This is a genomic window from Propionispira arboris, assembly GCF_900109225.1.
GTDB lineage: Bacteria > Bacillota > Negativicutes > Selenomonadales > Selenomonadaceae > Propionispira > Propionispira arboris.
The window spans coordinates 1-57671 of record NZ_FNZK01000025.1 but is presented as its reverse complement, the minus strand read 5'-3'; the positions used below and the strand labels follow the sequence as shown (position 1 = coordinate 57671).

The window sequence follows — 57671 nt, the reverse complement described above, 5'->3', positions numbered from 1 at the left end:
ACTATTTATTAAACCTGTAGTAAGAGAAAAAAATCACGTATAAATCAGGTAAATAAAGAGTTATTTCTATTATGACATGGTCTGTTTTTTTGATAAAATATTAAAATTTTCTCTTTATTTATATAAATAATTCAATATAGCAATAAATATCAGTATGAATAAGTATTCTTATTGTTGTATAAAAATACATAATGAAAAAGTTATAAATAATGAAGTAAAGCTGAATATTCAGCTTTTTTTATGAAATGAGAGCAATAAAAGTTATTTTTTTTTGTCTGTTCATACATTTTTTATGAACTATCCATTTGAAGCTGGTTATGCTATAACGAATTTGAGAACATTGCACTTTATAAAAAGGGCGAAAGATGCTGATTTTTCAGGTGTTTTTCCAGATTAAAAAGCATGGAACATTTTGTACGAAATTTTAATATACAAAGTTACATTAAAATGATATAATATAGGTGTCACCACACATGAAATGTAAATGGATCTCACACAATAGTGATGGGGGGATATTTATTATGGCAATAAGAAGCGTTGCAATGGACCGTAGGGATAGCGCAAACTATCGGAATCTTTTAAAACGAGGAGGATTCATTTCGGCAAGCTACTTATCAATAAGTGGTTTTGACGCCGGTAGGCTTAAAAAACTTGCTCAACAAGGAAAACTTGATGCAATTCGTTGTGCTATTGGTAAATCCGTTAGATGGTATTATTGTGAGAAACAGGCTGAAATGGCTCATTTACGTGGTGAAGTTTAGTTTACAGATAAAAATAAAATTTAAATTTAGAACATATAGAATCGATGTAAATCGATTCTCTTTTTTTGAAAAAATTTTTTAACGATATAGAACGTATTAAAGAAATTACAGCCTGTCAGTCTGTCCTAAAGGGGATAGGGCATCGCTTGCTTCCTCCGTAATTACCCTATACCCCATTCCTGATGATTGCCATATAAGAATATTTAATGCAACTTATATATATGTTATAATAAGAGAGATATATATAATAGTTAGAAAATTTGTTCCAGGGGTTGGATGTTTCTATGAAAGGACCCATTTTTATGTTCTTTGTGATTTTATTTCTCGTGTTAGTTGGTGTAGCAGCACTTTCTATTATTTTAATGAGACAGTTGTTTCCCCTATATAAGAAACCGCAAATTATGCGTGTATTTTATGTGCTGACTAGTGTGTCTGTTTTTGCCTTGTTTTTTGGTAGAGGCTGGCTTGACCAATTGCCGTTTGCTGGTGATTTGATGCTTTTAATCGTCATCTGGTTTGTTTCATTGACTTTTTTAATCGTGTTTACTCCAGCTGTTTTTGTTGTTAAAAAAGTTATAGAAAAAATAGGTTTGGATGATGGTGTACGAGATTTGTCCAGACGTCAATTTCTAAAAACAGCAGGTGTTGCAATGCCAATATTGGCAGTAACCTGCAGCTCGTATGGGACTTTTTATAGTAGTCGTACGATTGTGGATGTAAAACATGAAATTTTTTTAGCCGATTTGGATCAAACTTTTTCGGGATTTACGATTGCACAATTAAGTGATGTACATTTAGGTTGGTTCTTTTCTATTGATAAACTCAAACAGACCTTAGATCATATTGTTGCACAAAAGCCGGATGTTTTAGCTGTTACGGGAGATTTGTTTGATGATGTTGACACGATTGTTTTAGCAGCACAAACTTTAGAGTTGTATGTGGAGCAGTTTCCGCAAGGTATTTATTTTATTTGGGGCAATCATGAATATATGAGGGGAATTTCAAAAATAAAGGCAGCTCTAGCAAATACGCGCGTTAAAGTTCTTCGCAATGAAAATGATCTACTGCTTAAAGCTGCAAGTCCGCTCTATTTTATTGGTGTTGATTATCCTATGGAACGCGATACGGCTAAGCAAGCGGCTGAGTGTCAGGGGATGATGGAAACCGCTTTAAAAGGGGTACCAGCGAGATCAACAAAAATTTTACTCAGTCATCATTCGGTTTTGATTGATAATGCATTTGATAATAAAATTGATTTGACGATGACAGGTCACACCCATGGCGGACAGATTGTCGTGTTAGGAATGCCAATTTTTCAAGGCTTTAAGTATATGCGTGGCATGTATAAAAAAGGAACTTTGTATGGCTATGTGAATTCAGGTGCGGGAAGTTGGTTTCCGTTTCGATTTGGCTGCCCACCAGAAATTACTTTTTTTACATTAAAGAAAGAAGTATAATATAGAAATTGTTATCTGGATCATATGAAAAATTCTAGATAGCAAGCTAATAAACAGAGCGGTATTTAATTTTCTATGTATTTACTGGACTTTTGTTCCTAATAAAATCAGACGAAGGCCAAGTGCAAAAAGAGCGCATGATAACAAAACCAAAATAATTTTCGGCTTGGTTTTTTTTGAAATTTGCGCGCCAATTTGTGCGCCGATTATGGCACCGATGCCAATACTGATTGCTGGCATCCAGATGATATGCTGCAGTATAGCATGTGATATTACACCGCTAAAAGAAGATATGGCAAGGACAAAATGCGAGGTAGCTGTTGCGACATGGGTTGGAAAATGAAGCAGGTAGATCATTAGGGGAACATGAATTATACCGCCGCCTATACCAAAGATGCTGGATAGAAAACCAACGCCCATACTGCTAACCAGTCCGATCGTTTTATGATAGGTAAAGGTATGTGGATCAAAGTTGGGTTCTGTTCTTTTTTTGCGTGAAGAATTCCAATACATAATGCCAGACATTAATATAAGGAAAGAACCAAAAGATAAATTAAGTGTTTGCCCATTAAAAGAATCGGCAATGTAGGAGCCGAAAAAAGCTCCTGGTAAGGTTGCTAAGGCAAAGGGAATCGCGGCATTAAAAAAAACTCTTTTTTGTTTGATATAAGCCAGGGTGCCAGAGAAGGCATTTAAAAAAACAACAAAAAGTGAAGTGCCGACAATTTGTGGGGCTGAAGCAAATGTTGAAGGTGTCATAAACATGATGAAAATCGGCAATAGGATGAGGCCGCCCCCTATGCCAACCAGGGTACCGAAGATACCAACGCTAAGACCTAAAAGGCTTAGTAAAATGAATTCCATAAAAAAACCACCTTTGAAATTTAAATTGAAGGATACTTGTGTTTATTATAACGTAAACCTACGAAGAAAGAAAATCAAATAGGGCTATAGACAAGTGGTTTGCTGTTAATCCTGAGTACGGTAAATTTAATGGTGATGTAGTATACTATTTTAGGCTTTGTAAAATTCATGGAGGGCAGAAACAATGGAAACTGTATTACAGACAATGCATAAATGGGTACAAGAATATATTCGAACTTTTTATAGTGATGATATAGAGATTCAGCGAGCCATCGTTTTAAAGGAAGAACATACGCAGCAGGTTACTGTGCTAAGTCGCGAACTGGCTAAACATTTAAAGCTCAGTGTACATGATCAGATTTTGGCTGAAATGATTGGACTTTTTCACGATATTGGCAGATTTAAACAGTTTACGCTATATCGAACATTTAATGATGCTTTATCAGAAAATCATGCACTCTTGGGATTAAAGGTCATAGCTGAACTTGATTTTTTCCAAGAATTAAGTGAGGCAGACCTGTCAATTTTGCATTTTGCAATTGCCAACCATAATGCCAAATTAATCACAGCTACAGATAATAGCAGACAGCTTTTATTTGCAAAAATCATTCGTGATGCTGATAAACTTGATATTTACCGTGTGCTAGAGCCTTTTTTACAGCCCTCAGATGGAACTGGCTGCAATGAAATGTTTCTTCAATCTTTTATTCACGGGCGGCAGTGTGATTATGCACAAATTAAGACATATGATGATCGTAAATTAGTCAGGCTGATGTGGCTCTATAATATTTATTTTAGCTGGACCATGTTAAAAATTGTTGAACGAGGCTATGTTGATAAAATTATTGATTGTTTGCCAAAAACGCCGCTTATGGAGCAAGGCGTAAAAAATTTGAAGGCATATATCAAGGCGAAACTTAAAGAATAATGCATCGCAACAAGCAGATTTCCGATAAATAAAGGAAAAAAGAATCTGGAAAAGCAGGAAATTTGACCTAAAGACCGAATATACAAGCATTAGGTTAAATGGAATAACGTTTCAATTAAAGGAGTATATTTATGGCAGAAAATATGATAATTGCTTCAAATTTCATTCAAAATGCAATTGATGAAGATTTGAAAAATGGGAAATACAGTGAAGGCATTCATACGCGGTTTCCGCCAGAACCTAATGGGTATTTACATATTGGTCATGCAAAGTCAATTTGCTTGAACTTTGGTTTGGCGAAAAAAAATAATGGTATGTGTAATTTACGTTTTGATGATACAAATCCGACCAAAGAAGATGTCGAATATGTTGATTCAATTCAGGACGATGTTAAATGGCTCGGATTTACCTGGGATGATCGAATGTTTTATGCATCGAATTATTTTGACAAGCTTTTTGAATGTGCCATGGAACTTATAAAAGCCGGAAAAGCCTATGTTTGTGATTTAAATGCTGAGCAGATGCGCCAATATCGTGGTACGTTGACGGAACCGGGGCAAGACAGTCCTTATCGCAGCCGTAGCATTGAGGAAAATCTCGATTTATTTATGCGGATGCAAAAAGGTGAATTTGCCGATGGTGAAAGAGTTCTTCGGGCTAAAATAGATATGGCAGCACCTAACATTAATTTGCGGGATCCAATTCTGTATCGTATATCACATACAGCGCATCATCGGACAGGAACAACGTGGTGTATTTATCCGATGTATGATTTTGCTCATCCAATTTCAGATGCGGTTGAGGGAATTACACATTCGATTTGTACTTTGGAATTTGAAGATCACCGACCTCTGTATGACTGGCTCTTGGAATCACTCGGTTATGATGTCGCGAAACGACCGCGACAGATCGAATTTGCCCGCTTAAATATTACCGATACCGTAATGAGTAAACGAAAACTCAGACAATTGGTTGAAGGTGGGTATGTTACGGGCTGGGATGATCCTCGGATGCCAACGATTTCAGGTCTGCGAAGACGTGGTTATACACCAGAAGCAATTCGTGATTTTTGTGATCGAATTGGTGTGGCTAAGAGCAATAGTCTTGTCGATGTTGCTATGCTGGAACATTGTGTGCGTGAGGATCTTAATGAGCGTGCAGATCGTATTATGGCAGTTTTACAGCCGCTTAAAGTGGTCATCACCAATTATCCGGCTGATGAATGTGAATATATGATGGCTGAAAATCATCCACATAAAGGTGGACATCGTTTTGTTCCATTTACGCGGGAAATTTATATTGAACAGGAAGACTTTATGGAAGAAGCTCCTAAAAAATTTTTCCGCTTAAAACCAGGTGGAGAAGTTCGTTTGAAGCATGCTTTTATTATAAAATGTGAAGAAGTCATCAAAGATACGGCTGGACAGATCGTGGAACTTCATTGTACCTATGATGTGGACACGAAAAGCGGCAGTGCTAATAGTGGTCGTAAGGTTAAAGGAACATTACATTGGGTTTCAGCAAAATTTGCTGTGCCAGCAGAAGTTCACCTTTATGATTATTTGTTGAAAACAGAAGAAAATAGTGTAGAAAGTACGAATTTTATTGATGAATTAAACCCTAACTCTTTGGAAATTATAAATACTTGTATGATTGAACCGAGTGTTGCTTGGACTGCCCCAGGGACTCGCTATCAGTTTTTACGACAAGGATATTTTTGCGTAGATAAGGATTCAACAAAAGAACATTTAGTCTTTAATCGTATTGTTGGATTGCGTGATTCCTGGGCAAAAGCAAAGAAGGTGTAATTATGGTGAAAATACCAAAAGACTTAGGCGATAAGGACATGTTTAAGGGGTATGCGGAAAAAGAAACATTTGAAACGATGTTTCTATCAGGAGAAGAAGAACCACGGACTGTCATTAAAAACAAAATAAAAGAAGATTTAAATACAGCTTACCTGACAAAAGATTTACAGGAAAAAATCGGGAAACTTTTACTGGATTTAAAAATGGATCTTTATAAAGATGGTATTATAGATTATGAAATAAAAGTAAAAAAAATGGGTATGGATATTGTGCTTTCTGCTGCTGCAAATAAAAGCAAAGCGCGGACTTAATGGGGATGGCTGACTGTAGATCTTTTATAGTCAGCCATGATTTTTGCAAATACGAGACGGATTATACTTGTAAAAACCTATATTTTAGGAGGAAGTGACATCTTTGGGGAATAATGCATTATTGGCAGTGGCTGTTTTTATGGTTGCTTATGTGTTGATTGTATCTGAAAAAGTGCATCGCACGGTTGTTGGATTAGCTGGCGCAGTGATGATGATACTTCTGGGGGTTTTGAGTCAGGAAACAGCGATTCATCATATTGATTTCAATACCTTGGGGTTATTGATTGGCATGATGATTATTGTAAATATTACAAGTGAGACAGGTTTATTCAATTATTTAGCAATTTGGGCGGCTAAAAAAGTGAAGGCAGAACCAATTCAATTATTATTGGCATTGTCTACATTAACAGCAGTCTGCTCAGCACTTTTGGATAATGTAACAACTGTGCTTTTAACCGTACCTGTAACTTTTAGTATTACTTCGCAATTAAAAATATCGCCTCTGCCATTTTTAATTGCTCAGATTATGTCGGCAAATATTGGTGGCGCTGCGACTTTAATTGGTGATCCACCTAATATCATGATTGGGAGTGCTGTTAAAGAGCTTACTTTTATGGCATTTATTACAAATTTAACAGCGATCTGTGCCGTTGTCTTTCTCGTTACAATTGCCTTGCTTATTTTGTTTTATCGTAAAGAGTTACATACTACAGATGATTTAAAGGCAAAAGTTATGCGCCTGAATGAAAAAAGTCAAATTAGAAATTTTGTCTTGTTGAGAAAATGTCTGGGTGCTTTAGCAGTTACGATTTTATTATTTGTTTTACATAGTACACTGCATATTGAAACTGCAACTGCAGCTTTAACGGGGGCTTGTTTTTTAATGCTTCTTACGATTGGAACAGATGAGGCTTTATTGACGAAGGCTTTTAGCCGTATTGAATGGCTGGCTATTTTTTTCTTTGCGGGATTGTTTGTTCTTGTTGGGGCTCTTGTAGAAACCGGTGTAATCAAAATGCTGGCCGCAGAAGCGGTGAAATTGACAAATGGAAATCTTACCGCCTCGGCAATGTTGATCTTGTGGATGAGTGCCATTGCTTCAGCGTTTATTGATAATATACCATTTGTGGCAACGATGATTCCGTTAATTAAGGATATGGGAACCATGGGGATAACAGATCTTAGACCTTTGTGGTGGGCTTTATCTTTGGGGGCTTGTCTGGGTGGGAATGGAACCCTTATTGGTGCCAGTGCAAATGTTGTTGTTGCCAGTATGGCGGCACAGCGTGGTCAGAAAATTTCTTTTCTCAAATTTATGGCAATTGCATTTCCGCTCATGCTTATATCCATTTTGATTTGTAGTGTATATATTTATTTTAAATATTTATAAGTATCTATATATAAGTTGTATGAAATATTCCATATGACATTCGTCGGAAGACTGGTAGGCCAGTTGTATTTGTTTTATCAATATATAGAAAAAAGCTGCATTTGGCCTTGGCCGAATGCAGCTTTTTTCGTTTATGTGGATGTATTTACGATAGACCCTGGTGCAATAGAATTTAGATTGAATTTCGTTACAGCAGGCAGTGTGGGAAATAAATTCAAAGAATTTGTTAAAGCATCATTGACTTTTATATAGGTTTTATTCGCCAAGCCGCTGATGAGCTTTTTCACCATTTCATTGTTCGCTGCCAGAGCTGTAATAAAAGGCTCTTTGTCAATTGAAAATAAGCCGGATTTTGTTATATGAATTCCAATAAAATAAAAAGCATTGTTTTGATATTTTTGTATGGAAAAAGAGAGCAGTAAATTGGAAAGTGTTGGCGAGATGCTGCTTTTATCTTGTAAGAAAAGCAGCATATGGTTATACGTATTTAAAAAAGAAGCGACGGTCATTAATGTATCAAAAGAATCTTCTGTTTGGAAATCGGCATTTTTGACTTTTTTTGCGGAAAGTTTCAGTAGGTTAGCCAACGTATAAAATTTTGTATAAAAGTCATCTGAGGCATCAAAATATTCTTTTATTTTTCGCAAAGCCTCATCTCGTTCTGCTTTTTTAGCGGGTGAGCTGTGGATTTCATATGTTTTAGAGGATACTATTTGCGACATTTTATTCAGTGGTGCTTTCATAAAAAATCCTCCTTAGACCAAACGAAAAGATGGTTCTTATTCTTTTATAAATAGTATAACATTTGTGCTTTTTATGTGCAAAGAATATAGGATAATTTTGTAAATTAATAAAATAGAGGCAGTATGCTTTTAGCAACTGCCCCCATTTTTAATTAAATCTTACTATGTTTTACAGTATCGTACATATCAGTAATTATTTTTGCTGGTTCGTTATCCAGTTTGCTTATAAGATAAATTGTGAGCAGCGACAAGAAAAAGCCAGGGACCATTTCATATAGACCAAACCAGGCAAATTGTTTCCAGACTAAAACGGTTAGCCCACCGACGAGAATACCCGCTAAAACACCATTTCGTGTTGTGCGGCGCCAAAAAAGTGATGTTAATAATGCTGGTCCAAAGGCAGCACCAAAGCCAGCCCAGGCATAAGCAACCATATTTAGAATCAAATTATCTGGACTAAGCCCTAGATAAATGGCAATGCTTGAAATCATGATAACGGATAATCTGCCAACCCAAATAAGTTCGGTTTCACTCGATTTTTTATGAAGCATAGCTTTATAGAAATCTTGCGCGAAAGCTGAGGCGGCAACCAGTAACTGAGAGGATGCAGTACTCATAATAGCGGCCAGGACCGCAGATAAAACAAGACCAGCAAAAAATGGCGAGAATAACATATCGGTCATTACGAGAAAAACTTTTTCTGAGTCACTGCCAGTAAGCCCGGTAGTTAAAAATACTTTACCGACCAGGCCAACCAGGACCGCGGCTGTCAGAGAAAAAATTACCCAAGTCATGGCAATACGGGTGGCTTGTTTGATTTCAGCCGAAGATTTAACGGCCATGAAGCGTACTAAGATATGCGGCTGACCAAAATAACCAAGGCCCCAGCCAAGCAGTGAAATTAACTCGATAAATGTAAATGGTGAACCGTCGGCATTATGGAATGGATTAAAATATTCTGGGTTTATCATATAAAGAGCAGAATACGTTAGGGTAAATCCACCTACGGCGTAGATTGCAGCCAACGGAACAATAATAATTGCAAAAAACATCATTACTCCTTGAATGAAATCGGTCCAGCATACGGCCATAAAACCACCTACAAGTGTATAAAATACGACAACGAATGCTCCGAGAAATATGGCATATGTGTAGGGAATTCCAAAAATCGTATTAAATAGTTTTCCACCGGCAACAAAACCAGAGGAGGTGTAAATAATAAAGAAAATTAAAATAAAGATTGCTGGAATAATGCGAAGCAGGTTTGTCTTATCATGAAAACGATTTTGGAAAAAATCAGGCAACGTTAAGGCGTTATCGGCGAGCTCTGTATATTTACGCAGACGCGCGGCAACAAATTGCCAATTTGCCCATGTACCAAGGCCAAGTCCGAGTGCAATCCAGCCAGCACTCAGTCCGGCCATATAAGCATAGCCTGGTAGTCCCATGAGCATCCAGCCACTCATATCGGATGCTTCGGCACTGAGTGATGTTACCCAGGCACCAAGTTTGCGATTACCGAGTATATAATCGGACATATTTCGTGTCCGGCGATAAAAATAGACACCGATCATCATCATTAAGCCTAAATACAGGGCAAAGGCCAGGATGATGGGAATATTATTTGTCATCATAGAAAAATCCTCCTTCATAAACATAGTTTATATTATAGCTAATATAAACTATATAAATCAAGAAGTTTCATTCTTTGTCTAGGATTTTACAGGATTGTTGAGGCAAATTATGGATACGGCTTGTATTATACGATATAATACAAAGTGGAATGTGAAAAGCTAAGGGGTTGATAAAATGAAGCAGCATTATGATGTAGCAATTATTGGAGCTGGTCCTGCGGGAAGCTTTGCCGCCTATGAACTGATTACAAAAAATCCAACACTAAAAGTAGTTGTCATGGAAACTGGTAAAGACATTTATCATCGTAAATGTCCTATTGCTGAAAAAAAAGTAGAAACTTGTATTAATTGTAAACCTTGTAGTATTATGCGTGGCTTTGGCGGCGCCGGCGCGTATTCTGATGGAAAATATAATTTTACGACGAAGTTTGGCGGGTGGCTCAATGACTATTTGCCGGATGAGGAAGTTTTGGAATTGATTGATTACGTTGATCAAATTAATTTGCGCCATGGTGCACCAACAAAAGTTTTTAGCACAAAAAATAGTTCTTTAGGGCAAAAAGCGCTTGCTTATGATTTACATCTGCTCGATGCGCAAGTTCGTCATCTGGGAACGGAAAACAATCTCAAAATGCTGGAGCAAACGTATGAATATTTAAAGGATAAAGTTAAATTCCTATTTGAGTGCTCCGTTCATTCTTTTGAAAAAATGGATGGACAGTGTAAGGTAAAGCTTGAAACTGGTGACGTGATTGAAGCAACATATCTTATTGCGGCACCTGGACGCGCTGGATCAGAGTGGTTTACGGATGAATGCAAACGCTTAAAGCTTGAGCTTTTGAATAATCAAGTCGATGTAGGGGTGCGGGTTGAGGTACCGGCTGAAGTATTTAATCATATTACGGATGAGGTGTATGAAGCAAAGCTTGTTTATCGCACGAAACAATATGGCGATCTTGTGAGGACATTCTGTATGAATCCTAAAGGTCATGTGGTGATGGAAAATACAGATGGCATCATGACGGTTAACGGTCATTCCTATAGTGATCCGAAACTACATAGTAAAAATACAAATTTTGCTTTATTGGTAAGCAATCGCTTTACCGAACCGTTTAATGAACCGCATCAATATGGAAAACGGATTGCATCCTTTTCAAATATGCTGGGCGGTGGTATTATTGTGCAGCGATTTGGTGATCTATTAAAAGGCCGACGGACGAATGAACATCGTTTGGGTAAAAGTTTTACGAAACCGACTTTAAAAGCAACGCCGGGTGATCTAAGTCTTGTTTTGCCAAAACGACATCTTGATAATATTATTGAAATGATTCAGGCTTTGAATCATATTGCACCGGGAACGGCGAATGATGATACGCTTCTTTATGGTGTTGAAGTTAAATTTTATAGTTCAAGATTAAAGCTTTCACCAGAACTTGAAACGAAGCTTAAAAATATTTTTGCAATTGGTGACGGTGCAGGCGTGACGCGGGGCCTGTCACAGGCTGGAGCCAGCGGCATTTATGTTGCCAGAACTATTTTGAAGCGCTTGGGAAAAAGCAATATATAACTTTTTTATAGTATGTTTTTCTATTGGCAGCTATTACTATTCATACTGCACATAGATTCCCATTACTTTTAGGATTAGTGCGTATACATGTATACAATTTTTTCTGATATTGACATTAAACCTTGATATGTATATAATAACAACATCAACAAAATGTTTTAGGCAATGAAGCCTTCGCAGAGATTTACTTTGAGGAGGCTTTTTCTGTTTTTGATCATTTTGCTGACAAAGGAGGAACTGGAATTTTAAATTTTATATTGGTCCGTTATAAAGACAAAGGCGTCTTGTTTTGTTAGATAATCGAAAGATTATGTGATGAAATAAGGCGTTTTTTCTTTTATTATTTTTTCAAAAAAGAAAGGGTGGTTTTAAATGAAGAAGATATGGTCGACGATATTAGCGACATTAATGTTGGTAGTTCTTATAGCTCCTGTTGCTTTGGCGGCAGACGATGCAGCAAAAGCAACAATTGATACAGGGGATACAGCTTGGGTACTTATTAGTGCTGCATTAGTTTTTGTTATGACACCAGGATTAGCGTTTTTTTATGGTGGTATGGTTCGAAGTAAAAATGTATTAGGAACGATTATGCAGAGTTTCTTTATTGTTGCACTTATTTCAGTTGAATGGATATTAATTGGTTATACAATGGCTTTTGGTACAGATGTTAATGGATTTATTGGTAATCTTGACAAAATTGGTCTGGCTGGTGTTGGACTTAATGTTTTAACAAATGGGACAATTCCCGAATTGGCATTTGTTGCTTTCCAATGTATGTTTGCGGTCATTACGCCGGCACTGATAACGGGGGCCTTTGCTGAACGTATGAGATTCCCGGCATTTGTTATGTTTATTCTTCTTTGGGCTATCTTTATTTATAATCCAATGGCACATTGGGTATGGGGCGGTGGTTTTCTTGCATCGCTGGGGGCTCTTGATTTTGCTGGCGGACTTGTTATTCATATTCTTTCAGGGGTATCAGGACTTACGATTTGTTTGATGCTTGGAAAAAGACGTGGCTATGGTAAATCACCGATGCTGCCACATCATTTACCAATGACAGTTCTTGGGGCTTCGCTGCTTTGGTTTGGCTGGTTTGGTTTTAATGCCGGCAGTGCGCTGGGCGCAAATGCACTGGCTGCCAATGCATTTGTTACAACACAAGCAGCAGCGGCTGCTGCAACGCTTTCCTGGGTAGTGGCTGAATGGTTTCATAATGGCAAACCGACGATTCTGGGTGCAGTCAGTGGCTGTATAGCTGGTTTGGTTGCCATTACACCGGCAGCTGGCTTTGTTGAACCGCTTCCAGCTGTTATTATTGGTTTAGTTGGCGGCGTTGTATGTTATTTTGCTGTTGCCATTGTTAAGGCAAAGCTTGGCTATGATGATTCATTAGATGCTTTTGGGGTTCATGGTATTGGTGGTACATGGGGTGCGATTGCTACTGGCCTTTGGGCGACTACTAAAGTGAATCCGGCTGGTGCGGATGGTTTATTTTACGGCAGTTCCGATCTTATTGTTGCACAGCTTATTTCGATTGTGGTTGCTTATGTACTTGCCATCGTTGGTTCTTTTGTGTTAATTAAGATTGTAGGTCTCTTTATGAAAGTTAGAGTAGATGAAGATGAAGAAGTTTCTGGTCTTGATTTATCCGAACATGGTGAAAGAGGGTATGCACAGTCTTTTGTTGCTGGTAGTTCTTTCTTTGATACGTCGGATGGTTCAGCTATGGCTATGCAGCAAAATTTGCATGCAGGAGAATCTGATATAAAATAAAGGATATAGATAAAGCTTTCGATCTTTTATATGGAGTGATCAATGGGAGGGGCATATCCCCTCCTTCTCTATATCTAAGTATTACTTAATTTTTAATTGGACTTCAATTCATAGTTTGCTATAATATAAAAAAGGAGTGGGGCATATGCGGAAATTGACTAAAATTGATATTGTTACAAGACCTAATAAGTTAGAAGAATTGAAAGAAGCTTTAAATGAAATTGGGGTTCAAGGCATGACTGTTAGTCAGGTATATGGATGTGGTTTGCAGAAAGGACACAAGGAAGTATATCGGGGGCGTGAATATTCTATTAATCTTGTACCAAAAGTGAAAATTGAAACGGTGATTTGCGAAGTTCCGGTGAAAGATGTTTTAGAAGCAGCGCAAAGAGTTTTAAAAACAGGAGAACCGGGGGACGGAAAAATTTTCATTTACGATGTAGAAAATGCTGTTCGTATCCGTACTGGTGAAGAAGGTGATAAAGCTATTATGGATGAAAAGTAATAGCTTCATCACCGTGTGCAGACACGAAAGAGGCTTTTTCAAAATAGATCTTGTAGAATCTATTTTGAGAGAGCTTCTTTTTCGTTGTTACTATCTTATCGTTCAAGCCATTTCGTTCTGTTTTGCTTTCTACTGAAAAAGACTGTTTCGATGCAGGAGTTTTTTGTGTAATGTTTAATTTTACATGTAAGTAGGCTAAGTAGGAATATAATTAGAAGAAGGTGAGTTTTAGTGGAAAAAATTCGGGTTCTGGTAGTTGATGATTCGAAAGTCAGCCGAATTATGATGGCAAGCGTGTTGTCAAGAACAACGTTTCAAATTTGTGATTATGCCAAAAACAGTATGGAGGCTGTAGAGAAATATCGTTCGCTAAATCCCGATGTTGTCACTATGGATATGAATTTACCGGATGGGGATGGCATTGAGTGCAGTCGGAAAATTTTAGAAATCAATCCCAATGCTAAAATTGTGATGATTAGTGCAATGAAAGATGCAAGTTTGATGATGCGTGGCCGTAATGTGGGGATCAATTCTTTTTTACAAAAACCAATTAATGCGAATGAATTGATTGATACTTTACAGATGGTTTGCCAATCAACCGAAAATTCAATAGATGTACTCAGAGAATCCTATGTAAAGCCATTTATAAAAGTCTTGCAGAAAAATTTATTTAGTTTGGCGGGACTGCATAGTAAAGTTGATCTTGAGCTGGATAAAGATGATTTTCTCGATGTGAACGGTATTGCCGTCATTATTGGTTTGACGGGTGTTCCAATGGGGCGTGCTATCTTGCATATGGATACACAAACGATGAATCGATATTCGAAAATCATGCTGGGGATGGGTGAAGAAGAAGATTTGTCGGAAGAGGAGGCGAGTGACAGCGTGGAAGAATCAGCGAATATCATTGTTGGGCGAAGTGTATCAATGATTAATGATATTTGCAAAGATAAAGAAATGCGCATTACTCCCCCGGGAACGATTTGTGGACATAGAATCCGTATTGTGAATCCTAAGCTTACTTCGTTTAATATTACAGCGAGTACACGCTTAGGTGATTTCAAAATGAATATTGGTTTTGCGGAGGGAGAATAGGAAAATGGATGCAAAATTTGTAAACCCGTTTATAGATGCTTTTATGACGGTGATGCCGCAAATCGGTTTTCAAGATATTACCAGAAAAAAGGTATCCGTGAAGGATAAATCAGCACAAAGTTTGGGTGTAACAGTATTAGTTGGTTTTACAAAACAGATTCGCGGTAATGTTGCTTATAATATGTCAGAAGAAACAGCAAAGTACATTGCCTCCACAATGATGATGGGAATGCCCGTCGATGAATTCAATGATATGGCACAAAGTGCTATATCAGAGCTGTCAAATATGCTTACGGCCAATGCTGCGACGAATTTGGCAACACTGGGGTATGATGTTGATATCTCTACACCGAGTTTATCAGTTGGTCATAATTTTGTGGTCAAAATCAGTAGTGAACAGTATTTAGCAATTGATATGGATTTAAGCGGACATCGGATCGAAATCAATATATCCTTGCAATAGATACTGTTTTATAAAATTTATGGTGAATGAAAATGAAGTGTTCTAAATGAGAGTGCTCTTCGTCAGGATCAGCTGAGCGTGGATGCTCGCGATGAGATTTCACAAGTCAAAGTGAGGTTAAAAAATTTAAAGTTTAAATGCGGTAAATAAATAAGGAGCTGAACGAAAGCTGTTCAGCTCCACTGCTAGTTTTTTGTAGTCTATTTATCGATATACATGATTTTTAAGAAAGTTTTCAATCCGTACGAGTGCCTCGGAAATTTTGGGTACAGAGGTAGCATATGAACAGCGAATAAAACCTTCGCCGCAATCCCCAAACGCATTGCCTGGAACGAGTGCTACGCGCTCAGCTCGCAGTAGGTTTTCCGCAAATTCTTCAGAAGTCAGACCTGTATTTTTTATACAGGGGAAAATATAAAAGGCACCTTTTGGCTCAAAACATTCAAGTCCGATTTTTCGCATTCCATCTAAAATCAAAAGGCGGCGCTTATCATATTCTGAAACCATCTTTTTCATGTATTTTTCACCATGTTTTAGGGCTTCAATCGCAGCGATTTGTGCGGTGATCGGTGCACAAAGTATGGTGTATTGATGAATTTTTGTCATCGCTGAGATGATGACTGGATTGGCAAGAGCATAACCAATCCGCCAGCCAGTCATAGCATAAGCTTTCGAAAAACCATTGAGTAAGATTGTTCGGTCTTTCATTTTATCGAGTGATGCAAAGCAGGTATGTTTTGTATTTGCGTAAATGAGATTGCAATAGATTTCATCGGAAATTACGATTAAATCATGTTTTTCAGCAAAATTAGCAATTTTTTCTAGTGTTTCATAATCCATAACAGCACCCGTTGGATTATTTGGATAACCAATTAAAAGTACTTTTGTTTTTGGTGTAACATAGTCTGTGAGTTCTTCGGCTGTTATACGGAATTCATTTTCAATTTTTGTTGGTACACTGATGACTTTGCCTCCTGCAAGGGTGACACAGGCTTTATATGAAACATAACATGGTTCAGGAATCAGAACTTCATCGCCCGGGGCTAAAACAGCACGCATGGCAATGTCGAGTGCTTCACTTACTCCCACTGTCACAAGAACTTCTTTTTTTGGATCATAGGTTATTTGGTGTTCGCGTTCAATGAGACTCGTTATTTCCTGGCGTAGTTCAAGCAGACCGCGATTTGATGTATAGGATGTATAACCTTGTTCAAGACCATAAACGCAGCTTTCACGGATTGACCAGGGGGTTACAAAATCGGGTTCACCAACACCAAGTGAAATGACATCTTCCATTTCAGCTGCAATATCAAAGAATTTACGTATGCCTGATGGTGCAATTGCATTGACGGCTGGTGATATGCGGTTTTTCCAGTTCATGGTGTGACCACCAGTCTGCGATCACATTCTTGATCATCAATAATGGAACCGTCTTTTTTATACGGTTTGAGCATGAAATGGCTGCGGGTGCTCGTGATACCTTCAATAGTAGCCAGTCGTGTAGAGACGAAATTGGAGATATCTTTAAGGGATTTGCCCTCAATAATTACCAGAAGATCGAAACTACCAGACATAAGATAGAGTGAGCGGACTTCATCAAAACGATAAATTCGTTCGGCAATGGCATCAAAACCGACTTCACGCTGCGGTGTTACATTGACTTCAATGATTGAGGTGACCATATCGTCACCAAACTTTTCCCAGTTGATCAGAGTATTGTAGTTTAAGATTACGTTGTCTTTTTCTAGTTGTTTGATTTGTTGCTCAACTTCATATTCTGATCGATGCAGCATGGCCGCCAATTCATTCACTGGTCTTCGTGCATCATGTTCTAATAGTTCTAATAATTCTCGCATGTTTTTCACTCCTTGTATTTTATAAATAAATGAAAAAAGCCCTCATCCTATAAAAAGGACGAGGACTGTTGTTCCCGTGGTACCACCTTAGTTAGCTATAAAGCTCACTTAACAGCCGTTAACGCCGGCATACGGTAAGGCCTACTTAAGAGTTGTTCAGCCCACCACTCCTGGACAGCTTTCCAAATTTAATCTTGACGATTCACACCAACTATCGTCTCTCTGAAAAAGAATTTAAATTTGTACTTCTCCAATCATTGCGTATATTTGTATATTTGTATAAAATAATACCATAGGCGGAAATACTATTCAACAATATTTTAAAAATATTATAGCTATATAAGTTGCATTAAATATTTTATATGGCAGCCTAATAGGCTGGATATCATTTATTTAATACATTATATATAATAAAAAAGGGGTTGTTTTCATGATCATTGGACACATTGAAAATTTTGAAGAAGAACTGTACCCATATCCAGAAGCGATAAAAAAAGCCATGAGATTCTTAAAAGAAAATGATTGTGCGGCGATGGAACCGGGAACTTATGAAATTGATGGAAAACGAATTTATGCGATGGTGCAAAAGTATCAAACTCGTGCTGTCAAAGATTGTCGCGCCGAGACGCATGCGAAATATATTGATATTCAATATGTTGCCAAGGGACAAGAATATATGGGCTGGTGTCCACTCACGTCACTTATTACGGTTGAAGAAGATTGTCTGGCGGAAAAAGATGCAATTTTTTATAAGAATTTAATTCCGGAAAGTGATCTGCTTTTAGAAGAAGGGGTATATGCAATTTTGTATCCGCAGGATGTCCATCGACCTTGCTCTTGCGTAGAAAAACCTGAATCTGTAATAAAAGTAGTAATTAAAATTGCAGTTGACGTATTATAGAATTATAATAGAGAAATAAAAGTTTATGAAATAAATAGTAAGGTGGAGTAAATGGAAAGCACAAACAGGCTAAAACTTTATGGTTTTAATAATTTAACAAAAACATTGAGCTTTAATATGTATGATATTTGTTATGCAAAAACGGCAGAACATAAGCAAGAATATATCGAGTATATCGATGAAGAGTACAATGCCGAGCGCTTAACGAACATTTTGACAGAGGTTGCTAATATTATTGGTGCAAATATCTTAAATATCGCCAAACAGGATTATGACCCCCAGGGAGCGAGTGTGACAATGCTGATTTCTGAAGGTCCGGTCGAAACAGGCGATGTGGTCTGCCATCTTGATAAAAGCCATATTACAGTGCATACGTATCCGGAAAGTCATCCGGATCAGGGGATAACGACTTTTCGAGCCGATATTGATGTTTCGACATGTGGCGAAATATCACCACTTAAGGCATTAAATTATTTATTGAAATCATTTTGTTCTGATATTGTTATGGCAGATTATCGTGTACGAGGTTTTACACGTGATGTGAATGGGAAAAAATATTTTATTGACCATAAAATTAATTCGATTCAGAACTTTATTGAGCCGAACACCCGTAATCAATATCAGATGATAGATGTTAATGTATATCAGGAACATATTTTCCATACAAAGATGTTACTCCGGGAGTTTGATCTTGATAATTATCTTTTTGGTACACCAAAACAGGAATTATTAAATGGTGAAAAGAAAAAAATCAAGCAGCGTTTAAAAAAAGAAATGGCAGAAATATTTTATGGCCGTAACATGCCAAAGGTTAAAGGAACCATATAAAAAAGGATTTTACTGCAAGCGAAGAGTTGGAGGATTATGAATTAATGAGTGTAAAAAGAATTTATGTAGAAAAACGTCAAGGGTTTTTCGATATACCGGCACAGGCATTGTGCGCTGATTTACAGGAAAGTTTTGGCCTTGACCGGTTAAAAGCAGTACGCATCATCCAACGTTACGATATTGAAGGTCTTAGCGATGATGAATACATGAAGGCCCGAAATCTTGTTTTTTCTGAACCAACGGTAGATGTCGTCTATGATGAAATATTACCTGAATTTACCAATTCACGCATGTTTGCGGTAGAATATTTACCAGGCCAATATGATCAACGGGCGGATTCGGCAGCACAATGTGTGCAGCTTATTACGCAAAAAGAGCGCCCTGTTATTACGACAGCAAAAGTAATCATACTTGTAGGATCAATTGATGATGATGCTTTTGTAAAAATCAAAGACTATTGTATCAATGCAGTAGAAAGTCGCGAGGCCGTGCTGAGCAAACCAGCAACTTTGAATTTACAAGCGGATATTCCAGCTGATGTCGAAATTTTGACCGGCTTTATCAAAAAAACGGATCTGGATCTTCAAAAATTTATGGATGAACATGGGTTTGCGATGAGTTTTGAAGATCTCAAGTTTTGTCAAACGTATTTTCGTAATACGGAAAAGCGTGATCCAAGCATAAGTGAAATTAAAGTTATTGATACGTATTGGTCTGATCATTGTCGTCATACGACTTTTATGACGAAAGTTGAGGCAGTCGATATTGAGGCAGGGTATTTTGCTGAACCAATAAAAGCAGCCTATCAACAATATTTGGCAGATCGTGAGTCTGTATATGGTGCGAAAGAGCGTGACATCACACTTATGGATATTGCTGTAATCGGCATGAAACAGCTGCGTAAAATGGGGAAATTAGCAGATCTTGATGTCTCGGAAGAAATCAATGCCTGCAGTATTGTTGTGAATGCGGATGTTGATGGAAAAAACGAAGATTGGCTGGTTATGTTTAAAAATGAAACTCATAATCATCCAACTGAAATTGAACCATTTGGCGGAGCTGCAACTTGCCTGGGCGGTGCAATTCGTGATCCGCTTTCAGGGCGTTCCTATGTTTATCAGGCAATGCGTGTAACTGGGGCGGCTGATCCAAGAAAAGCTATTTCGGAAACAATGCCAGGTAAACTGCCGCAAAAGAAAATTACCTTAGGTGCGGCCAATGGCTACAGTTCTTATGGCAATCAGATTGGACTCGCCACAGGGCAGGTCAGTGAAGTTTATCATGAGGATTTTGTTGCTAAACGTTTGGAAGTAGGGGCTGTTATTGCCGCTGCACCAAAATGCAATGTAATTCGTGAAGTTCCAAATCCTGGTGACGTGATTGTTTTGGTCGGCGGTAAGACTGGTCGTGATGGTTGCGGCGGAGCCACTGGTTCATCCAAAGAACATACTCAGGATTCACTCAAATTATGTGGTGCTGAAGTTCAAAAGGGGAATGCACCAACCGAACGTAAAATTCAACGGTTGTTTAGAAATCCTAAAGTAAGCACATTGATAAAACGCTGTAATGATTTTGGTGCGGGTGGTGTTGCAGTAGCAATTGGCGAATTAACGGACGGACTTGTCATTAATCTGGATCAAGTACAAAAAAAATATGATGGTCTTGATGGCACTGAACTGGCGATTTCAGAGTCACAGGAACGTATGGCCGTGGTGCTTAAAGCGGAAAATGTTAAAACGTTTATTGCTTATGCTGATGCGGAAAACCTGGAAGCTACGGTTGTAGCCAATGTAACCGACGATGCAAGACTTATGATGTTATGGCGTGGCAAAGCAATTGTGAATTTAAGCCGTGCTTTTTTAAATACGAATGGTGTAAAGCAACATATCAATATAAAAATTAATCTGCCGGATGAAACAAAAAATTATTTTAAACAAAGTTATGAATCCTTGCTTGATGGAAACGTTGATGTCGAAAAAATTTGGCTGGACAATTTAAAAGATCTTAACGTGTGCAGTCAAAAAGGGCTGGCTGAACGTTTTGATTCTACCATTGGTGCCAATACGGTTCTTATGCCATTTGGCGGGCAGTATCAATTGACTCCTGCTGAAGGTATGGTAGCAAAATTACCGGTTATGTCTGGCGAAACGACAACAGCGACGGCTATGACATATGGTTTTAATCCACATTTAATGGCGTGGAGCCCATTTCATGGTTCTGTTTATGCAGTGGTTGAAGCTGTAACAAAAATGGTTGCATTAGGCGGAAGTTATGATAAGATTCGTTTAACGCTGCAGGAATACTTTGAAAGTCTTGGTAAAGATAGTGTTAAATGGGGAAAACCATTCAGTGCATTATTAGGTGCTTTGCAAGTTCAGCATGCATTTGGTATTCCGGCTATCGGTGGGAAGGATTCAATGTCGGGTACATTTATGGATATCAGTGTACCACCTTCTTTGATTGCTTTTGCAGTTGATATTCTAAAGGCCCAAGAAGCCGTTTCACCAGAATTTAAAAACGTTGGCAGCAAGATTTATATTGTGCCGGCAGTGCGGGACGCTTATGATCTACCAGATTTTGCAGGATTGAAGCATAATTTTTCCTGCATTAGCGCCTTGAGTAAAAAAGACAAAATTTTGTCAGCTCATAGTGTACGCAATGGCGGTGTCGCAGCAGCTATCAGCAAAATGACATTAGGAAATCGTATTGGTTTTGAATTCACACCGAAAGTAACGAATGATACTTTGTTTGCTTGTGACTATGGTACAGTAATTCTTGAACTTACACTGGATGCAAATCCGGAAAAATCGCTTGAAGGTACAGGTTATTATGAACTCGGGACGACGATTGAATTACCAAATATCATTTGTGGTGACAGTATTATTAGTATTGCAAAAGTAGAAAAGGCTTTTATGGGGACCTTGGAAAAAATATTCCCGACTAAAACGAAAGAAAATGCCAATGCAAAACGTATTAAGTCTGTATTTTATAAAGTTGGCAATAAGGTATCTCGTCAAGATTCTTATGCAAAACCGCGTATTTTTATTCCGGTATTCCCGGGGACGAATTGTGAATATGATACAGTAAAAGCTTTTGAAAAGGCCGGCGGTCAAGCTGAAACACTTGTTATTCGCAATTTGACGGCAACTGCGGTAGAGGAATCTGTTGAAGCTATCGTTAAAGGTATCAAGCAGTCGCAGATTGTTATGCTGCCAGGTGGTTTTAGCGGGGGGGATGAACCAGATGGTTCCGGTAAATTTATTGCAGCAATGTTCCGTAATCCGCGCATAGCAGAAGCAGTTATGAATTTATTAAAAAGAAGAGACGGACTTATGCTGGGGATTTGCAATGGGTTTCAGGCTCTAATTAAATTAGGGCTCGTTCCATATGGTGAAATCACGGATTTAACGATTGATACCCCGACCCTTACCCATAATCAGATTGGGCGCCATATTTCGTGTATGGTCAATACAAAAGTTGTATCGAACCTTTCTCCTTGGTTCAATAATGTTCAAGTGGAAGATGTACACACGATTGCCGTATCTCATGGTGAAGGCCGCTTTGTAGCATCACCGGATATTGTGGCAAAACTTCGTGCCAACGGACAGATTGCTACGCAATACGTTGATTTTACAGGAAATCCAGCCCTGACGATACCTTTTAATCCGAACGGATCAACCGAAGCTATTGAAGGAATTACAAGCCCGGACGGACGTATTCTAGGTAAGATGGGGCATTCTGAGCGAATCGGTAATGGTGTCTGTATGAATATTCCGGGTCAAAAAGACCAAAAACTTTTTGAAGCTGGGGTAAAATATTATAAATAAGTTATAATCTGTATATTCTTTTATACAGCCAGCCTAACTTGGTTTCGATTTTTTTTAGAAACAGGTAGTTATGATATTGGGGAATATTGTGACTACCTGTTTTTCTATTGACTTTAATTGTAAAATATGATTTATTTAGGTGGATAAAGATTTCTGGATTGTATCACTACCGAGTTTCTAAGCGAAAGGGCAGATTATAAAATTGGAAAAAAAAGTACTTATTAAGATGGATCACATTAGTAAATCATTTGAAAATAATAAAATATTAAATGATATTACTCTGCATGTCAGAAAAAATGAATTTTTAACATTGCTGGGGCCGAGTGGTTGTGGAAAGACGACCATGCTCCGCATTTTGGCCGGATTTGAGCAAGCTGAACAAGGCAGTGTGTTTTTTGCTGATACAGATATAAGTCTATGGCCGCCTTATAAACGAAAAATCAATACCGTATTTCAGAAATATGCTCTGTTTCCACACATGAATGTCTTTGAAAATATAGCTTTTGGTCTTAAAATTCAAAAAGTTCATCAAAAAGAGATAACAAATCGTGTAATGGATATGCTGGCGTTGGTTAATTTATCAGGCTTTGAACATCGTAGTATTGATTCTTTAAGTGGCGGACAACAGCAGCGTATTGCAATTGCACGGGCGTTGATCAATGAGCCTGAAGTTTTGTTGCTGGATGAACCATTAGGTGCACTTGATTTGAAATTACGGCGTGAGATGCAAAGCGAACTTAAAAAAATTCAGATGCGTTTAGGAATCACTTTTATTTATGTAACACATGATCAAGAAGAGGCATTGACGATGAGCGATACCATTGTTGTAATGAATAATGGTACAATACAACAGATTGGCCGACCGGAAGATATTTATAATGAACCGAAAAATGCCTTTGTTGCAGATTTCATAGGTGATAGCAATATTCTGCCTGGACGAATGATCGCCGATTATCGAAGTTTTTTTGCCGGACATGAATTTCCCTGTGTTGACAGTGGTTTTTCGATAAATGAAATGGTAGATATTGTTGTTCGTCCGGAAGATATACAGGTTGTAAGCACAGCACAGGGGATGTTTACAGCTGTTGTACAGACTGTTACCTTTAAAGGAGTATATTATGAGATGGCAGCCACGATGGACGATGGTTACAGCTGGTTGATTCATAGTACCAAAATGGCAATGCCTCAAACTGAAATTGGACTTTGCATTGGTCCGGATGAGATCCATGTAATGAAGCAGGTGCAGAGCTGATGGGGAAAAAATGGCTTACGTATCCATATCATATCTGGATGGCTCTTTTTACGGTTATCCCTTTAGCTTTGATTGTTTTTTTCGCGTTTACTTCGCCAACAGGAGAATTTACACTTACTGCAATGCAGCGCGTAGTTGATCCAATTTATCTGGGAGTTTTTTGGCATTCAATTTATTTGGCAGGACTCAGTACAATCCTTTGTTTTCTGATTGGCTATCCGATGGCAATGATTCTTGTTGGTACGAAACTAAAATATCGTTCCATGTTGGTCTTAATGATTGTAATTCCCATGTGGATGAATTTTCTTTTGCGCACCTACGCCTGGATGACATTACTTGAGCGGAAAGGTCTTATTAATATCATACTTACTTCGCTGCATTTACCTGTCGTTAATATTTTATATACAGATTATGCGGTGGTGCTGGGTATGGTATATAATTTCTTGCCTTTTATGATTTTGCCAATTTATTCTGTTTTGATGAAAATGGATAAAAATCTCATTGAAGCGGCTGAGGATCTAGGGGCTTCGCGCTGGCAGGCTTTTATAAAGATTACGTTTCCTTTGAGTTTGCCTGGGGTTTATGCGGGAATTCTCATGGTTTTCATGCCGGCCGTTACGACCTTTGTTATTTCAAGGCTTTTGGGTGGAGGGCAATATACACTGATTGGAAATTTAATTGAGGAACAATTTTTAGCAGTAGGAGATTGGAACTTTGGTTCAGCTCTTTCTGTATTTATGCTTGTTCTAATTTTATTAAGCTTGGGCTTTATGTCGCGGTATGAAAAAGAAAATGAAGGGGGGATGTTTTTTTGATGAACCTTATCAAAAAACTTTATGCGGGCAGTATATATCTTTTCCTTTATGCACCGATTGTAGTTTTAATTGTTTTCTCGTTCAATGATTCAAAATCGCGAGGAAGCTGGGATGGTTTTACGTTACGCTGGTACGCGGAGCTTTTCCATAATAGTGAAATTTTAAATGCATTGTATTATACAATATCGATTGCTGTACTTGCTTCACTACTAGCCACAATCATCGGGACTGTGGCAGCTTTGGCAATTTATTATCACATGAAGCCTTTTCAAAAAAATATTGTGATGAATCTTACCTATCTGCCAGTACTGAACCCCGATATCGTTACAGGTATTTCACTTATGCTCCTTTTTATTTTTGTGAAGTTTGAACTGGGTTTTTTCTCACTACTGTTAGCACATATCGTTTTTAATGTTCCTTACGTTGTTTTAGCGGTTTTGCCAAAATTAAAGCAATTTAACCATAGCCTTTACGAAGCGGCCCTTGATCTTGGCGCAACACCGCGCGTGGCATTTCGTAAAATCGTTTTTCCAGAGATCATGCCAGGTATTATAACTGGTTTGTTATTTGCGTTCACTTTATCGATTGATGATTTTGTTATTAGTTTTTTCACAACAGGATCGGGTGTTAATAATCTTTCCATCTTGATTTATTCGATGGCACGGCGAGGTATTCATCCAACGATTAACGCTTTATCGACGTTGTTGTTTGGTGCCGTTTTATTGTTATTGCTTATCGTTAATAAAAGAATTACCAAAACAGAAATGAATTAGGAGGCTATAAATTTGAACAAAATCGTAAAATTTTTAATGATATCTGCATTGTGCTTGGTGATAGGAGTTATGCTTGTTGGCTGCGGCGGGGAAAAGACAGTTCAGCGGGAATTGAAAGTTTATAATTGGGGAGACTATATTGATCCGGTTGTTTTAGAGGATTTCGAAAAAGAAACCGGGATACATGTTGTTTATGATACCTTTGCAACGAATGAAGATATGTATGTAAAAGTCAAATCGGGCGGTAGTGATTATGATGTTGTCATTCCATCGGACTATATGATTAAACGCATGATCAATGAAGGACTTTTGGAGAAAATTGATTTTTCGAAGGTGCCGAATTATAAAAATGTTGATGCTAAATTTAAAAATTTACCATTTGATAGTCAAAATGAGTATTCCGTGCCTTATATGTGGGGGACTGTAGGCATTGTTTATAATAAAAAAATGGTCACAGATCCTGTTGACAGCTGGAGTATCTTATGGAATGAAAAATATAAAAAACAGATATTAATGCTGGATAGCCCACGCGATTCAATCGGTATTACGCTTAAAATGCTAGGTTATTCCTTAAATACAAGTGATCCTGAGCAGCTAAAACAAGCCAAAGAGAAACTCATTGAGCAAAAACCACTTGTATTGGCTTATGTGGTCGATGAAGTCAAAGACAAAATGATTGCGGGCGAAGCTGCCATGGCTGTCGTTTGGTCAGGGGATGCTATGTTTATTAAGGATAAAAACCCTGATATTGAATATGCTATTCCACAAGAAGGTACGAATTTATGGTTTGATTCGATTGTGATTCCGAAAGGCGCAAAACACAAAGCTGAAGCGGAAGAATTTATCAATTATTTGGCACGACCGGAAGTATCCCAGAAAAATGCTGAATATATTGGCTATGCAACACCACTGCCAAAAGCGCAAGCACAGCTGGCGGAATCGATACAAACGGATTTAGCAGCATATCCATCAGATGAGATACTGAAAAATACCGAAGTGTTTGATGATTTAGCAAAAAATATCGCCGCATATGATCGTGTTTGGACGGAAATTAAAGCAGCAAGATAAAAGAAGCATCTTTTTAAAAATATATTTCTATTTCTTACAAATCCGATAAAAATAATAAGAATTAATTGCTCTTATGGAGAATTATTGTTATAATTAATAACTGATAGTCGATTTTGTTTATTAGTTTCCAAAGGAGTGATTAAAATTAATTTTCAAGCATTAGAAAAAGAAGATAAACAGGCAGTAGATGCTTTCTTTAAAGATAGATATTATGAGAATTCTCATTTTAATTTTACCAATCTTTTTATGTGGCGCAGTGCTTATAACATTATGTGGACCATTCAGGATGATGTTTTGTATATGAAAGCAGAATGGGATGGTAAAGAATTTGCTTTGCAGCCTTTTGGCCCAGCTGACAAGATGCAGCTGGCAATTAAAAACTGGCTTGATTATTTTGCTCGTACAGGGGGGGATTTCTCCATGTATGGTATTGAAAAAAAGATGGTCGATGAATTCATCGCTTATGATGAGGCCGCATTTAACATTGAAGCAGATCGTGATAATTTTGATTATGTGTATAGTAGTGAGGATCTCATTACTTTAGCTGGTCGCAAATATCATTCGAAAAAAAATCATTTAAATAGTTTTCGTAAAACATATCCCAATGCGGAATATATGCCCATTACTGAAGATATTATGCTGGAATGTAAACTCAATATCAATAGCTGGTACAAAAAACATAGCCAGGAAAATCCGGATGATCCATTTATTGCGGCAGAACGCAATGCAATCATTGAAGTGCTTAATAATTTTGTTGAATTTGGTCTTAAGGGTGGGGCTATTATGCTGGATAAACGTGTGGTAGCGTTTACGTTTGGTGAACAACTCAATGAAGATACCGCTGTTATCCATGTTGAAAAAGCAGATCCTGAAATACGGGGTGCTTATCCAGCTATCAATCAAAGTTTTATTCAAAATGCCTGGGCTGATATGAAATATATCAACCGAGAAGAAGACATGGGATTAGAGGGTTTACGTAAAGCAAAAGAAAGTTATAAACCAGTTAAACTCATTGAAAAATTCAATGTTCAATTAAAATAGACAACAAGAGAAAAGTATAAGATAAAATATATAGATTATTTTATCTTATACTTTTTGTATTTTCTTTATAAATTGTCCGTTTTTCTTTGAATTTTTGGTCAGTTTGTTATAAAATAGTAGGAGTATGTTTTTTTATAAGAAAATTTGGTTAGTTGTTGGCAATCCTCAGTTGGTAAGATATAATATTCTATAGTGTATTTTTAAGGAGTAATTGAGTGGATGAATAAAGTAGTTGTTACTGTGGTTGGGTCACAGAAAGATGCAACTGGTACGGAAAGTCGAATTGAACTGGTATCAGAAGGCAAACATTATTATAAAAACGGCATCAATTATGTCTTATACAGTGACAGTGAACTCAGTGGTGTGCAGGGAACATCAACACTTTTGAAAATTGGTGACGACCATATGACATTGATACGTAAAGGTGATGTCATGCAGGAACAATATTTTGCCAGGGCCTATGAAAGTACGGGAATTTATAAAACTCCTTATGGTAATTTGAGTTTGTCTGTTAAAACAAACGATATAAACATTAAGTATGGATCCGTGTCAGGAACCGTTATTATTGATTATGCATTGTCGATGGAAGGTCAATGGCAGAGTGATAACCTTTTGCACATTGAAATTTGCGCCGATAAAAAAGAAAAGAACCAATTGAATTAGACAAATGCAGGGGAGGATTTTTTTGTTTTGGATATTAAAAGTTTATTGATGCAGTCAATTGCAAATGCAGCACAGCAAGCAATGACAGAGGGTGTTTTTCAGATAGAAACATTGCCTGACATCATTTTAGAAGTACCACCCAAAAAAGAATTTGGTGATTTTGCGACGAATTTTGCCATGCAGTCAGCAAAAACTGCAAAAATGAATCCAAGAAAAATTGCCGAAGCAATTATAGAAAGAATGAGCGAACCTTGGCTGGAAAAAACAGAAATTGCGGGTCCAGGGTTTATTAATTTTTATTTGAAAGCCAATATTATTTATGATCAATTGGCTGGAATAATTGCCGCGGGTCGAGATTATGGAAATTTACCGAAAAAGAATGCAGCCAAAATACAGGTTGAATATGTGAGTGCTAACCCGACAGGACCGTTACATGTCGGTCATGGACGTGGCGCTGCTGCTGGCAGTGCACTGGTCAATCTGCTGCGGGCAGCGGGATATGAAGTTTCCAGCGAATATTATATCAATGATGCGGGAAATCAAATTGACAATTTAGCGGCTTCAGTGAATGCTCGTTATTTAGAATTATTTGATCAAACGGTAGAATTCCCTGAAAATGGATATCATGGACAGGATATTATTGATACGGCAAAACGCATTATCAAAAAAGATGGAGAGTTATATTTAAAAATGGCAGAAACAGAACGTCTGACAATTTTTAAAGAACTTGCTTTAAAAGAAAAACTTGCAGCACTTAAAGAAGATTTGGCAGCTTTTAATGTGAATTTTGATGTGTGGTTCAGCGAGCGCTCGCTTCATCCAGACGATGTAAAAACTGCTTGTCAGGTTTTACAGGAAAATGGAAATATCTACGAAAAAGATGGAGCGTTATGGCTCAAATCTACAGCGTATGGTGATGATAAAGATCGTGTTGTGATTCGTGATAATGGCATTCCAACCTATTTGGCAGCTGATATTGCTTATCATCGCAATAAATTTGAACGCGGTTTTGATACTTTGATCAATATTTGGGGTGCGGATCATCATGGTTATATTTGTCGGGTGAAAGCCGCTATTGAAGCTATGGGCTATAAGCCTGATCATTTGGAAGTACTGCTTTTGCAAATGGTTAGTCTGTACCGCGATGGCGAACTTGTCAAGATGTCTAAACGTACTGGGCAGAGCGTAACACTTGCCGAACTCATTGAAGAAGTCGGCACGGATGCAGCACGGTTCTTTTTTATTATGCGTTCCTTAGACAGCCAGCTTGATTTTGATCTCGATTTGGCAAAATCAAAATCAAGCGAAAATCCGGTTTATTATATTCAGTATGCACATGCACGTATCCGCAGTATTTTCCGTCAAGCACAAGAAGCTGGAATTGCCAAGGCCAATCAGCCTAAACTTTCACTGCTTACCGATGAATCGGAATTAGCTCTCATTAAAAAAATGGCAGCTTATGGAGAAGAAATTGAATACGCTGCCCAAGAAAGAGCACCACATCGTATTGCTCGTTATGTGCATGAACTCGCAAGCGAGTTTCACAGCTTTTATAATAGATGTCGAATCATGGGTGTGGATCAGGATCTGGCTCAGGCCAGACTGGCTCTTGTGGGTGCAGTAGCAAATGTTATTTGTCATGCGCTGGCAATGCTGGGTGTAAGTGCACCAGAAAAAATGTAAGTTATAGAGAAAGTCTTTGCAGCTTTAGTTTGTTTTTAATTTGAGAGGGGTTATTAGTTTTGGATTTTTTAACTAGTTCAGAAGTTGATGTAGCATATTTTACATTAACACAAGCCGGGGAACCTATGTATTATAAAGATTTAGTGATGGATGTAATCGAAAAAAAACATAAGCCAATTCAGTCGTTATCCGGTGCTATCTCAGAAGTTTATACACTGATTAATATGGATAGTCGTTTCCATTATGCGGGTAAAAGCATGTGGGGCCTTACTGAATGGAATCCTCCAGAAGTGAAGCGTACGCATTCGACTACCTCAGCTGGGACAAAACCAAAACCACCAAGTAAACGTCGCGAAAAATTGCTTGAAGGTATTCAGGCAGATAATGAATAAACAAAATTGATCTGAATCATGCTTGACTATAAAGGGTAAAGAGGATACAATAGTGGACATGTGTTTTCAAGAAACGTAAGCAAATTTTGCAGATATTTTCGAGAGAAATAACGCAGGGACAGTTAATAGGAGGATTTTCGCATGGCAAAATATATTTTTGTTACTGGTGGGGTTGTGTCTTCACTCGGTAAAGGGATCACTGCAGCTTCTTTGGGCCGATTATTGAAAAGTCGTGGTATTAAGGTAACAATTCAGAAGTTTGATCCATATATCAATATTGATCCGGGAACCATGAGTCCATATCAGCATGGAGAAGTTTTTGTTACAGATGATGGAGCTGAAACGGATTTAGACTTAGGGCATTATGAACGGTTTATTGATATTAATTTGACAAAGGGTTCTAACATTACAGCAGGAAAAGTATATTGGTCGGTACTTACGAAAGAACGTAAAGGCGACTATCTGGGCAGTACCGTGCAAGTCATTCCTCATATTACAAATGAAATAAAACAGCGTGTTTATGATGTTGCAGCAGCAGATGGCGCGGATGTTGTTATTACTGAAATCGGTGGGACTGTCGGTGATATTGAAAGTCTGCCGTTTATGGAAGCTATTCGTCAAGTGAAAAAAGAAGTTGGCAAAAATGATGTTTTGTATATCCATGTTACATTGGTACCTTATATTGCAGCAGCAGGAGAACTTAAAACAAAACCAACGCAGCACAGTGTTAAGGAATTACGTGCTATAGGGATTCAGCCAGATATCTTGGTTTGTCGTACGGAAAAAGAAATTTCGACAGATATGAAAGAAAAATTAGCACTGTTTTGTGATGTGGATGTTAACGCAGTCATTCAAAATAAAACCGCTGCGACGATTTATGAAGTTCCTTTGATGATGCAAAAAGAAGGTTTGGATAAAATCGTTTTGGAAAAGCTCAATATGGATTACAGCCCAGCTAACATGGTTGAATGGGAAAAAATGGTTTATAAAATCAATAATCCTGCAAAAAAAATCAAAGTGGCTGTAGTTGGTAAATATGTTGAGCTACCAGATGCTTATATATCTGTTACGGAAGCACTGCATCATGCTGGTATTACGAATGATACGGAAGTAAAAATCCACTGGGTCAATGCTGAACAGATTGAAGCTGAAGATACTGACTTGGATGAAGTTTTTGTGGGATGTCGCGGTATTCTAGTGCCAGGGGGATTTGGGGATCGGGGTGTGGAAGGCAAGATTTTGGCCATCCAGTATGCACGTGAACACAAAATTCCATTTTTAGGTCTTTGTTTAGGTATGCAGTGTGCCGTTATTGAATTTGCCCGTCACGTCTGTGGGATGAGAGAAGCACATAGCACAGAATTCAATCGAGAAACCAAATATCCTGTGATTGACTTGATGTCATCACAGCAAAATGTTGAAAAAAAAGGTGGAACGATGCGTTTAGGAGCATATCCTTGCAAGGTATTGAAAGATACGCATACCTATACTGCATATGAATCCGAACTTATTCATGAACGGCATCGTCATCGTTTCGAATTTAATAATGTATATCGTAAACAGCTTTCTGAAGCTGGTCTTATCGTGGCCGGAACGTTGCCGGATGATAGCCTTGTTGAAATTGTTGAAATCAAGGGTCATCCTTGGTTTGTGGCATCACAGTTTCATCCAGAGCTAAAATCCCGTCCGAATAATCCACATCCATTATTTAGAGAATTTGTTAAAGCAGCTTTAATTAATTCCGAAATACGATAAAAATAAAAAAACTGTTGGCTTTGTCCAACAGTTTTTTTATAAAATTAATTTTAGGTGGTGTTTTTATGAGCAAGAAAAAAATTATGATCATTTTTATCGGGATTGTATGTGTGTCATTTTTGGCGTTGATTTTTATATCAACCCATAAAAAATCCACTCAGAACAATTTTTCGAGTGCTGATAAAATTGCTGTCATTCATGTCGATGGCGTTATCACGAGCAGTCATACGACGAGTTCTATTTTGTCTGAGGGAAACGGCGGTACCGATCAGCTGATTAAAGATTTGCATGCAGCAGCGGAGGATACAAGTGTCAAAGCGATCGTAATGCGCATCAATAGCCCAGGCGGTGCCGTTACAGCGACAGAAGAAGTCGGCGAAGAAATGAATAAGATTCGAGACAATGGCAAACCGATTGTTGTTTCAATGGGGGATACAGCAGCATCCGGTGCTTACTGGTTGTCAGCTTGTGCTGATAAAGTGTATGCAAATCCGACAACGGTAACAGGCAGCATAGGTGTATATATGCCATATTCAAATTGGGAAGAACTGTACCAAAAAATTGGTATTCGTCAGGATAAAATAAAAAGCGGCATTCACAAAGATATTTTATCGAGTGATCGTCCCATGACGCCTGAGGAACATCAAATGCTGCAAGCAATTGTCGATGAACTTTATAATGGCTTTGTTGATGTTGTGGCAAAGGGCCGGCATATGGATCGTGAGCGCGTAAAACAATTGGCTGATGGTCGTATCTATACTGGTAAACAGGCCAAAGAATTGGGACTCGTTGATGAACTGGGTAATTATTATGACGCCTTAGATGGTACAGCCGCAATGGTTGGTATTTCTGGCAAACCACAAATTAAGGAATTTGGTAAAGATAATCCACTTTCATTATTATTTTCGGCCAATAGTAAGGAAAATTTATTAAAAGAGCTATTTTCAGGCTTAACAGCTGATACAGCTTTGAAATCTATCGCACCGCAAGCAATGCCGGAGAAATGGTAGGTAATAATATGGGATCTTTATTAGAAACAATGTATGATTTGCTTTTAAAACCTCAAAAAGCCATGCCTGAGATTATGCAGACGAAATCTTTGAAACAGAGTTTGCTGGTAGTTTTGTTTTGCACAATGTTAACGACTTGGGGAGGACTTACTACAGGGCTTTTTAGTGGAACTTCACAAATAATAATTGTCTTTTTTGATATGATTGGCAGTCTGTTTATTTGGGGTGCAGCAGCTGCAATTTGGCACTTGTTTGCTGAACTTACGGGTGGATGTGGTCAGATTAAACAGTTGCTCAAGCTTTTAGGCTTTATTTATTTTATTGATGTTTTATTGATGCCGATTTATTTAGTGGCAGCGGTAACTTCATCAGCAGGAATTGTTGTTGTTGCAACGATATTGGTATGGATTTGGAAAGGGGTTCTTTCTATTTTTGTCCTTAAAGCAGTCTATGGTATGTCTGGTGCAAAAGCAGTATTGGTATTTTTCTTACCATTTCTGATATTTGTAGGAATTTTTTTGTGCTCGATGCTTTTGGCTGGATCATTAATGATGACAATGTTTAATGAACTCATGGTGAATCCACCGCAAATTTAATATTGTGAAAAATCGGGACATATTTTAGGTGTAAGGCTTAAAGTATGTCCTCTTATGTTTTTACAATCAGCAGTCTTTTTCTATTTATACTTCATTCGGTAAGGGGTATTTTATGTAGGCAGGATTTTGCCTTGGTTTGGCGAAATATGACATAAGAACCTATACCTGAGGAATGAGGTGATTCTCAGTGATCGTGCAGACTGGTTTTTCAGTAGCTCTATATTGTCAGCGCTGTGGAAAAATTCATGTACATGATGTGCCTTATTTTATCGGCAGTGCTGATAAAATAATTTTTTATTGTAAATTCAAACATGAACAGGCGACTCTGATCCGGACAAAATCTCATTTTTTTCGATTGCGGATTCCTTGTGTAGTTTGTAATTCAGTTCATGAAGCCGTATTTTCATTGCATCAGCTTATGCGAATGAAAGTTGAAAAAATCTATTGTGCAAAAGATTTTTTTGAACTTGGATATATAGGTAAACGCCAGGAAATAAAAGAAATTTTAATGTTTAATCGTCAAGGATTTGAGATTTTAGAACATGAGAATCATGGCGAAAAGATTGAAAAACAGCAAATATTATTGGAGGCAATTAATCGAATTCATGATATTGCTGAAGCGGGTGGTATTATCTGTCCGTGTGGCAGTAAAGCAATTGAGGCGGATGTTTTAGGCAGTGCAGTCAGGCTGACATGTTGTCATTGTGGTAATTATGAATTGTTAGCTGCCGGACGTGAACGGGATTTAGATGAACTTGATAAACTTGTGGTTATAGACTTGTTACAGCGAAGCCTGCAAGTTAAAAATATTGATTTAGATTAATTTTACGTATTAAATTGAAGGGGGAAAACAGGAGCTGGTTAAAGCTGGCTTCTGTTTTTTTGATTTTGTTTCTTGACGAATCTTGCACTGAAAGACTATAATAATCTATGTATATGTTTTAGATATGAATAGAATAATCAGGGCTTTGGCGATGGCTAAAGCCCCTTTTGGCATGAAGTAGGTAGGTGGAATAATGAAACAGCTTTTTAAAGCAATGATGCAGGACAAAGCAATCGAAAAAATCGGTGTGTGTTTTGCCAAAGAATATGGGCAGAATTTAGTATATGGTTTAGCGGGATCACAAAAACATGCAATTATGGCGGCCAGTTATGATCGGTATCCCCGAACAACAATTATTATTACAAGTAATCAGGATGCGATTGGAAAATGGCAGGCTGATTTGGCAATGCTGTTGCCAAACGTTCCAATTTTAGAACTTCCAGCGATCGACGTAGTAACTTTTTCCGTCGCGGCAAAAAGTATTGCTTTGGCGGCAAAACGCATGGAGGTTCTGGGTCGGCTAATGAGGAAGGAACCTGTTATTGTTTTAGCCAGTACAGCAGCCGCTGTGCAAAAAGGATTGTCCAGACAAGATTTTGAACGTTTCAGTGTGCATTTGACGATTGGAGAGTCCATCGGACGCGACGAATTGCTCTTAAAATTGATCCAGTTAGGGTATGAACGTGTGCAACAGGTGGAAAGCCTTGGTCAGTTTAGTGCTCGCGGTGGAATTGTTGATATATTTCCCATTAATTTACTGCATCCGATTCGCATGGAGTTTTTTGATGAAACGATCGATTCGCTGCGTGAGTTTGCAATAGAGACACAACGTTCGCTGCAAAATATTAGCTCTGTTGCTATTTTGCCATTAGAACAGCTCGATAATGACGGCAATCCTGCGATTTTTCTTTCTTATCTCGAAAAACAGGCAACGGTGATTTTTGATGAGCCAACAAGGATTCGTGAAGAAATTTCAATGCTTATTAAAGAAAGGCCAGAGTTAAAAAAGAAATTATTTAGTTGGAATGATATTACAACAGTTGCTAAGCAGCATAACGTGCTTTACATGGCTCTCATGCTGCAAAAAATCCATAATGCAGAGCTAGAGGAAATGGTCAGCGTCACGGTTAAAGCCATTGCACCATTTCATAAACACCTAGACTTTTTTGCCAGTGAAATCAATGGCTGGCTTTCTCATAAAGAGCAGGTTTTGGTTTTTGTAAGTGATGCTCAAAAAGGAGCATCACTTAAGGAGATGCTGGCCGAGTATAAAATAGGGACTGCTTATGAACCTAAACTGCAGCAGATTGTTGATGGTTTTGTTACAATTGCCAATGGAACGCTGGCCAATGGTTTCGAATTACCGCAGGCACGGCTTATTGTTGTGGCTGAAAAAGATATTTTTGGACGACAAAAAAAGAAAACAGTGCCGAGAGCAGCTAAAGGTGAAAAAATAACGTATTTTCGTGATATTAATGTAGGGGATTATGTTGTTCATGTAAATCATGGGATTGGTAAATATTTAGGTGTTGAAACGTTAGATGTGGCTGGTATACATCGGGATTATTTGCATATTAAATATGGCGGCGATGACAAACTTTTTGTTCCAACAGATCAAGTTAATTTATTACAAAAATATATAGGCTCTGAAGGCGATGTGCCAAGACTTCATCGTATGGGGGGAAATGAATGGAACAAAGCAAAGGCTAAAGCCAGAGCTTCCGTAGAAGATATTGCGAAAGAACTCATTCAGATTTATGCTGTGCGGCAAGTTGACAATGGGTATCCATTTTCGGTTGATACGACATGGCAGCAAGCGTTTGAAGAGGCATTTCCTTATGAGGAAACGCCAGATCAGCTTACGGCTGTTGAAGAGATTAAAAAAGATATGGAGAAGCCACGCCCGATGGATCGGTTGCTCTGTGGTGATGTTGGCTTTGGTAAGACCGAAGTGGCAATTCGGGCTGCCTTTAAAGCAGTTATGGATGGGAAACAGGTAGCGGTGCTGGTGCCAACCACTGTATTAGCACAGCAGCATTATCAAACATTTAGTACACGGTTTGAAGGTTTTGGACCCGTGGTAGACGTAGTTTGTCGTTTTCGCAGCCAAAAAGAACAGAAAAGCACCTGTAACAGGGTGGCGACAGGACAAGTCGACATTTTGATTGGTACACATAGTATATTGAATGATAAACATGTTAAATTTAAAAATTTAGGGTTGCTGATTGTTGATGAAGAGCAACGGTTTGGTGTGACCCAAAAAGAAAAAATTAAAAAAATAAGTAAGAACATCGATGTCCTTACACTGAGTGCAACCCCTATTCCGCGTACGCTGCATATGTCACTGGTTGGGGCCCGAGATATGAGTATTATCGAAACACCGCCAGAAGAGCGTTTCCCGGTGCAGACTTATGTGGTGGAAAATAACGATGCCATCATTCGTGATGCCATCAAACGTGAAGTAAAACGTGGCGGTCAAGTGTATTTTGTTTATAATCGTGTTGAAACCATTGATAAAATGAGGGCTCATTTAGCGGATATGCTGCCAGATATCAAAATTCAAACTGCCCATGGGCAAATGCCGGAAGAAATATTGGAGCAAGTGATGCTTGATTTTTATGAAGGCGAATATGATATGCTGGTGGCGACGAGCATTATTGAAAATGGTCTGGATGTAGCCAATGCTAATACAATCATAATTTATGATGCCGATCGCTTTGGTTTATCACAGCTCTATCAGATGCGTGGACGTGTTGGCCGGTCCAATCAGCTAGCCTTTGCTTATTTTATTTATCAGGCCGATAAAGTTTTGACGGAAGTGGCCGAAAAAAGATTGCAGGCGATTAAGGAGTTTGCGGAACTGGGGGCGGGTTTCAAAATTGCGATGCGTGATTTGGAGATTCGTGGTGCAGGTAATCTTTTAGGCTCACAGCAGCATGGGCATATTGCAAGTGTTGGTTTTGAAATGTATTGCCGTCTACTAGAAGAGGCTGTTGAAGCATTAAAAACTGGTAAAACACCCGTGGAAAAAGTCGATCCGGTTCTTGAAATTAAAGTAGAAGCTTATATTGATGGTGATTATATTACGGATGCAATGCACAAAATTGAAATTTATCAGCGTATTGCTGCAATTCGTACGAATGAAGATATCAGGGCCTTGCTCGATGAATTGATTGATCGCTTTGGTGATCCGTTACCATCTGTTTTGAATTTGTTGTCGGTAGCACGTATCAAAAACTATGCGAGAAATTTAGGAGTCAAGTCGATTGTCGAAAAACCAATGTTTTTGGAAATCCTATTTAGTGAGCAGCCAAATTTGGAAATTGAAAATGTACTCCAGCTTAAAACGCTGCTGGGCGGACAAATTAAGTTTATTCCAGGACCGCCGGGAATCATTCGATTTCAGTTGACGCCGTTGAATCGGAAAAAAATACTGAATTATAGTACTCGTATTTTAATGACATTAGCTGGTGAGAAAATAAAAAATCAGACCAATTCATTTTAGCTAAAAGGGGGATTTTTTTTGGGGGAAATAACAATTGTCGGGTTAGGACCGGGTGAGTTTGGTTTTATAACCTTGGATACATGGGATAAAATAAAGCAGGCAGCGACGTTGCTTTTGCGAACGGCGAAACATCCAACTGTTGCTGAGATAAAAAAACGGGAGATTGCATTTGAGTCGTATGATACTGTTTATACTGAAAAGGAGACGTTTGAGGAAGTTTATCGATCAATTGCCGCGAATGTTGTTGAACGGGCGCAGAAGGGTGAGGATATCGTTTATGCCGTTCCTGGCAGCCCACTGGTGGCTGAAAGAACGGTTGTGCTTATTCGAGACTTAGCGGCTGAACGGCAGGTGAAGCTTACTATTTTACCTGGGATGAGCTTTGTTGAGGTGCTTTATGTAAAGCTTGGAGTTGATCCGATTGATGGTTTGACAATTATTGATAGTGCTGATTTAGAAACATTGCCACCGGATTTGGCGACAGCACTTGTTATAACACAAGTATACAATCAACAAGTTGCATCCGATACGAAACTGAGCTTAATGGAAACATATCCGGATGATTATGAAATCACTTTAGTGCGTAATTTGGGTTTGCCGGATGAAGCAATCTATACACTGCCGCTTTATGAACTGGATCGTCAAACTGGAATTGATCATTTGACGAGTGTGTATATTCCAACGTGTGAAGCGAAACAAAAACGCTTTGAAATGAAGCCGCTTACAGATATCATGAAAATTTTACGCTCGCCGGGTGGCTGTCCGTGGGATATCGAACAAAACCATCAATCTTTACGGCGTAATATTATTGAAGAAGTTTATGAAGTGATTGAAGCCATTGACTTGGAAAATCCAAAACTGCTTTGTGAAGAACTTGGTGATCTACTATTGCAAATTGTGTTTCATGCCCGGATGGCTGAAGAGGCGGGGTCTTTTTCAATGCAGGACGTTATCGATGGTATAACGGAAAAACTAATTCGACGTCATCCGCATGTTTTTGGTGATATTACGGTCAAGGATGCGGGAGAAGTCGTTTTAAATTGGGATGCGATCAAAAAGATAGAAAAAGCAGCGGAAAGAAAATCAGTACTTGATGGCGTGCCGAAAGATTTACCGTCCCTCATGCGAGCCTACAAACTTCAACATAAAGCTGCGAAAGTTGGTTTTGACTGGGCCGATATCGGACCAGTTTGGGATAAGGTGACCGAAGAACTGAATGAATTAAAAGAGGCGGTTTTAGAGAAGGATCAAAAACATATTGAAGAAGAATTAGGGGATCTTTTATTTTCAATTGTCAATGTATCGCGTTTTCTGAAAGTGGATGCAGAAATTGCATTAAATAGAGCCAATTATAAGTTTTTAACTCGCTTTTTATATATTGAAGAGCAAGTACAGGCAAAAAGCCTGAAATGGGAAAATGTAGACATAAATCGCTTAAATGTCCTCTGGAACGAGGCAAAAGCACTAAATTTATAAAATTTAACATTTTTTTTAAGAAAGTTATTGAAATAAAAAGGAATCGCAGGATTTATCGCGAATTAAGCTAAACGTAATCATTTCAAAGGGGGCTATATTCGTGAATAAAACCGAATTAGTGGCTAGCGTTGCAGATAAAGCTGGCTTAACAAAAAAAGATGCAGAGAAAGCAGTCAATGCATTATTTGCCAGCGTTGAAGAAGCACTTGTTGCAGGTGACAAAGTCCAAGTGATTGGCTTTGGTACTTTCGAAGTGAAAGAACGCGATGCAAGAAAAGGTCGCAATCCACAAACTGGTGCGGAAATTACGATTCCTGCATCGAAGAACCCTGTATTTAAAGCAGGAAAAGCATTAAAAGATTCTGTAAATAAGTAAAAAACAGGAAACCGGGTTCACAGCGAACCCGGTTTTTGTTTTTATCTGTAGGAGAATTAGAATGAATATAGAAGAAAAAGTAGTACTGATTACAGGTGGAACTTCAGGAATTGGTTTAGCATCGGCAAAATTGTTTATCCAAAAAGGAATTCGTGTAATGCTTGTCGGGCGATCATATGAAAAAGCTCAGGCAGCTTTGCAAACGTTGGGGTATTCTAACATGGTTCAATTTATTCAAGGCAATGTTGCACACCCTGATGAATGCAGACAAATTGTGGAAGCGACTTATAAGCAGTTTGGGCGGATTGATATATTAATTAATTCAGCAGGAATTTATTTTGAAAAATCAATTGAGTTAATGGATGAAACAAATTTTGATCAAATAATGGATATTAATGTTAAAGGTACATATTTTATGTGTAAATATGCATCTGGTTATATAAAAAAAAGCTCAGCGGGTGCTATTGTTAATGTTTCATCAGATGCTGGAATCAATGGGAATTATTTATGTTCGGCCTATTGTGCATCGAAAGGGGCTGTTACCGTTTTTACCAAGGCACTGGCTTTAGAGTTAGCACCTTATAATGTGCGCGTAAATTGTATTTGTCCGGGAGATATTGATACACCGCTTACCCAGGAGCAGTTTCAAAATGAATCTACCAAAGAGGAAGACCTTAAAGTCATGAGTTCACTGTATCCCTTAGGGCGCATTGGCAGAGCAAGCGAGGCGGCGGAAGTGATTTATTTTCTGGCATCTGAAAAAGCAAGCTTTGTTACAGGTGCAGCCTGGCTGGTAGATGGTGGAATTACAGCTTGTTAAACAAGGCTTCCAGATGAAGTTCAGAAAACTGTTTTATGCTAAAGTCTAGAAGTGGTGATGATTTAATTTTACAGCATCAAAGGAATATGTTAGAATGAATGATACATGTATTGCATAAATTGTGGTCAGAGAGAAAGAACGGGCTTGAGATAAATTGCTAAATCAACGTTCGTAAGCTCTATTATGTATTAGGCATGATACGTTGGAGGAACGAGGACACATGTACAAAAAAAAATTTCTTATTGTTACGGCTTCAATCGGTTCAGGACATAACAAAGCGGCAGAGGCCCTTGTCAATGAGATAAAAATCAAACACCCCGACGCTGAGATACATATGGTAGATTTTATGTCAACGAAAACGGCCTATCTAAATGGTTTTCTCAAAGAAGCGTATTTGAAGATACTTGATTTTGTTCCGGATGTATATGATTTCTTTTATAATTTAACGGCGGGAAAATCGAAAGGCATTTCAGTGAAGAGCCTTTTGGCACTTACGATGAAAAGCAATATGGAGTCATTAATAAAGCAATACCAAGCCGATGTTGTGATTTGCACACATCCTTTTCCTTGTGCTGCTGCGGCTTACTTAAAGAAAACAAAACAGGTTAATATTATACTCGCTGGCGTTATTACGGATTTTACGATCCATCAGCTTTGGGTATATAACGAAGTTGATTTGTACTTTGTCGCGAACCAAAAAATACGGGAAGCACTTGCCAAACGTGATGTAGCTTTAGACAAGATTCATGATACGGGGATACCAATTGATTTGTCGTTTGGGATTCAGTTTGATAAAGAAGAGCTTTTGCGAAAATTTAATTTAAAATCGGATCTTCCGGTGATTTTAATAATGGGTGGCGGATTAGGTTTGGGCGGTGTGAAATTTGCCTTGAATCATCTGGAAACATTAACAAAACAAATTCAAATTTTAGTAGTAGCCGGAGTTAACTCTGATTTGTGGGCTGATTTAAAAGAAATAGCTAAAAATTCGAAACATATAGTGGAAGTTTGGGGATTTTCGAATAATGTGCAAGAACTTATGGCCATTTCAACTTTTATTATTAGTAAACCGGGAGCACTTACGATTAGTGAAGCATTGGCGATGGAATTGCCGATGCTTTTGCATGAGCCGATTCCAGGGCAGGAAAAAGAAAATGCTGCCTATGTTGAGAGTATTGGTGCAGCAATTTGGATAAAAGATAATCAAAAATTGACTGAAATTGTTGAATCTGTCTTATATGATTCCGCGAAGCTTTTAAAGATGAAGGTCCAGGCCAGAGAGTATAAAAGACCTGATGCAGCAAGGGATATTGTGTTTGTTCTTGATGAATATATGCGTATATCTTTTGAACATAAGGTAATTGGTCTTTAGTTAAGGAAAAGTACTTGCGAAAGTACTTTCTTTTTTTTATAGTATAAGAAGTAGCTGTTTTATGATATGCTAAAGATAGTAGAAAAATTTATAGGAGAACTGGTGGTGCTGATGGAACCGACAAAATTGAATGTTGACAGGCAAGGTATTCCCCGCTGTCCACAATGTGATCACCCGCTGCAACTGATTGAAGGTGAGCCAATAAAAATTGTGGAAGGCAAAGTATATTTTGAAAATACGGAAGCACATTATGCCTGTGAAACTTGCCAATTGTTATATCGCCGGATTTTGAGTACAGAGTATTATGGACACTTTTTCATGTCGGAATCGCCGGCAAAAGCAGTCCCTAAAAAAACGGTGGCAATTGGTGATTTGAAGCCAATGCAGCTAAAGCGAGATTTGAATGGGCTATGTAATTGTCCACGGTGTGGTGCTGTAATGCGTTTTATTGAAAGCCAGCCGGTCCGGATTGTTGATGGTAAATTAAATATGGATGATGTACTTGAACATTATGAATGTGATAACTGCCATTCTGTCTATAGAAAAATAGTTAATACAACATATTATCAATGGAATGAAAAATAATGAAGCGATGCTTACGAAACAAGTTTGCTTAGGCAAATCAACACAGAACCTTGCATATTGCGCAAAATACTTGTATTATATAACTACAGCAAGGTTTGACTGTACTATAATTATGGTGCAGCGTTAAAGGTGGTGGCATTATGCAAAAACGAAAACTCAATTGGTTTTTTTTATTGATCCTACTAATCGTAGGGGGTTTTTCTTATTCTGCCATCCAACAGCAGATGCATGCCAATGAAATAGTCCAGGAGAAAAAAGCGGCTGAGGTACGCTTAATGACAGCACAGCAATTAAATAATGACCTTATGCAGGAAAAAGTGAATTTAGAACAGAGCACTTGTATTGAGAAGATTGCTCGTGAAGAGTTGGGCATGGTCAAACCTGGAGAAATGCCATATATTTCTTCGGCACAGAAGTAGGTAAATTTCTTGACACGCTTTAATGTACAAGGGTATAATAGCGATGTAATGTAAATTATAAGGAGGAAGTACAATTAGTATGTCCATCGAAATTGGCAGTGTAGTAGAAGGCGTTGTAACCGGAATCACGAATTTTGGTGCATTTGTAGAGTTATCTGGCGGTAAAGTCGGTCTTATTCATATTTCGGAAGTTGCAGATGTATACGTCCGTGATGTAAAGGATTTTCTTAAAGAACAAGATACAGTTAAAGTTAAAGTTTTAACAATTGACGAACGTGGTAAAATTGGCTTGTCAATTAAACAATTACAAGAAAAAAAGCCTATTGAACAATCGGTGAATGCACAGGTAAGTGCGCCATCAAGTTATAAGCCGGCGCCAAGAAGAGCTCCAGCGAATGATTTTAGAAGACCTAGTCGTTTTAATGCGCCTTCTTTTGAAGATAAGTTAACAAAATTTTTAAAAGACAGTGATGAAAGACTTACTGATTTACGGAAGAATACGGATTCAAAACGTGGCGGCCGTGGTGGCGGGTCACGCAGATCTGAATAACTAATGTTCGAAAGCACTCTGTGAAGGAGTGCTTTTTTGTGCATTTCGCTTTGACAAAGAGATAGGATTGATGAGATGTGTTAGAAAAAGTAAAAAAATGGTGTGAAAGAGAAGAACTTTTTCAGACGGGCGATGCGATTTTAATTGCTTGTTCCGGGGGACCAGATTCCCTTGCTTTAGTCAATTTGTTTTTGGATCTTCGCAAAACATATGAATTAAGAATTAGTGTAGGACACGTAGATCATATGTTTCGAGGTGCAGAATCTAAAGCCGATGCTGATTTTGTTAGAACTTTCTGTAAACATAATGATTTGCCATTTTATTTGAAAACAGTGGATGTCCCAGCTTTTGCTAAAGAAAAAGCTTTGTCAGCGGAGGAAGCCGCACGAATGGTTCGATACGACTTTTTGCGAGATTTGGCTGTGAAACTTGGCGGAGCATTGATTGCGACAGCACATCATCGTGATGACCAGGCCGAAACGATATTGCTGCATTTATTCCGTGGTGCAGGAAGTCAAGGTATAGCTGGAATTCGTCCTAAGTCCTGTGGTATAATAAGACCATTCTTGTCTGTTACGCGGCAAGAAATTGAACGATATTGTAAAGAAAAAAATCTTACCCCGCGAATTGATGCAACAAATAGTGAAACAGAATATTTGCGTAATAAGATTCGTCTGGAACTTATGCCAGTGCTAAAAAAAACATATAATCCGGTTATGCCAGCGGCACTTTGCCGCAGTGCTGAACTGATCGGCGCTGAACATGATTTTATTAATGCATCGGCACAAACGCTCTGGAAAGATATAGTCAGTGAAACAGACAGGAAACTTGTTATTAATCGTCGCCAGTTACAGGGCTTGCATATTGCTTTACAACGAGAATTATTGCGTTTAGCAGTTATGAAAGCAGTTGGTGATTTGCAAGGTTTGGGATTTTTGCATATTGAGAAGATGATTTCATTTGTCCGAGCAGGGAAAACAGGTACAATTCTTGAATTACCTAAGCAGTTTGTATTCGTCTGTGATTATGAAACCGTGAAGCTTTGTCATAAAAGTGCTTTGAAACAACCACTTAAAAGAGAAGTCTTTCAAGTCCTGCGTGTTCCAGGTTTTACCCCGGTACCATTATTGCAGCTTACGGTGCAGGTCGAACAAATCAATGAATATGTTAAACCAAATGGTTTTGATAATATTGTCTGTGATATGGATCGACTAAACGGCGAACTGTTTCTAAGGTTAAGACAACCTGGTGATCGATTTCAGCCTAGTGGAATGAATGGATTTAAGAAATTGAAAGATTTTTTTATTGATAATAAGGTTGCACGTGTAGAACGTGATCGAATACCATTATTTTGTGATCAAAATACAATTTTTTGGGTTGGCGGGTTACGTCAAAATCAAACAAGTCAAATTTCGGGGCAGAGCAAACATTTTTTACGATTTACTATATTAAAAGATATATAAGCAGCAAAGGAGTACGTTTTTATTATGATGAACGATATTGAAAAAGTAGTATATACAAAGGAGGAATTGGCAGCGTGTGTAAAGCGGCTGGGGCAGCAGATCAGTAAGGATTATGCAGGAAAAGAAATTTTTGCTGTGGGAATTTTAAAAGGAGCGGTCATTTTCTTTGCGGATTTGGTTCGTGCAATTGATGTACCCGTTCAACTTGATTTTATGGCGGCGTCAAGCTATGGAGATAGTACGCAGACAAGCGGGACGGTTAAAATTTTAAAGGATTTAGATTTTAGTGTAGAAGGAAAACACGTCTTGATTATTGAAGACATTATTGATTCAGGTTTAACACTCAACTATCTGTTGAAAAATTTTAAAGAACGAAAACCTGCCAGCGTGAAACTTTGCGCACTGCTAGATAAACCGGAACGCCGTAAGGTAGAAGTCAAGATCGATTATTCTGGTTTTACTGTACCAGATGATTTTTTAGTTGGCTATGGTCTGGATTATGCAGAAAAATATCGCAATTTACCATGTATTGGGATTTTAAAAAAAGAAATCTATTCTTAAGCGAGAGCAGCTTTACAAAAAAAGAAGAATTTTGTAGAGCTGGTCAGTTTGATTGTTAAATGCTTTAATTAATGATATAATAATTTTCTATGGAGCCCTGTTTGACTGTGTGCTCCGCCGAGAGGGAGGGCGACCGATTGAATAAGTTTTTACGAAATGTAGGCTTCTATTTATTGATTATTTTAATCGCAATATCGATTATTGATTATTTTTCAACGAGAAGCACTACAAAACAGGAAATAAACTATACAGAGTTTTTACATCAGGTCGATGCAAAAACAGTAACCAAAGTAACGATCGTCGATAATGTAATTAAGGGAACATTAAGCGATGGAACCGAATTTACAACAATTACGCCGAATACGCCAAATAATGATCCAAATTTGGTGAAATATCTTCAAGATAGAGGCGTGGATATGAAAGCGGAAAAAACACCAGAACCACCTTGGTGGACAACCGTATTCTCTTCTATTTTACCAATGCTGCTTTTAATTGGTGTATGGTTTTTTATCATGCAGCAAACACAAGGCGGTGGCAATCGTGTGATGTCATTTGGTAAGAGCCGTGCTAAGATGAGTGGTGGCGATAAACTGAAAATAACCTTCAACGATGTTGCTGGTGCTGATGAAGCAAAACAGGAACTCGAAGAAGTCGTGGAATTCTTGAAACATCCTAAAAAGTTCAATGATTTGGGAGCTCGTATTCCAAAAGGCGTTCTTTTGTTTGGTCCTCCGGGGACTGGTAAAACTTTGCTTGCTAAAGCTGTTGCGGGTGAAGCGGGGGTACCTTTCTTTACAATCAGTGGATCGGATTTTGTGGAAATGTTTGTTGGTGTAGGAGCATCGCGTGTTCGTGATTTGTTTGAACAAGCAAAGAAAAATGCACCATGTATTGTTTTTATTGATGAAATTGATGCTGTAGGCCGCCAGCGTGGTGCTGGTGTTGGCGGTGGTCATGATGAACGGGAACAGACACTGAATCAGTTATTGGTTGAAATGGATGGGTTTGCTGCGAATGAAGGTATTATCATTATTGCTGCAACCAATCGTCCGGATATTTTAGATCCAGCTTTATTGCGTCCAGGCCGTTTTGACCGTCAGATTGTTGTTGATAAACCAGACGTAAGAGGTCGTATGGCAATTTTGAAAGTTCACACGAAAGGTAAACCGGTTGATGCGGATGCGGATTTAGATGTGTTAGCACGTCGGACGCCAGGATTTACAGGAGCTGACTTAAGTAACCTTGTTAATGAAGCGGCACTGCTGTCGGCTCGTCGTAATAAAAAAAGTATTGCAATGCCTGAACTAGAAGAATCCATTGAACGTGTTATGGCTGGTCCAGAGCGTAAATCAAGAGTTATGAGCGATCGTGAAAAACGTTTAACAGCCTATCATGAAGGCGGTCATACTTTAGTGGGGCTTTTATTGCCGAATTCAGATCCGGTCCATAAGGTAACGATTATTCCGCGTGGTCGTGCTGGTGGTTATACTTTGATGCTGCCAAAAGAAGATCGTTCTTATGCAACGCGTAGTGAATTGATTGATCAACTTAAGACACTTCTTGGTGGTCGTGTGGCTGAAGAGGTCATACTGAAGGAAATTAGTACGGGTGCACAAAATGATATTCAAAGAGCATCACAACTTGTTAGAAGTATGATTACACAATATGGTATGAGTGATGCATTGGGTCCAATTGCTTTTGGTGAAAGTCAGGATCATCAAGTCTTTTTAGGCCGTGATTTCAACCATCAGAGAAATTATAGTGAAGAAGTTGCTTGTGATATTGATAAGGAAGTTCGCCGCTATATTGAAGATGCCTATGAAGAATGCCGCAAACTTCTGGTTGAGAATGTCGATAAGCTGCATTTGATTGCGGGAGCGCTTCTCGAACGAGAATCACTTAAGGCATCGGAACTTAAAGAGCTCATGACAAATGGAGTTATCGCGGATAAACCGAAGGTCAGTGAAGCTGATTCTTCGAATACTCCAGCTCCGATTGTACCAGAGATTAAAGCCACTTCTGAAGAAAAAGAAGCTGTTGCGAAAGAAGAAACAGAACCTGAAATAGCAGATCCTGCAAAAGCGAAGCTTGATTTAAATATTACGACCAAAGAACATGAAACACACTAAGTAAGTAATTTATGTTCGCCAATAAAAAAGAAAGTGCTGAAAAGCACTTTCTTTTTTTATCTTTAAAGCGTTATACTATATATAATGCATTAAAGAAATAACAGCTATACTATTAGGCTGCCAGAAATTGAGTATAGAGATCGTTTGCTTCCTACGTAACGCCACTCAACCCTATACTCAATTCCTGGCGATTGCCATATAAAATATTTAATGCAAATTTTATATAAACTGTAATTTTATTTTAGGAAAAGAGAGATGAATACAAATGAGTGAAATTCTATTACATTATACGCGTGGCGGCAAGATCGAAGATATACATCGTGGTGATATTGTTGCAGTAGATATAAAAGGGAACATTGTTGATTCGATAGGGGATGCGCAGCGAAATATGTTTTGGCGCAGTGCGGCAAAGCCATTTCAAGCTTTGCCTTTTGTACGTCAAGGTGGTTTGGAAAAGTTTGGCATTACGCAGAAGGAACTGGCTATTTTAGTGTCATCGCATAGTGGTGAGCCGATGCATGTTGAATTGATTGAGTCAATCTTAGGAAAACTGAAACTTCCGTTGACGGCATTAGAATGTGGGCCAGCCCGGCCGATGAGCAGCAAGGCCGCCAAAGTATTGACAGAAAATCATCAAAAACCAGAACCCGTACACAATCCTTGTTCTGGCAAACATTCCAGTATGCTGGCGTTGTGCCGAATGATCGGGGTTTCTATTGAAGGGTATACAAAACCAGAGCATCCAGTGCAGCAGATTATGCATCAATCGGTAGCGAAAGCTGCAAAAATTCCTGAAGGTGAATTGGAAATTGGTATTGACGGTTGTGGTGTACCTGTTTTTTATTTACCAATTTATAATATGGCTTTAGCCTATGCTCGACTCGCTGTACCACAAAAAGGCCAATGGGGTGAGGATGAGGCGGCGATACGAAAGATACGTGATGCAATGATTGCTTATCCAGAAATCGTCGCAGGAACGGGACGTATAGATCTGCTGGTATCCCAAATTACCAAAGGCCGTATCATTGCCAAGATTGGTGCCGATGCTGTGTATTGTTTGGCATCTGTTGAAGCAGGGATTGGTATTACCTTTAAAATTGAAGATGGCAGTTATCGGGCAATTAATCCAGCGGTGATTGGTATTTTAAAACGTTTAGATTTGATTACAAAGGCAGAACATGAACAATTGTTAGAAAAATTCCCGCCAGTTTTGCGAAACCATCGTGGTGATCAAATTGGTGTTATTGAAACAGTTTTTTAAAGCATAAAAAACAGGGTATCCCCAATTTGGAGATACCCTGTTTTTGGCGTTAAAATATTTGGCGTTATTCTGCTTCAGTCGGTGTAGTGTCTTCCTGCATCGCTGGAGCTGCTTCGTGGTTTCCCATACCGCGATGCATACCGGGGCTTTTTGGCATTTTGCTTTTCAAATCAGTCATGCATTGGTTAAAGGTTGCTTCATCAATGCCCAATGAGGTGGCGACATCTTTCCAAGTGTTATTGATCTTTTTCATGTTAAGAACAGTTGAAATGGTTTTTGAAGATTGTTTTGATAAAACAGAAGCCATCACGATATCATTTGGTTGGTATCCGTCTTTTAAAAGACCATTAACGGTGCTTTCATCAATTTGCAGCATGGTTGACATTTGTTTGCTCATAAATGCTTGTGCAGCTTGTTGAAGTTGTTCATTTGTTATGGAAAATGAATCCATAACATCTTTCCAGCTATTTGTTGCTGTTTTTGCATTCATGACCTCAGTGAAGGATTTGTTGCCAGCTGAAGCAATCAATGCGGCCTGATGAAAATCGCGCATTGTATAACCCTTGGCTTGATAATCAAGCAGGACTTTTTTATCTACATTAAAAGTTGTCGCAAACTGCTGCGCCATTTCATCCGTCATGACTTTTGACGTTGCTTTATGCTCACGATGCATCTGTCCTTGATCTTGTTGCGTGGTATCAGCTGTTGCGGCAAATGCAGTTTGGTTTAAATAGGTTGTACCAATACCTGTAATGGCAAAAGCACCGGTGAGAGCAAGGATGAGAGTTTTCTTTTTATTGCTTTTTGATAGTAAATTCATAAAATAGCCTCCAAATTTGTTTTACTTCTCAAGGAAGAACTGTTCTTTAATATAGTATATACTTTTTAAATGACAAGATCATGACAAGAGATTAAAATGTTTTGGGGAATATTACTTTAAAAATGGTTTTTTCATTGGGAATACTGGAAACAGAAATATTGCCATGCATTCCTTCGACGAGTTTTTTCGTAATCGCCAGTCCAAGGCCGGTACCGCCTTTGTTGCGAGATCGAGCTTTATCGACACGATAAAAACGATCCCAAAGATAAGGCAGATCTTTTTGGGGGATACCTTCACCTGAATCCGTAACGGATAGAATGAAGCTTGTTTTATCACGTTCAAATTGAATGAAAATTTTATTTCCGTCAGGGGAATGTCGCAATGCATTACTAATTAAGTTGCTGAGAATTTGTTCGATTCGCAGTGGATCTGTTTTTACGAATACAAGTTTTGGCGATACAGAAAAAATTAGCTGCTGATTTTTTTCGGCAGACATTGGCTGGAATTTACCTTTTTGTTTTTCGATAAACTCGCCAAGGTTTAAATTTTGATATTGAAAATGCATTTGGCCAGATTCAATTCTGGCCAGATTTAATAATTCACTGATCAAAGAATTCATCTGATGACATTCATCAAGTGTCGTTTTTAGATAACAGGCTTGTTTCGTTTTTTCTGTGACAACACCGTCTAAAAGACTTTCAGTTACAGCCTGAATGGTAGCGAGCGGTGTTTTTAATTCATGTGTAATATCGGAAAAAAATTCTTGCCGTTCTTGTTCAATGCGCTCTAGCGCAGCAGCCATTTCATTAAAGGTGAAACCAAGTCTGCCAATCTCGTCTTGTCCGATGGCAGTTGTACGACTTTTATAGTTTCCCGCTGTAAACTTTTCTGCAGCATGACTGATGTTACTAATTGGTTTTGTCAGATTGCGTGATAAGATGAAGGCAAAGATTCCCGCAAGCAGAATTGAACCTAAGATTGTATAGAGCAGAAGTTGTTCAATGGCCGCAGAAGTTTTTGCTATACCGGTGATGGGGGTATGGATCATGAGAACGATGGAAGGGTTTTGTGGAAAGGGAATTGATACAACGATGGCTGGATCATCGTCATCATTAGCACTGTAGAGGCGAGAGGTTACTTCACCATTGAATAAATTTTCGGCTGGATCATTTTGTACTTGCATATGATGCTGCCAGATTTTTGGTGCTTTACCAGAACGGGTATGATTTTCCTGATCAATGATCCACATGGTTGTACCAGAAAAATCACTTAAATTTTCTAAAAGTGAGGGAGAATATAATTGGTCTTGTGTTACAGCATTCAAGAAGCGTGTGGTCGATATACCAACACGAATCAGTTCCGCTTTTTTTGCCTCGACCAAATAATTTGTGACTAAATGCGATAAAGAAATGCCAATGCTGGCAGTCAGTAAGACCAGTACAACAATATGAGATGTCAATATTTTACCAAAAAGTGATCGAATCATTTGTTTATAACCTCAAACCGATATCCGAAGCCTCGTATAGTATGGATATATGTCAAATCAGCAGATATAAGGCTTTGGCGCAGCCTTTTAATTGTTGCATCAACGGTTCGGTCATCTCCATCAAAATCATATCCCCAAACATTGGTTAAGAGCTGTTCACGAGAAAATGTTTGTTTCGGGTGCCGCATAAAAAAAGACAATAGTTCAAATTCTTTTGGCGGCAAAGTCAATTCTTTTTGACCAATCATGATTGATTTTTTAATATCATTTATCATAAGTTCACCTGCTTTGCATAGATGGACATCATCTTCCATCATACCGCTGCGCCTTAGAACTGCTTTTACACGAGCTACGACCTCACGAGGACTGAATGGTTTTGTAATATAGTCATCTGCACCCAAGGCAAACCCGGCAATTTTATCAGGTTCGGCGCATTTTGCTGTTAAAAAAATGCGTGGAACACTACGGGTAATCGATTCACATAGTTCAAATCCATTTATTTTTGGCAGCATGATATCTAAAATAAGCAAGTCAGGGCGATGCGTGGTTTCAATTTGCATGGCTTCATCACCATCGGCAGCTGTGTAGACGGTGAATCCCTCTTTTTCTAGATATAGGGCAACGATTTCGCGAATTGTTGGTTCATCATCGGCGACGAGTATTTTCATTAAAGCACCTCCATATGTACTTACTAGTATATACGATATTCCTTAGAAATAAATAAGAAATATTCACTTTTTGTATGTTTGGTTTGCCTAAGATAAAAGTGGCAGAGATAAAATTTTTCAGACTTGATTATATGTGCTTGATACGCTATTATTAGGAGGGGTTTTAACCTGTTAGGATAGAAAGAGAAATGAAGGAGATAATTAAATGCGTTCCAATATATTGGATATACTGCGACAGGCAAACGGGACTTATGTTTCTGGTGAAGACATTGCCAGGACAATGAATGTATCAAGAACAGCTGTTTGGAAACATATCCGTGAATTAAAACAGGCGGGTTATGCGATTGACAGTCATTCGCGCAGTGGATATTGTTTGATGGAAACGCCAGATTTGCTTTTGCCGAGTGAAATACAAAATGGACGAAAAACGAAAGTCCTGGGCAAGGACATTCAATATTATAAGGAAGTTATATCAACCAATAATCAAGCGAAGTTTGCAGCCCAGCAAGATGCAGGTGAAGGCACAATCATAGTTAGTGAAGCACAGACTAGTGGGCGTGGCCGGTTAGCACGCGGCTGGTATTCACCAGCGGAAAAAGGAATTTGGTTTTCGGTGATATTGAGGCCTCATTTTTTACCTCAAGAAGCACCAAAATGTACATTATTGGCAGCTGTGGCTATTGTTAAGGCTATTGAAACAATAACAGAAATTCAGGTTGGCATTAAATGGCCGAATGATATTCTCTATAATAAACTGAAACTTGTTGGCATTTTAACGGAGATGAATGCTGAAATGGATTGTATCAATTATATTATAATTGGTATGGGTATCAATGTGAACATTCAAAAAAATGAATTCCCCTTAGAATTACAACACATTGCAACGTCGTTGGCTATTATAAAAGGTAAGAAAATATCGAGAGTTCAGTTGCTTAACGAAATTTTATTTCAAATTGAAACTTTATATAATATAGCGCAAGCCGAAGGGTTTGTTAAAATATTGGAAGAATGGAAAAAATATTCCGTTACGTTGGGAAAGACCGTAGATGTTATTGGTATCAACGATACTTTCGCGGGACTTGCGATGGATATTGATGCAGATGGAGCCTTGCTGGTAAAAACAAAAGCAGGCATTAAAAGAGTCTTGGCGGGAGATGTGTCTATTCGAGCCAAAGGGTAATGTAAACTGAATCGTCGAAAACATGATCGATTTCATTGGAGGAAAAATAATCATGCTATTAGTCTTTGATATTGGGAACAGTAATATTGTTTTAGGTACATATGAAGGAAAAAAATTATTAAAGCATTGGCGTATATCGACTGATCGGCAAAAAACCGGTGATGAATATGGTATGCTTATTAATAATTTATTTATGTTTCAAGGGATACATATGAAAGACATTGATGCAATCATCATATCTTCGGTTGTTCCACCACTCGTTGTGCCACTCGTGAAGATGTGTGAACGTTATTTTAAAATTAAACCACTCGTAGTAGGTCCGGGTATTAAAACGGGCATCCGCTTGAAGTATGAAAATCCACGTGAAATTGGTGCAGATCGTATTGTTAATACAGTAGGTGCGTATGAACAATATGGAGGCCCGCTGATTGTCATTGATATTGGTACGGCTACGACTTTTGATGTTGTGGATGAAAATGGCGATTATCTTGGTGGGGCGATTGCACCGGGAATTGGAATTTCTACGGAGGCACTTTTTCAAAGGGCAGCTAAATTACCCCGTATTGAACTTGTTACACCGAAAAATGTTATTTGCCGTAATACAGTCACCAGTATGCAGGCGGGGATTATTTTTGGGTTTGTAGGACAAATCGATGGAATTGTTTGTCGGATGAAAGCAGAATTGGGTCGAGACGTAAAAGTTGTAGCAACCGGCGGTCTGGCAAAAATGATTGCGAAGGAATCACAAACCATCGACACTAATGATTACTTTTTAACTTTGACCGGGCTCAGGGTTTTATATGAGCGCAATATGTAAGAAACAAAGGCGCGAATTTTGATTCGCGTCGCTTTTTTTAAGGAGGCTCAAAATACAAGTGCAAATAGGGAACATAGAAATAAAAAATCCATTAATTTTGGCACCGATGGCTGGTGTTACGGATATGGCTTACCGTATTTTGGCAACTGAACTCGGCTGTGGGCTGGTATATTCGGAAATGGTGAGTGATCAGGGGATTAATTATAGAAATGCTCATACGTTGGAAATGCTGAAAACAAATCCAGCGGAACATCCGCTTACATTGCAGCTTTTTAGTGCTGAGCCGAAGCGGCTTGCTGAAGCGGCAAAATATGTAGAAAGCATTGGTTGTGCCGATATTATTGATATTAATATGGGTTGTCCTGCACCTAAGATCGTTAAAAACAAGGAGGGATCGGCGCTGATGTGCGATCCCAAACTCGCATTTTCTATAATGAAGGCGGTACGTCACGCCGTAAAGATGCCGGTTACGGTTAAAATGCGCAAAGGCTGGGATGCTGAGCATGTTAATGTCGTTTCAATGGCAAAACTTGCTGAGGAAGCTGGGATGGATGCGATTGCTGTACACGGGAGGACACGCGAAGAATTTTATCGTGGTGTGGCGGACTGGGACATCATTGCTGAAGTGAAACAGGTTGTGAACATTCCTGTTATTGGTAACGGTGATATTCGCACTGGCTTGGATGCAAAGAAAATTTTTGAGCAAACACAATGTGATGCGGTTATGATTGGGCGGGCAGCACAAGGAAATCCATGGATTTTTCGAAAAATAAATCATTTTCTGCAAACGGGGCAAGAATTGCCAGACCCGACGATGCAAGAACGGATGAATTTAATTTTACGTCATTTAGATATGCTGATTGAAAATAAAGGGGAGTATATTGGTCCACGAGAAATGCGTAAACATGCAACATGGTACACAAAAGGTTTGCCACATTCAGCTGAATTGCGTAACTTGTTTAATCAAGCGGAAAATCGGGAGGAGTTTACGGTAATTTTGAAGAAACTTTTATTATTTAATGAATCCGTAGAAAAAATTGACAAAGAGAAGAAAACAACATATAATATTTAATAATCATTAAACTGTATTACGTGGAGGTGTCAAGTTATAACTTGGCACTTATTTATATTGTCTTAATGATATTTGAGAGTCGATGATTGAAAATTGAAAGTTAGGGTCAGGATGGACTGTAATATGCTTCATTTTCAACGTTTTACTTTCAATTTTCAATTAAATATAAAGGGGCGCATGTAAAATGGCTGAAAAGCAAGTAATGCTGACCGAAGCAGGTTTAAAAAAACTTGAAGAAAAACTTGAAAAATTAAAGAGTGTACGTAGAATAGAAGTAGCTGAACGTATTAAACAAGCAATTGATTTTGGTGACATTAGTGAAAACTCGGAGTATGAAGATGCAAAAAATGAACAGGCTTTTATTGAAGGCGAAATTCTTACTTTGGAAAAAATGCTTCGTAATAGTCAGATCATTGAAGATGATAAAACAAATAAAGATATAGTCGCTTTAGGTAATACCGTTGTTATTAAAGATTTAGAGTTTAATGAAGATCAGGTGTATACGATTGTTGGTTCGGCTGAAGCGGATCCAAAAGAGTTGAAAATCTCGAATGAATCCCCAGTTGGTCAAGCCATTATTGGTAAAAAAATTGGTGATACAATCGAAGTGCATGTACCAGCGGGCGTATTACAGTATCAGATTGTCGAAATTAGAGCGTGAGTTTATGATAGGAGATTATAGATAATGGCAGAAGAAAAAGAACAACAGCTGCAAAGTGAAGACATCAATGAAATGATGAAATTTCGTCGCGAAAAAATGGCGGCTTTTATCGAAAAAGGAATTGAACCATTTGGTCGACGCTTTTCAGCGACCCATCATGCAAATGAAATTGCTGAAAAATTTGATGAATTAGAAGAAAAATCAGTAAAAGTTGCAGGCCGTCTGATGGCGATTCGTGGTCACGGTAAAGCAAGTTTTACAACACTTATGGACATGAGTGGCAATGTTCAGTTATATTTTCGTCAAGATGTAATTGGTGAAGATGAATATGCAAATTTTAAATTACTCGATATTGGTGACATTGTCGGTGCCGAGGGAATTGTTTTTAAAACGCATCGTGGTGAAGTCAGCGTAAAAGTAACGAAATTTGAATTGCAAGCGAAATCACTTCGTCCTTTGCCAGAGAAATTTCATGGCTTGAAAGATGTTGAAATGCGCTATCGTCAGAGATATCTTGATTTGATTACGAATCCAGAAGTAAGAAATACATTTATTTCACGCAGTAAAATTGTAAAATCAATTCGCAATTATTTGGATAATCTCGATTTTCTTGAAGTCGAAACACCTGTAATGCACCCGATTGCTGGTGGTGCGGCAGCTCGTCCGTTTGTTACCCATCATAATGCATTGGATATGGACTTGTTTTTACGTATTGCACCAGAACTTTATTTAAAACGACTTATTGTAGGTGGCTTTGAAAAAATTTATGAAGTAGCTCGTGTTTTTAGAAATGAAGGCATTGATGTTCGTCATAATCCAGAATTTACCTTAGTTGAAATTTATCAAGCTTTTGCTGATTATAACGATTTAATGGCCATTACGGAAGGCATTATCGTAAATGCAGCGAAGGAAGTTTTGGGAACTACTGTAATTAATTATCAGGGAACTGAAATTGATTTGAGTAAATTCAAACGCATCAGCATGGTAGATGCAGTTCTTGAAGTGACCGGGAAAGATTTTAGTAAGGCAAAAACAGTTGAAGAAGCACGGGCTATGGCCGATGAAATCGGTGTACCTTATGAAACAAAACACGGAATTGGTGCTATTTTGAATGCAGCTTTTGAAGAAAAAGTTGAAGAAACATTGATACAGCCTACTTTTGTTACAGGGCATCCGACTGAAATATCTCCACTCGCAAAACGAAATAAAGAAAATCCGGAAATTACGGATCGATTTGAAATTTTCATTTATGGTCGTGAATTGGCTAATGGTTTTTCGGAATTAAATGATCCAATTGATCAAGAGGGCCGTTTCTTGGATCAGGTAAAACAACGTGAATCAGGCGATGCGGAAGCGCATATGATGGATAAAGATTATGTAACAGCTTTAGAGTACGGATTACCGCCAACGGGTGGACTTGGTATAGGCATCGATCGTTTAGTCATGCTTTTGACCGATAGTGTATCAATTCGCGATGTACTTTTATTCCCACATATGCGTCATAAAGCCGAATAGAAAAATGAACGCGAACAGCATTGTTCGCGTTTTATTTTTACAAATTTGTAAAATTTTATAAATTTAGATTGACAAACAAAACAAAACCATGTAATATAATACAAGTCGCCAGTAACAAAGCGATGGTTCAGCTTGAAGGATAGTTAATCAGAAAGTGGTTGACAAAAAATCAAGATTGAGATATTATATAGAAGTTGATTTACGAGATCAACGACACGTTCTTTGAAAACTAAACAATGTAGAATAATAGATATATGTTCACCAACATGTATCAAGCCAGATGTGCGGTTTTCGAACGCTTGCGTTTGAAAACAACAACTAACAATTTCTTTTAACAAAAAAGATAATTT

The 57671-nt window shown here is 38.3% G+C and carries 52 protein-coding genes and 1 other annotated feature; of the genes, 43 read left to right on the top strand and 9 right to left on the bottom strand.

What is annotated here, in order from left to right; genetic code table 11:
• Positions 1-521: 521 nt before the first annotated feature.
• Together BMY14_RS18795 and BMY14_RS18790 are read left to right on the top strand one after the other, a co-directional pair.
• The gene (locus BMY14_RS18795; RefSeq protein WP_026329443.1) at positions 522-761 is read left to right on the top strand and encodes a hypothetical protein; all 240 of its coding nucleotides are present in this window, start codon (positions 522-524) and stop codon (positions 759-761) included.
• A 284-nt stretch (positions 762-1045) separates the two neighbouring features.
• Positions 1046-2218 (top strand): metallophosphoesterase, encoded by a 1173-nt coding sequence (locus tag BMY14_RS18790; RefSeq protein ID WP_091835319.1) that lies wholly within the window; start codon positions 1046-1048, stop codon positions 2216-2218.
• An 81-nt stretch (positions 2219-2299) separates the two neighbouring features.
• On the opposite strand, the gene BMY14_RS18785 is transcribed toward BMY14_RS18790, so the two are convergent.
• Entirely contained in the window at positions 2300-3082 is a 783-nt protein-coding gene (locus BMY14_RS18785) for a sulfite exporter TauE/SafE family protein (RefSeq protein ID WP_091835316.1), read from the bottom strand.
• Positions 3083-3266: 184 nt separating this feature from the next.
• On the opposite strand from BMY14_RS18785, the gene BMY14_RS18780 reads away from it, so the two are divergent.
• From BMY14_RS18780 to BMY14_RS18765, 4 genes are all read left to right on the top strand, one after another.
• A complete protein-coding gene (locus BMY14_RS18780; protein ID WP_091835313.1) occupies positions 3267-4010 on the top strand; it encodes an HD domain-containing protein in 744 nt (247 codons plus the stop codon).
• Positions 4011-4141: 131 nt separating this feature from the next.
• Positions 4142-5818 (top strand): glutamine--tRNA ligase/YqeY domain fusion protein, encoded by a 1677-nt coding sequence (locus tag BMY14_RS18775; RefSeq protein ID WP_091835311.1) that lies wholly within the window; start codon positions 4142-4144, stop codon positions 5816-5818.
• A gap of 2 nt (positions 5819-5820) precedes the next feature.
• On the top strand, positions 5821-6129 hold the full coding sequence (locus BMY14_RS18770) for a hypothetical protein (protein WP_091835309.1): 309 nt from the start codon (positions 5821-5823) through the stop codon (positions 6127-6129).
• 103 nt (positions 6130-6232) lie between these two features.
• A complete protein-coding gene (locus BMY14_RS18765; protein ID WP_091835306.1) occupies positions 6233-7519 on the top strand; it encodes an ArsB/NhaD family transporter in 1287 nt (428 codons plus the stop codon).
• Positions 7520-7650: 131 nt separating this feature from the next.
• On the opposite strand, the gene BMY14_RS18760 is transcribed toward BMY14_RS18765, so the two are convergent.
• Complete coding sequence (locus BMY14_RS18760) at positions 7651-8262, bottom strand: hypothetical protein (RefSeq protein WP_091835303.1); 612 nt, start codon at positions 8260-8262, stop codon at positions 7651-7653.
• A gap of 152 nt (positions 8263-8414) precedes the next feature.
• Positions 8415-9893 carry a sodium/proline symporter PutP gene (gene putP / locus BMY14_RS18755; protein ID WP_091835337.1) on the bottom strand — a complete coding sequence of 493 codons (1479 nt, stop codon included), beginning with the start codon at positions 9891-9893 and terminating at the stop codon, positions 8415-8417.
• 178 nt (positions 9894-10071) lie between these two features.
• On the opposite strand from putP, the gene BMY14_RS18750 reads away from it, so the two are divergent.
• The 5 genes from BMY14_RS18750 to BMY14_RS18730 all read left to right on the top strand — a co-directional run bounded on the left by BMY14_RS18750 (position 10072) and on the right by BMY14_RS18730 (position 15302).
• A complete protein-coding gene (locus BMY14_RS18750; protein ID WP_091835301.1) occupies positions 10072-11463 on the top strand; it encodes an NAD(P)/FAD-dependent oxidoreductase in 1392 nt (463 codons plus the stop codon).
• A 372-nt stretch (positions 11464-11835) separates the two neighbouring features.
• On the top strand, positions 11836-13239 hold the full coding sequence (locus BMY14_RS18745) for an ammonium transporter (protein WP_091835298.1): 1404 nt from the start codon (positions 11836-11838) through the stop codon (positions 13237-13239).
• Between the two features lie 145 nt (positions 13240-13384).
• Positions 13385-13744, top strand: a complete 360-nt coding sequence (locus BMY14_RS18740; RefSeq protein ID WP_019554893.1) for a P-II family nitrogen regulator — start codon at positions 13385-13387, stop codon at positions 13742-13744.
• Between the two features lie 231 nt (positions 13745-13975).
• Complete coding sequence (locus BMY14_RS18735; protein ID WP_091835295.1) at positions 13976-14839, top strand: response regulator; 864 nt, start codon at positions 13976-13978, stop codon at positions 14837-14839.
• 4 nt (positions 14840-14843) lie between these two features.
• The gene (locus BMY14_RS18730; RefSeq protein WP_019554895.1) at positions 14844-15302 is read left to right on the top strand and encodes a chemotaxis protein CheX; all 459 of its coding nucleotides are present in this window, start codon (positions 14844-14846) and stop codon (positions 15300-15302) included.
• A 204-nt stretch (positions 15303-15506) separates the two neighbouring features.
• Here BMY14_RS18730 and BMY14_RS18725 read toward each other — a convergent pair whose 3' ends face one another.
• Together BMY14_RS18725 and BMY14_RS18720 are read right to left on the bottom strand one after the other, a co-directional pair.
• Positions 15507-16682 (bottom strand): aminotransferase class I/II-fold pyridoxal phosphate-dependent enzyme, encoded by a 1176-nt coding sequence (locus BMY14_RS18725; protein ID WP_091835292.1) that lies wholly within the window; start codon positions 16680-16682, stop codon positions 15507-15509.
• A complete protein-coding gene (locus BMY14_RS18720) occupies positions 16679-17158 on the bottom strand; it encodes an Lrp/AsnC family transcriptional regulator (RefSeq protein ID WP_019554898.1) in 480 nt (159 codons plus the stop codon). Before BMY14_RS18720 ends, BMY14_RS18725 begins: the two co-directional genes overlap by 4 nt.
• Positions 17159-17209: 51 nt before the next feature.
• Positions 17210-17425 (bottom strand) — a binding site (T-box leader).
• Between the two features lie 163 nt (positions 17426-17588).
• Between BMY14_RS18720 and BMY14_RS18715 the strand changes: the two genes are divergently transcribed.
• The 27 genes from BMY14_RS18715 to BMY14_RS18585 all read left to right on the top strand — a co-directional run bounded on the left by BMY14_RS18715 (position 17589) and on the right by BMY14_RS18585 (position 49102).
• The gene (locus tag BMY14_RS18715; RefSeq protein WP_091835289.1) at positions 17589-18059 is read left to right on the top strand and encodes a NanQ anomerase/TabA/YiaL family protein; all 471 of its coding nucleotides are present in this window, start codon (positions 17589-17591) and stop codon (positions 18057-18059) included.
• A 51-nt stretch (positions 18060-18110) separates the two neighbouring features.
• Positions 18111-18887 carry an adenosylmethionine decarboxylase gene (gene speD / locus BMY14_RS18710; RefSeq protein WP_019554900.1) on the top strand — a complete coding sequence of 259 codons (777 nt, stop codon included), beginning with the start codon at positions 18111-18113 and terminating at the stop codon, positions 18885-18887.
• Between the two features lie 44 nt (positions 18888-18931).
• A complete protein-coding gene (locus tag BMY14_RS18705) occupies positions 18932-22714 on the top strand; it encodes a phosphoribosylformylglycinamidine synthase (RefSeq protein ID WP_091835286.1) in 3783 nt (1260 codons plus the stop codon).
• A gap of 202 nt (positions 22715-22916) precedes the next feature.
• Positions 22917-23966 carry an ABC transporter ATP-binding protein gene (locus BMY14_RS18700; RefSeq protein ID WP_218144934.1) on the top strand — a complete coding sequence of 350 codons (1050 nt, stop codon included), beginning with the start codon at positions 22917-22919 and terminating at the stop codon, positions 23964-23966.
• Positions 23966-24781: an ABC transporter permease gene (locus BMY14_RS18695; protein WP_091835283.1), complete on the top strand. Its 816-nt coding sequence runs from the start codon at positions 23966-23968 to the stop codon at positions 24779-24781. Before BMY14_RS18700 ends, BMY14_RS18695 begins: the two co-directional genes overlap by 1 nt.
• Positions 24781-25554: an ABC transporter permease gene (locus tag BMY14_RS18690; RefSeq protein ID WP_019554904.1), complete on the top strand. Its 774-nt coding sequence runs from the start codon at positions 24781-24783 to the stop codon at positions 25552-25554. The genes BMY14_RS18695 and BMY14_RS18690 overlap by 1 nt, the downstream gene beginning before the upstream one ends.
• 12 nt (positions 25555-25566) lie before the next feature.
• The gene (locus BMY14_RS18685; RefSeq protein ID WP_091835280.1) at positions 25567-26622 is read left to right on the top strand and encodes an ABC transporter substrate-binding protein; all 1056 of its coding nucleotides are present in this window, start codon (positions 25567-25569) and stop codon (positions 26620-26622) included.
• Between the two features lie 135 nt (positions 26623-26757).
• Positions 26758-27663, top strand: coding sequence for a DUF2156 domain-containing protein (locus BMY14_RS18680; RefSeq protein WP_091835277.1), 906 nt, complete (start codon positions 26758-26760; stop codon positions 27661-27663).
• Positions 27664-27882: 219 nt separating this feature from the next.
• Positions 27883-28326 carry a YwiB family protein gene (locus BMY14_RS18675; RefSeq protein WP_091835274.1) on the top strand — a complete coding sequence of 148 codons (444 nt, stop codon included), beginning with the start codon at positions 27883-27885 and terminating at the stop codon, positions 28324-28326.
• Between the two features lie 27 nt (positions 28327-28353).
• Positions 28354-30009, top strand: a complete 1656-nt coding sequence (gene argS, locus BMY14_RS18670) for an arginine--tRNA ligase (protein WP_091835272.1) — start codon at positions 28354-28356, stop codon at positions 30007-30009.
• A gap of 59 nt (positions 30010-30068) precedes the next feature.
• Entirely contained in the window at positions 30069-30401 is a 333-nt protein-coding gene (rpoE, locus tag BMY14_RS18665; protein ID WP_019554909.1) for a DNA-directed RNA polymerase subunit delta, read from the top strand.
• Between the two features lie 141 nt (positions 30402-30542).
• Entirely contained in the window at positions 30543-32156 is a 1614-nt protein-coding gene (locus tag BMY14_RS18660; protein WP_091835269.1) for a CTP synthase, read from the top strand.
• Positions 32157-32221: 65 nt separating this feature from the next.
• Positions 32222-33166: a signal peptide peptidase SppA gene (gene sppA / locus BMY14_RS18655; protein ID WP_091835266.1), complete on the top strand. Its 945-nt coding sequence runs from the start codon at positions 32222-32224 to the stop codon at positions 33164-33166.
• Positions 33160-33762: a YIP1 family protein gene (locus BMY14_RS18650; protein WP_091835263.1), complete on the top strand. Its 603-nt coding sequence runs from the start codon at positions 33160-33162 to the stop codon at positions 33760-33762. The genes sppA and BMY14_RS18650 overlap by 7 nt, the downstream gene beginning before the upstream one ends.
• 187 nt (positions 33763-33949) lie before the next feature.
• Positions 33950-34585: a hypothetical protein gene (locus BMY14_RS18645; RefSeq protein WP_019554913.1), complete on the top strand. Its 636-nt coding sequence runs from the start codon at positions 33950-33952 to the stop codon at positions 34583-34585.
• Between the two features lie 193 nt (positions 34586-34778).
• Positions 34779-38090, top strand: coding sequence for a transcription-repair coupling factor (mfd, locus tag BMY14_RS18640; RefSeq protein ID WP_091835260.1), 3312 nt, complete (start codon positions 34779-34781; stop codon positions 38088-38090).
• An 18-nt stretch (positions 38091-38108) separates the two neighbouring features.
• The gene (yabN, locus tag BMY14_RS18635) at positions 38109-39566 is read left to right on the top strand and encodes a bifunctional methyltransferase/pyrophosphohydrolase YabN (protein ID WP_091835257.1); all 1458 of its coding nucleotides are present in this window, start codon (positions 38109-38111) and stop codon (positions 39564-39566) included.
• A 100-nt stretch (positions 39567-39666) separates the two neighbouring features.
• Positions 39667-39942, top strand: a complete 276-nt coding sequence (locus BMY14_RS18630; protein ID WP_177177665.1) for an HU family DNA-binding protein — start codon at positions 39667-39669, stop codon at positions 39940-39942.
• A 61-nt stretch (positions 39943-40003) separates the two neighbouring features.
• Positions 40004-40762 (top strand): SDR family NAD(P)-dependent oxidoreductase, encoded by a 759-nt coding sequence (locus BMY14_RS18625; protein WP_091835251.1) that lies wholly within the window; start codon positions 40004-40006, stop codon positions 40760-40762.
• 220 nt (positions 40763-40982) lie between these two features.
• Entirely contained in the window at positions 40983-42134 is a 1152-nt protein-coding gene (locus BMY14_RS18620) for an MGDG synthase family glycosyltransferase (protein WP_091835248.1), read from the top strand.
• Positions 42135-42200: 66 nt separating this feature from the next.
• A complete protein-coding gene (locus BMY14_RS18615; RefSeq protein ID WP_143063195.1) occupies positions 42201-42719 on the top strand; it encodes a hypothetical protein in 519 nt (172 codons plus the stop codon).
• Between the two features lie 140 nt (positions 42720-42859).
• Complete coding sequence (locus tag BMY14_RS18610; protein WP_019554920.1) at positions 42860-43138, top strand: FtsB family cell division protein; 279 nt, start codon at positions 42860-42862, stop codon at positions 43136-43138.
• Positions 43139-43217: 79 nt separating this feature from the next.
• Positions 43218-43688: a S1 RNA-binding domain-containing protein gene (locus BMY14_RS18605; protein WP_091835242.1), complete on the top strand. Its 471-nt coding sequence runs from the start codon at positions 43218-43220 to the stop codon at positions 43686-43688.
• A 77-nt stretch (positions 43689-43765) separates the two neighbouring features.
• Positions 43766-45151 (top strand): tRNA lysidine(34) synthetase TilS, encoded by a 1386-nt coding sequence (gene tilS, locus BMY14_RS18600; RefSeq protein ID WP_091835239.1) that lies wholly within the window; start codon positions 43766-43768, stop codon positions 45149-45151.
• A 24-nt stretch (positions 45152-45175) separates the two neighbouring features.
• Positions 45176-45712 carry a hypoxanthine phosphoribosyltransferase gene (hpt, locus tag BMY14_RS18595; RefSeq protein ID WP_091835236.1) on the top strand — a complete coding sequence of 179 codons (537 nt, stop codon included), beginning with the start codon at positions 45176-45178 and terminating at the stop codon, positions 45710-45712.
• 137 nt (positions 45713-45849) lie between these two features.
• Complete coding sequence (ftsH, locus tag BMY14_RS18590; RefSeq protein WP_091835233.1) at positions 45850-47841, top strand: ATP-dependent zinc metalloprotease FtsH; 1992 nt, start codon at positions 45850-45852, stop codon at positions 47839-47841.
• Between the two features lie 265 nt (positions 47842-48106).
• Positions 48107-49102: an asparaginase gene (locus BMY14_RS18585; RefSeq protein ID WP_091835230.1), complete on the top strand. Its 996-nt coding sequence runs from the start codon at positions 48107-48109 to the stop codon at positions 49100-49102.
• A gap of 64 nt (positions 49103-49166) precedes the next feature.
• On the opposite strand, the gene BMY14_RS18580 is transcribed toward BMY14_RS18585, so the two are convergent.
• The 3 genes from BMY14_RS18580 to BMY14_RS18570 form a co-directional block, all read right to left on the bottom strand.
• Positions 49167-49922 carry a hypothetical protein gene (locus BMY14_RS18580; RefSeq protein ID WP_091835227.1) on the bottom strand — a complete coding sequence of 252 codons (756 nt, stop codon included), beginning with the start codon at positions 49920-49922 and terminating at the stop codon, positions 49167-49169.
• A 91-nt stretch (positions 49923-50013) separates the two neighbouring features.
• A complete protein-coding gene (locus BMY14_RS18575; protein WP_091835224.1) occupies positions 50014-51408 on the bottom strand; it encodes a sensor histidine kinase in 1395 nt (464 codons plus the stop codon).
• A complete protein-coding gene (locus BMY14_RS18570; protein ID WP_091835222.1) occupies positions 51405-52076 on the bottom strand; it encodes a response regulator in 672 nt (223 codons plus the stop codon). Before BMY14_RS18570 ends, BMY14_RS18575 begins: the two co-directional genes overlap by 4 nt.
• A gap of 205 nt (positions 52077-52281) precedes the next feature.
• Here BMY14_RS18570 and BMY14_RS18565 point away from each other — a divergent pair, with 205 nt between their 5' ends.
• The 5 genes from BMY14_RS18565 (at position 52282) to lysS (ending at position 57321) form a co-directional block, all read left to right on the top strand.
• A complete protein-coding gene (locus tag BMY14_RS18565) occupies positions 52282-53256 on the top strand; it encodes a biotin--[acetyl-CoA-carboxylase] ligase (protein WP_091835219.1) in 975 nt (324 codons plus the stop codon).
• A 52-nt stretch (positions 53257-53308) separates the two neighbouring features.
• A complete protein-coding gene (locus tag BMY14_RS18560; protein ID WP_091835216.1) occupies positions 53309-54073 on the top strand; it encodes a type III pantothenate kinase in 765 nt (254 codons plus the stop codon).
• A gap of 58 nt (positions 54074-54131) precedes the next feature.
• On the top strand, positions 54132-55145 hold the full coding sequence (gene dusB / locus BMY14_RS18555; RefSeq protein ID WP_091835213.1) for a tRNA dihydrouridine synthase DusB: 1014 nt from the start codon (positions 54132-54134) through the stop codon (positions 55143-55145).
• A 184-nt stretch (positions 55146-55329) separates the two neighbouring features.
• The gene (greA, locus tag BMY14_RS18550; RefSeq protein WP_091835211.1) at positions 55330-55806 is read left to right on the top strand and encodes a transcription elongation factor GreA; all 477 of its coding nucleotides are present in this window, start codon (positions 55330-55332) and stop codon (positions 55804-55806) included.
• 24 nt (positions 55807-55830) lie between these two features.
• Positions 55831-57321: a lysine--tRNA ligase gene (gene lysS / locus BMY14_RS18545; protein ID WP_091835208.1), complete on the top strand. Its 1491-nt coding sequence runs from the start codon at positions 55831-55833 to the stop codon at positions 57319-57321.
• 143 nt (positions 57322-57464) lie between these two features.
• On the opposite strand, the gene BMY14_RS20765 is transcribed toward lysS, so the two are convergent.
• Positions 57465-57671, bottom strand: a 207-nt coding sequence (locus tag BMY14_RS20765; RefSeq protein ID WP_218144933.1) for a hypothetical protein, incomplete at its 5' end; no start/stop codon positions are given.

What these genes read in the sequence shown, in the direction of transcription:
- BMY14_RS18690 (WP_019554904.1), top strand. Translation starts at nt 24,781, where the DNA reads ATGAACCTTATCAAAAAACTTTATGCGGGCAGTATATATCTTTTCCTT.
- speD (WP_019554900.1), top strand. Translation starts at nt 18,111, where the DNA reads ATGGAAAGCACAAACAGGCTAAAACTTTATGGTTTTAATAATTTAACA.
- BMY14_RS18785 (WP_091835316.1), bottom strand. Translation starts at nt 3,082, where the DNA reads ATGGAATTCATTTTACTAAGCCTTTTAGGTCTTAGCGTTGGTATCTTC.
- BMY14_RS18760 (WP_091835303.1), bottom strand. Translation starts at nt 8,262, where the DNA reads ATGAAAGCACCACTGAATAAAATGTCGCAAATAGTATCCTCTAAAACA.
- BMY14_RS18585 (WP_091835230.1), top strand. Translation starts at nt 48,107, where the DNA reads ATGAGTGAAATTCTATTACATTATACGCGTGGCGGCAAGATCGAAGAT.
- mfd (WP_091835260.1), top strand. Translation starts at nt 34,779, where the DNA reads ATGAAACAGCTTTTTAAAGCAATGATGCAGGACAAAGCAATCGAAAAA.
- BMY14_RS18730 (WP_019554895.1), top strand. Translation starts at nt 14,844, where the DNA reads ATGGATGCAAAATTTGTAAACCCGTTTATAGATGCTTTTATGACGGTG.
- BMY14_RS18560 (WP_091835216.1), top strand. Translation starts at nt 53,309, where the DNA reads ATGCTATTAGTCTTTGATATTGGGAACAGTAATATTGTTTTAGGTACA.
- BMY14_RS18770 (WP_091835309.1), top strand. Translation starts at nt 5,821, where the DNA reads ATGGTGAAAATACCAAAAGACTTAGGCGATAAGGACATGTTTAAGGGG.
- BMY14_RS18605 (WP_091835242.1), top strand. Translation starts at nt 43,218, where the DNA reads ATGTCCATCGAAATTGGCAGTGTAGTAGAAGGCGTTGTAACCGGAATC.
- BMY14_RS18740 (WP_019554893.1), top strand. Translation starts at nt 13,385, where the DNA reads ATGCGGAAATTGACTAAAATTGATATTGTTACAAGACCTAATAAGTTA.
- BMY14_RS18615 (WP_143063195.1), top strand. Translation starts at nt 42,201, where the DNA reads ATGCTAAAGATAGTAGAAAAATTTATAGGAGAACTGGTGGTGCTGATG.
- BMY14_RS18570 (WP_091835222.1), bottom strand. Translation starts at nt 52,076, where the DNA reads ATGAAAATACTCGTCGCCGATGATGAACCAACAATTCGCGAAATCGTT.
- BMY14_RS18780 (WP_091835313.1), top strand. Translation starts at nt 3,267, where the DNA reads ATGGAAACTGTATTACAGACAATGCATAAATGGGTACAAGAATATATT.
- BMY14_RS18720 (WP_019554898.1), bottom strand. Translation starts at nt 17,158, where the DNA reads ATGCGAGAATTATTAGAACTATTAGAACATGATGCACGAAGACCAGTG.
- BMY14_RS18650 (WP_091835263.1), top strand. Translation starts at nt 33,160, where the DNA reads ATGGTAGGTAATAATATGGGATCTTTATTAGAAACAATGTATGATTTG.
- BMY14_RS18775 (WP_091835311.1), top strand. Translation starts at nt 4,142, where the DNA reads ATGGCAGAAAATATGATAATTGCTTCAAATTTCATTCAAAATGCAATT.
- hpt (WP_091835236.1), top strand. Translation starts at nt 45,176, where the DNA reads ATGATGAACGATATTGAAAAAGTAGTATATACAAAGGAGGAATTGGCA.
- lysS (WP_091835208.1), top strand. Translation starts at nt 55,831, where the DNA reads ATGGCAGAAGAAAAAGAACAACAGCTGCAAAGTGAAGACATCAATGAA.
- BMY14_RS18790 (WP_091835319.1), top strand. Translation starts at nt 1,046, where the DNA reads ATGAAAGGACCCATTTTTATGTTCTTTGTGATTTTATTTCTCGTGTTA.
- BMY14_RS18795 (WP_026329443.1), top strand. Translation starts at nt 522, where the DNA reads ATGGCAATAAGAAGCGTTGCAATGGACCGTAGGGATAGCGCAAACTAT.
- BMY14_RS18695 (WP_091835283.1), top strand. Translation starts at nt 23,966, where the DNA reads ATGGGGAAAAAATGGCTTACGTATCCATATCATATCTGGATGGCTCTT.
- sppA (WP_091835266.1), top strand. Translation starts at nt 32,222, where the DNA reads ATGAGCAAGAAAAAAATTATGATCATTTTTATCGGGATTGTATGTGTG.
- BMY14_RS18750 (WP_091835301.1), top strand. Translation starts at nt 10,072, where the DNA reads ATGAAGCAGCATTATGATGTAGCAATTATTGGAGCTGGTCCTGCGGGA.
- putP (WP_091835337.1), bottom strand. Translation starts at nt 9,893, where the DNA reads ATGACAAATAATATTCCCATCATCCTGGCCTTTGCCCTGTATTTAGGC.
- BMY14_RS18620 (WP_091835248.1), top strand. Translation starts at nt 40,983, where the DNA reads ATGTACAAAAAAAAATTTCTTATTGTTACGGCTTCAATCGGTTCAGGA.
- BMY14_RS18580 (WP_091835227.1), bottom strand. Translation starts at nt 49,922, where the DNA reads ATGAATTTACTATCAAAAAGCAATAAAAAGAAAACTCTCATCCTTGCT.
- BMY14_RS18725 (WP_091835292.1), bottom strand. Translation starts at nt 16,682, where the DNA reads ATGAACTGGAAAAACCGCATATCACCAGCCGTCAATGCAATTGCACCA.
- BMY14_RS18705 (WP_091835286.1), top strand. Translation starts at nt 18,932, where the DNA reads ATGAGTGTAAAAAGAATTTATGTAGAAAAACGTCAAGGGTTTTTCGAT.
- BMY14_RS18625 (WP_091835251.1), top strand. Translation starts at nt 40,004, where the DNA reads ATGAATATAGAAGAAAAAGTAGTACTGATTACAGGTGGAACTTCAGGA.
- BMY14_RS18565 (WP_091835219.1), top strand. Translation starts at nt 52,282, where the DNA reads ATGCGTTCCAATATATTGGATATACTGCGACAGGCAAACGGGACTTAT.
- BMY14_RS18660 (WP_091835269.1), top strand. Translation starts at nt 30,543, where the DNA reads ATGGCAAAATATATTTTTGTTACTGGTGGGGTTGTGTCTTCACTCGGT.
- BMY14_RS18745 (WP_091835298.1), top strand. Translation starts at nt 11,836, where the DNA reads ATGAAGAAGATATGGTCGACGATATTAGCGACATTAATGTTGGTAGTT.
- BMY14_RS18675 (WP_091835274.1), top strand. Translation starts at nt 27,883, where the DNA reads ATGAATAAAGTAGTTGTTACTGTGGTTGGGTCACAGAAAGATGCAACT.
- greA (WP_091835211.1), top strand. Translation starts at nt 55,330, where the DNA reads ATGGCTGAAAAGCAAGTAATGCTGACCGAAGCAGGTTTAAAAAAACTT.
- BMY14_RS18575 (WP_091835224.1), bottom strand. Translation starts at nt 51,408, where the DNA reads ATGATTCGATCACTTTTTGGTAAAATATTGACATCTCATATTGTTGTA.
- BMY14_RS18715 (WP_091835289.1), top strand. Translation starts at nt 17,589, where the DNA reads ATGATCATTGGACACATTGAAAATTTTGAAGAAGAACTGTACCCATAT.
- BMY14_RS18610 (WP_019554920.1), top strand. Translation starts at nt 42,860, where the DNA reads ATGCAAAAACGAAAACTCAATTGGTTTTTTTTATTGATCCTACTAATC.